The sequence below is a fragment of the Streptomyces sp. NPDC057428 genome (genome assembly GCF_042803195.1).
Taxonomy (GTDB): domain Bacteria; phylum Actinomycetota; class Actinomycetes; order Streptomycetales; family Streptomycetaceae; genus Streptomyces.
Map to the genome: position 1 here is coordinate 1 of NZ_JBHVCT010000035.1, position 55,714 is coordinate 55,714.

Annotated in this window: 54 protein-coding genes, 2 pseudogenes and 2 riboswitches (1 of these 58 cut by a window edge); of the genes and pseudogenes, 20 read left to right on the forward strand and 36 right to left on the reverse strand. The window is 70.7% G+C overall.

Going from position 1 to position 55,714, the window contains the following annotated elements:
• Positions 1–209, reverse strand: a pseudogene (locus ACFU5K_RS16120) (RNA-guided endonuclease TnpB family protein); the annotation flags it as partial.
• A gap of 143 nt (positions 210–352) precedes the next feature.
• Here ACFU5K_RS16120 and ACFU5K_RS16125 point away from each other — a divergent pair.
• The 3 genes and pseudogenes from ACFU5K_RS16125 (at position 353) to ACFU5K_RS16135 (ending at position 2,997) form a co-directional block, all read left to right on the forward strand.
• Positions 353–964 (forward strand): TetR/AcrR family transcriptional regulator, encoded by a 612-nt coding sequence (locus tag ACFU5K_RS16125; protein WP_384061468.1) that lies wholly within the window; start codon positions 353–355, stop codon positions 962–964.
• A 351-nt stretch (positions 965–1,315) separates the two neighbouring features.
• Positions 1,316–1,438 (forward strand): annotated as a pseudogene (locus tag ACFU5K_RS16130) (DUF4126 domain-containing protein); the annotation flags it as partial.
• 62 nt (positions 1,439–1,500) lie between these two features.
• Complete coding sequence (locus ACFU5K_RS16135) at positions 1,501–2,997, forward strand: phytoene desaturase family protein (protein WP_384061471.1); 1,497 nt, start codon at positions 1,501–1,503, stop codon at positions 2,995–2,997.
• A gap of 51 nt (positions 2,998–3,048) precedes the next feature.
• Here the strand turns inward: ACFU5K_RS16135 and ACFU5K_RS16140 are convergent, their stop codons facing one another.
• From ACFU5K_RS16140 to ACFU5K_RS16160, 5 genes are all read right to left on the reverse strand, one after another.
• Positions 3,049–4,002, reverse strand: a complete 954-nt coding sequence (locus ACFU5K_RS16140; RefSeq protein ID WP_384061473.1) for a hypothetical protein — start codon at positions 4,000–4,002, stop codon at positions 3,049–3,051.
• Between the two features lie 50 nt (positions 4,003–4,052).
• On the reverse strand, positions 4,053–4,970 hold the full coding sequence (metF, locus tag ACFU5K_RS16145; RefSeq protein ID WP_384061476.1) for a methylenetetrahydrofolate reductase [NAD(P)H]: 918 nt from the start codon (positions 4,968–4,970) through the stop codon (positions 4,053–4,055).
• Positions 4,971–5,182: 212 nt separating this feature from the next.
• The gene (thiE, locus tag ACFU5K_RS16150; RefSeq protein ID WP_384061478.1) at positions 5,183–5,833 is read right to left on the reverse strand and encodes a thiamine phosphate synthase; all 651 of its coding nucleotides are present in this window, start codon (positions 5,831–5,833) and stop codon (positions 5,183–5,185) included.
• Positions 5,834–5,945: 112 nt separating this feature from the next.
• On the reverse strand, positions 5,946–6,311 hold the full coding sequence (locus tag ACFU5K_RS16155; protein WP_384061481.1) for an Rv2175c family DNA-binding protein: 366 nt from the start codon (positions 6,309–6,311) through the stop codon (positions 5,946–5,948).
• 59 nt (positions 6,312–6,370) lie between these two features.
• Positions 6,371–7,612 carry an NAD(P)/FAD-dependent oxidoreductase gene (locus ACFU5K_RS16160; protein WP_384061484.1) on the reverse strand — a complete coding sequence of 414 codons (1,242 nt, stop codon included), beginning with the start codon at positions 7,610–7,612 and terminating at the stop codon, positions 6,371–6,373.
• Between the two features lie 190 nt (positions 7,613–7,802).
• Positions 7,803–7,915: riboswitch (TPP riboswitch) on the forward strand.
• On the opposite strand from ACFU5K_RS16160, the gene thiO reads away from it, so the two are divergent.
• The 5 genes from thiO to ACFU5K_RS16185 all read left to right on the forward strand — a co-directional run bounded on the left by thiO (position 7,913) and on the right by ACFU5K_RS16185 (position 13,112).
• On the forward strand, positions 7,913–9,139 hold the full coding sequence (gene thiO / locus ACFU5K_RS16165; RefSeq protein ID WP_384061487.1) for a glycine oxidase ThiO: 1,227 nt from the start codon (positions 7,913–7,915) through the stop codon (positions 9,137–9,139). It overlaps the preceding riboswitch by 3 nt.
• Complete coding sequence (gene thiS, locus ACFU5K_RS16170; protein WP_384061490.1) at positions 9,136–9,384, forward strand: sulfur carrier protein ThiS; 249 nt, start codon at positions 9,136–9,138, stop codon at positions 9,382–9,384. The genes thiO and thiS overlap by 4 nt, the downstream gene beginning before the upstream one ends.
• A gap of 2 nt (positions 9,385–9,386) precedes the next feature.
• Positions 9,387–10,181: a thiazole synthase gene (locus ACFU5K_RS16175; protein ID WP_384061493.1), complete on the forward strand. Its 795-nt coding sequence runs from the start codon at positions 9,387–9,389 to the stop codon at positions 10,179–10,181.
• 128 nt (positions 10,182–10,309) lie between these two features.
• A complete protein-coding gene (gene pknB / locus ACFU5K_RS16180; RefSeq protein ID WP_384061496.1) occupies positions 10,310–12,226 on the forward strand; it encodes a Stk1 family PASTA domain-containing Ser/Thr kinase in 1,917 nt (638 codons plus the stop codon).
• A gap of 22 nt (positions 12,227–12,248) precedes the next feature.
• Positions 12,249–13,112: a deoxyribonuclease IV gene (locus tag ACFU5K_RS16185; RefSeq protein ID WP_384061499.1), complete on the forward strand. Its 864-nt coding sequence runs from the start codon at positions 12,249–12,251 to the stop codon at positions 13,110–13,112.
• A 25-nt stretch (positions 13,113–13,137) separates the two neighbouring features.
• Here the strand turns inward: ACFU5K_RS16185 and ACFU5K_RS16190 are convergent, their stop codons facing one another.
• Positions 13,138–13,770, reverse strand: a complete 633-nt coding sequence (locus tag ACFU5K_RS16190; protein WP_384061502.1) for a sulfite oxidase-like oxidoreductase — start codon at positions 13,768–13,770, stop codon at positions 13,138–13,140.
• 155 nt (positions 13,771–13,925) lie between these two features.
• Between ACFU5K_RS16190 and bfr the strand changes: the two genes are divergently transcribed.
• Entirely contained in the window at positions 13,926–14,405 is a 480-nt protein-coding gene (gene bfr, locus ACFU5K_RS16195) for a bacterioferritin (protein WP_384061505.1), read from the forward strand.
• A 39-nt stretch (positions 14,406–14,444) separates the two neighbouring features.
• On the opposite strand, the gene ACFU5K_RS16200 is transcribed toward bfr, so the two are convergent.
• Both ACFU5K_RS16200 and ACFU5K_RS16205 read right to left on the reverse strand, forming a co-directional pair.
• Positions 14,445–14,714, reverse strand: coding sequence for a bacterioferritin-associated ferredoxin (locus ACFU5K_RS16200; RefSeq protein WP_384061604.1), 270 nt, complete (start codon positions 14,712–14,714; stop codon positions 14,445–14,447).
• Positions 14,715–14,874: 160 nt separating this feature from the next.
• Complete coding sequence (locus ACFU5K_RS16205; protein ID WP_384061508.1) at positions 14,875–16,221, reverse strand: class II 3-deoxy-7-phosphoheptulonate synthase; 1,347 nt, start codon at positions 16,219–16,221, stop codon at positions 14,875–14,877.
• 104 nt (positions 16,222–16,325) lie between these two features.
• On the opposite strand from ACFU5K_RS16205, the gene ACFU5K_RS16210 reads away from it, so the two are divergent.
• Positions 16,326–16,382 (forward strand): trp operon leader peptide, encoded by a 57-nt coding sequence (locus ACFU5K_RS16210; protein WP_384061607.1) that lies wholly within the window; start codon positions 16,326–16,328, stop codon positions 16,380–16,382.
• Between the two features lie 96 nt (positions 16,383–16,478).
• Complete coding sequence (locus ACFU5K_RS16215) at positions 16,479–18,389, forward strand: anthranilate synthase family protein (RefSeq protein WP_384061510.1); 1,911 nt, start codon at positions 16,479–16,481, stop codon at positions 18,387–18,389.
• Positions 18,390–18,619: 230 nt separating this feature from the next.
• Here the strand turns inward: ACFU5K_RS16215 and ACFU5K_RS16220 are convergent, their stop codons facing one another.
• From ACFU5K_RS16220 to ACFU5K_RS16235, 4 genes are read right to left on the reverse strand one after another with little or no spacing between them, the layout of a single operon-like run.
• On the reverse strand, positions 18,620–20,746 hold the full coding sequence (locus tag ACFU5K_RS16220; RefSeq protein ID WP_384061513.1) for a CocE/NonD family hydrolase: 2,127 nt from the start codon (positions 20,744–20,746) through the stop codon (positions 18,620–18,622).
• Positions 20,747–20,750: 4 nt separating this feature from the next.
• Complete coding sequence (locus ACFU5K_RS16225) at positions 20,751–21,050, reverse strand: putative quinol monooxygenase (protein ID WP_384061516.1); 300 nt, start codon at positions 21,048–21,050, stop codon at positions 20,751–20,753.
• A 43-nt stretch (positions 21,051–21,093) separates the two neighbouring features.
• The gene (locus ACFU5K_RS16230) at positions 21,094–21,576 is read right to left on the reverse strand and encodes a nuclear transport factor 2 family protein (protein WP_384061519.1); all 483 of its coding nucleotides are present in this window, start codon (positions 21,574–21,576) and stop codon (positions 21,094–21,096) included.
• A gap of 31 nt (positions 21,577–21,607) precedes the next feature.
• Positions 21,608–22,552, reverse strand: a complete 945-nt coding sequence (locus ACFU5K_RS16235; protein WP_384061609.1) for a D-2-hydroxyacid dehydrogenase family protein — start codon at positions 22,550–22,552, stop codon at positions 21,608–21,610.
• A 522-nt stretch (positions 22,553–23,074) separates the two neighbouring features.
• Between ACFU5K_RS16235 and ACFU5K_RS16240 the strand changes: the two genes are divergently transcribed.
• On the forward strand, positions 23,075–23,572 hold the full coding sequence (locus tag ACFU5K_RS16240; RefSeq protein WP_384061521.1) for a TetR/AcrR family transcriptional regulator: 498 nt from the start codon (positions 23,075–23,077) through the stop codon (positions 23,570–23,572).
• Between the two features lie 589 nt (positions 23,573–24,161).
• The gene (locus tag ACFU5K_RS16245) at positions 24,162–25,550 is read left to right on the forward strand and encodes a homogentisate 1,2-dioxygenase (protein WP_384061523.1); all 1,389 of its coding nucleotides are present in this window, start codon (positions 24,162–24,164) and stop codon (positions 25,548–25,550) included.
• A 141-nt stretch (positions 25,551–25,691) separates the two neighbouring features.
• Here the strand turns inward: ACFU5K_RS16245 and ACFU5K_RS16250 are convergent, their stop codons facing one another.
• From ACFU5K_RS16250 to ACFU5K_RS16260, 3 genes are all read right to left on the reverse strand, one after another.
• Complete coding sequence (locus tag ACFU5K_RS16250; protein ID WP_384061526.1) at positions 25,692–26,384, reverse strand: response regulator; 693 nt, start codon at positions 26,382–26,384, stop codon at positions 25,692–25,694.
• Positions 26,381–27,607 carry a MacS family sensor histidine kinase gene (gene macS / locus ACFU5K_RS16255; protein ID WP_384061529.1) on the reverse strand — a complete coding sequence of 409 codons (1,227 nt, stop codon included), beginning with the start codon at positions 27,605–27,607 and terminating at the stop codon, positions 26,381–26,383. Before macS ends, ACFU5K_RS16250 begins: the two co-directional genes overlap by 4 nt.
• Positions 27,608–27,690: 83 nt before the next feature.
• Positions 27,691–28,395 carry a lysophospholipid acyltransferase family protein gene (locus ACFU5K_RS16260; protein ID WP_384061531.1) on the reverse strand — a complete coding sequence of 235 codons (705 nt, stop codon included), beginning with the start codon at positions 28,393–28,395 and terminating at the stop codon, positions 27,691–27,693.
• Between the two features lie 223 nt (positions 28,396–28,618).
• Between ACFU5K_RS16260 and ACFU5K_RS16265 the strand changes: the two genes are divergently transcribed.
• Complete coding sequence (locus ACFU5K_RS16265; RefSeq protein WP_384061534.1) at positions 28,619–29,398, forward strand: alpha/beta hydrolase; 780 nt, start codon at positions 28,619–28,621, stop codon at positions 29,396–29,398.
• Entirely contained in the window at positions 29,391–30,056 is a 666-nt protein-coding gene (locus tag ACFU5K_RS16270) for a hypothetical protein (protein ID WP_384061537.1), read from the forward strand. The genes ACFU5K_RS16265 and ACFU5K_RS16270 overlap by 8 nt, the downstream gene beginning before the upstream one ends.
• Positions 30,057–30,127: 71 nt before the next feature.
• Here ACFU5K_RS16270 and ACFU5K_RS16275 read toward each other — a convergent pair whose 3' ends face one another.
• The 6 genes from ACFU5K_RS16275 to ACFU5K_RS16300 all read right to left on the reverse strand — a co-directional run bounded on the left by ACFU5K_RS16275 (position 30,128) and on the right by ACFU5K_RS16300 (position 35,119).
• Positions 30,128–30,889, reverse strand: coding sequence for an endonuclease/exonuclease/phosphatase family protein (locus ACFU5K_RS16275; protein WP_384061539.1), 762 nt, complete (start codon positions 30,887–30,889; stop codon positions 30,128–30,130).
• 75 nt (positions 30,890–30,964) lie between these two features.
• Positions 30,965–31,906 carry an ROK family glucokinase gene (locus tag ACFU5K_RS16280; protein ID WP_384061541.1) on the reverse strand — a complete coding sequence of 314 codons (942 nt, stop codon included), beginning with the start codon at positions 31,904–31,906 and terminating at the stop codon, positions 30,965–30,967.
• 75 nt (positions 31,907–31,981) lie between these two features.
• A complete protein-coding gene (locus tag ACFU5K_RS16285) occupies positions 31,982–32,473 on the reverse strand; it encodes a DUF5304 domain-containing protein (protein WP_384061544.1) in 492 nt (163 codons plus the stop codon).
• An 80-nt stretch (positions 32,474–32,553) separates the two neighbouring features.
• Positions 32,554–33,735, reverse strand: coding sequence for an ArsA family ATPase (locus ACFU5K_RS16290; protein ID WP_384061546.1), 1,182 nt, complete (start codon positions 33,733–33,735; stop codon positions 32,554–32,556).
• Between the two features lie 4 nt (positions 33,736–33,739).
• Positions 33,740–34,189, reverse strand: coding sequence for an SRPBCC family protein (locus tag ACFU5K_RS16295; protein WP_384061549.1), 450 nt, complete (start codon positions 34,187–34,189; stop codon positions 33,740–33,742).
• 120 nt (positions 34,190–34,309) lie between these two features.
• A complete protein-coding gene (locus tag ACFU5K_RS16300) occupies positions 34,310–35,119 on the reverse strand; it encodes a metallophosphoesterase (RefSeq protein WP_384061551.1) in 810 nt (269 codons plus the stop codon).
• A 282-nt stretch (positions 35,120–35,401) separates the two neighbouring features.
• Here ACFU5K_RS16300 and ACFU5K_RS16305 point away from each other — a divergent pair, with 282 nt between their 5' ends.
• On the forward strand, positions 35,402–37,198 hold the full coding sequence (locus tag ACFU5K_RS16305) for an AMP-dependent synthetase/ligase (protein WP_384061553.1): 1,797 nt from the start codon (positions 35,402–35,404) through the stop codon (positions 37,196–37,198).
• A 64-nt stretch (positions 37,199–37,262) separates the two neighbouring features.
• Here the strand turns inward: ACFU5K_RS16305 and ACFU5K_RS16310 are convergent, their stop codons facing one another.
• Positions 37,263–38,405, reverse strand: a complete 1,143-nt coding sequence (locus ACFU5K_RS16310; protein WP_384061555.1) for a glycosyltransferase family 4 protein — start codon at positions 38,403–38,405, stop codon at positions 37,263–37,265.
• Positions 38,406–38,482: 77 nt separating this feature from the next.
• Between ACFU5K_RS16310 and ACFU5K_RS16315 the strand changes: the two genes are divergently transcribed.
• Complete coding sequence (locus ACFU5K_RS16315; RefSeq protein WP_384061558.1) at positions 38,483–39,751, forward strand: glycosyltransferase 87 family protein; 1,269 nt, start codon at positions 38,483–38,485, stop codon at positions 39,749–39,751.
• On the opposite strand, the gene ACFU5K_RS16320 is transcribed toward ACFU5K_RS16315, so the two are convergent.
• From ACFU5K_RS16320 to ACFU5K_RS16340, 5 genes are all read right to left on the reverse strand, one after another.
• Complete coding sequence (locus ACFU5K_RS16320) at positions 39,708–40,961, reverse strand: hypothetical protein (protein WP_384061560.1); 1,254 nt, start codon at positions 40,959–40,961, stop codon at positions 39,708–39,710. The two genes, ACFU5K_RS16315 and ACFU5K_RS16320, sit on opposite strands and share 44 nt — an antisense overlap.
• Positions 40,962–40,977: 16 nt before the next feature.
• Entirely contained in the window at positions 40,978–41,997 is a 1,020-nt protein-coding gene (locus ACFU5K_RS16325) for an NlpC/P60 family protein (RefSeq protein WP_384061563.1), read from the reverse strand.
• 236 nt (positions 41,998–42,233) lie between these two features.
• A complete protein-coding gene (locus ACFU5K_RS16330; RefSeq protein ID WP_384061566.1) occupies positions 42,234–43,259 on the reverse strand; it encodes an NlpC/P60 family protein in 1,026 nt (341 codons plus the stop codon).
• 290 nt (positions 43,260–43,549) lie between these two features.
• Positions 43,550–44,911 carry an NYN domain-containing protein gene (locus ACFU5K_RS16335; protein WP_384061612.1) on the reverse strand — a complete coding sequence of 454 codons (1,362 nt, stop codon included), beginning with the start codon at positions 44,909–44,911 and terminating at the stop codon, positions 43,550–43,552.
• A gap of 37 nt (positions 44,912–44,948) precedes the next feature.
• Positions 44,949–45,191 (reverse strand): hypothetical protein, encoded by a 243-nt coding sequence (locus ACFU5K_RS16340; protein ID WP_014156692.1) that lies wholly within the window; start codon positions 45,189–45,191, stop codon positions 44,949–44,951.
• Positions 45,192–45,356: 165 nt separating this feature from the next.
• On the opposite strand from ACFU5K_RS16340, the gene ACFU5K_RS16345 reads away from it, so the two are divergent.
• Both ACFU5K_RS16345 and ACFU5K_RS16350 read left to right on the forward strand, forming a co-directional pair.
• Positions 45,357–46,109, forward strand: a complete 753-nt coding sequence (locus ACFU5K_RS16345) for a rhomboid family intramembrane serine protease (protein ID WP_384061568.1) — start codon at positions 45,357–45,359, stop codon at positions 46,107–46,109.
• The gene (locus ACFU5K_RS16350; RefSeq protein WP_145802057.1) at positions 46,106–46,387 is read left to right on the forward strand and encodes an Lrp/AsnC family transcriptional regulator; all 282 of its coding nucleotides are present in this window, start codon (positions 46,106–46,108) and stop codon (positions 46,385–46,387) included. The genes ACFU5K_RS16345 and ACFU5K_RS16350 overlap by 4 nt, the downstream gene beginning before the upstream one ends.
• A gap of 67 nt (positions 46,388–46,454) precedes the next feature.
• Here the strand turns inward: ACFU5K_RS16350 and ACFU5K_RS16355 are convergent, their stop codons facing one another.
• From ACFU5K_RS16355 to ACFU5K_RS16380, 6 genes are all read right to left on the reverse strand, one after another.
• A complete protein-coding gene (locus ACFU5K_RS16355; protein WP_384061571.1) occupies positions 46,455–47,834 on the reverse strand; it encodes an aminotransferase class V-fold PLP-dependent enzyme in 1,380 nt (459 codons plus the stop codon).
• 173 nt (positions 47,835–48,007) lie between these two features.
• A riboswitch (SAM riboswitch) is annotated at positions 48,008–48,125 on the reverse strand.
• 140 nt (positions 48,126–48,265) lie between these two features.
• Positions 48,266–49,330: an anthranilate phosphoribosyltransferase gene (gene trpD / locus ACFU5K_RS16360; RefSeq protein ID WP_384061573.1), complete on the reverse strand. Its 1,065-nt coding sequence runs from the start codon at positions 49,328–49,330 to the stop codon at positions 48,266–48,268.
• 123 nt (positions 49,331–49,453) lie between these two features.
• Positions 49,454–51,079 carry a cytochrome bc complex cytochrome b subunit gene (locus tag ACFU5K_RS16365; protein ID WP_384061575.1) on the reverse strand — a complete coding sequence of 542 codons (1,626 nt, stop codon included), beginning with the start codon at positions 51,077–51,079 and terminating at the stop codon, positions 49,454–49,456.
• On the reverse strand, positions 51,076–52,128 hold the full coding sequence (locus ACFU5K_RS16370; protein WP_384061577.1) for a Rieske 2Fe-2S domain-containing protein: 1,053 nt from the start codon (positions 52,126–52,128) through the stop codon (positions 51,076–51,078). The genes ACFU5K_RS16365 and ACFU5K_RS16370 overlap by 4 nt, the downstream gene beginning before the upstream one ends.
• The gene (locus ACFU5K_RS16375) at positions 52,125–52,934 is read right to left on the reverse strand and encodes a c-type cytochrome (RefSeq protein WP_384061580.1); all 810 of its coding nucleotides are present in this window, start codon (positions 52,932–52,934) and stop codon (positions 52,125–52,127) included. Before ACFU5K_RS16375 ends, ACFU5K_RS16370 begins: the two co-directional genes overlap by 4 nt.
• A gap of 55 nt (positions 52,935–52,989) precedes the next feature.
• Positions 52,990–53,610 (reverse strand): heme-copper oxidase subunit III, encoded by a 621-nt coding sequence (locus tag ACFU5K_RS16380; RefSeq protein WP_327119360.1) that lies wholly within the window; start codon positions 53,608–53,610, stop codon positions 52,990–52,992.
• 187 nt (positions 53,611–53,797) lie between these two features.
• Between ACFU5K_RS16380 and ACFU5K_RS16385 the strand changes: the two genes are divergently transcribed.
• Entirely contained in the window at positions 53,798–54,199 is a 402-nt protein-coding gene (locus ACFU5K_RS16385; RefSeq protein ID WP_384061583.1) for a hypothetical protein, read from the forward strand.
• Between the two features lie 77 nt (positions 54,200–54,276).
• Here ACFU5K_RS16385 and ACFU5K_RS16390 read toward each other — a convergent pair whose 3' ends face one another.
• Positions 54,277–55,530 carry an Ig-like domain-containing protein gene (locus tag ACFU5K_RS16390; protein WP_384061586.1) on the reverse strand — a complete coding sequence of 418 codons (1,254 nt, stop codon included), beginning with the start codon at positions 55,528–55,530 and terminating at the stop codon, positions 54,277–54,279.
• Between the two features lie 125 nt (positions 55,531–55,655).
• On the reverse strand, positions 55,656–55,714 hold the end of the coding sequence (locus ACFU5K_RS16395) for a cytochrome c oxidase subunit 4 (RefSeq protein ID WP_327119354.1). Its footprint extends 340 nt past the window's final position; only the last 59 of its 399 coding nucleotides appear in the window; its start codon lies off the right edge, out of view; it ends in the stop codon at positions 55,656–55,658.

Sequence of the window (55,714 nt, forward strand, 5' to 3'; positions counted from 1 at the left end):
CGAGCTGCGCCGGACCGCAGGTCGCCTTCCCACCGGCCGTCCTGTTGCCGATGTGGACCCTGCGGGACACAGCAACGCACTCGTTCCACACCCAAACGGCACCGCGCCCACTCGCCTTCAAGCCCGGTGAGCCCGGTGGACGACACACGCAAGCGGAAGCTGTACCGGGCGTGCCCGGACCCCTCCACTGTCTCCCGCGCCGTCGCCATGGCCAAGACCCTAGCCTCACCCACTGACAACCAACCGAAGTGCAGGTCACAGCAGATGCGCAGAGAACTCCGCCCCAAGTACCCAATCCTCCCCGGCCTGAAGGCCGGCGCCTCCTGGGAGAAATCAGGTGACAATCGTGTGCATGAACAGCAGTAGCACGACGCGCCGCCAGGCCACCCGGCAGAAGCTCTACGAAGCGGCGGTCACACTCATCGCGGAGAAGGGCTTCTCCGCGACCACGGTGGACGAGATCGCGGAGCGGGCCGGGGTGGCCAAGGGCACCGTCTACTACAACTTCAAGAGCAAGACCGAGCTCTTCGAGGAGCTGCTCCGTCACGGAGTGGGGCTGCTGACGCAGTCGCTGCGGTCGGCCGCCGACTCCACCGACGCGCGCGGCGGCACCCGGGTGGAGGCCCTGGACGCGATGATCCGGGCAGGCCTGGTCTTCATCGACCGCTACCCGGCCTTCACCCAGCTGTACGTCGCCGAGCTCTGGCGGACCAACCGTGCCTGGCAGTCGACCCTCCTGGTCCTGCGCCAGGACGCCGTGGCCGTCGTCGAGGGGGTGCTCCGGGAGGGCGTCGCCGCCGGCGAACTGAGCGAGGAGATCGATATCCAGCTCACGGCCGCGGCGCTGGTCGGGATGGTACTCGTGGCGGCCCTGGACTGGCAGGCGTTCCAGCCGGAGCGGACGATCGACGACGTGCACTCCGCACTGTCCCTGCTTCTGCACGGCCGCGTCAGCGGGCACTAGCCTAGGCACGCGGCGGCCCGGGACGCGGAACGCCGGTCCGGTGGAATTCGATCCCCCCGAATTCCACCGGACCGGCGTGCGTGCAGCCGCGAAGCCCTCCCCCGTGACCCCGATGTCCCCCGTGGTCCCGGGGCTCCGCGTCGTGCACCCCCGTTGTGTCGGGGGTGCGGTGCCGTTCCGCCGCCCCGTGCCGGCGGTCCCGGAGCCGCGCCCCTTCCGTGGTCCCCACTCTTCCCTCTCCGCAGGTGGGAGCCCATCCGCGTCCCTACTCATCTCTCGCACTAGGTAGGGATACTCAGACCTGTGCGCAAGCCACTTCGCGCGGCGCCCCCACTGGTCACGCTCGCGTCCGTGTCCACACCCCCTCCGGTGTTCACGAGTGGCCGGGCGAGCGGGATCAACGCCTCCGCGGTGGTCCTCCTCCTCCTCGGCGTCCGCGGCGCGGCCGGGCTCCCCGACGAGGTGCCCGAGTCCCGGGGCGGGCTGCCACCGGCCGCGTGAGTGGGCTGTCGGCGGCACCCTCTAAAGTCAGTGACATGGCACGAATTGCGGTGATCGGCGCCGGGACGGGCGCGATGGCGGCGGCCGCCCGGCTCTCCGTGGCAGGCCACCGGGTGACGGTGTACGAGCGCTCCGGGACATACGGCGGCTCGGTCGGCCGTCATGCCCGCGACGGCTTCGTCTTCGACACCGGACCCGGGCTCCTCCACCTCCCCGCCGTCTACCGCGACCTGTTCGTCAAGACGGGCAAGGAGCCCCTGGAGCAGTGCGTCTCGCTCCGTCAGGTCGACCCGGCGAGCCGTCACATCTTCGCGGACGGCACGACGGTGTCGCTCCCCAATGCCTCCAGGGCCGGCGTCGTCGGGGCGCTCGACCGGGCGCTCGGTGAGGGCGCCGGTGCCCGCTGGGGCGAGTTCCTGGACCGGGCGGGCACGGCGTGGAACCGCTCGCGCAGACCCCTGCTGGAGGAGCCGCTGCCCGAGGACCGCCAGGTGCTGGAGCGCGATCCCTACCCCTCGGTGCGCCGGCGCAGGCTGCTCCGGCCGGCCCTGGAGGCCGCCACCGTGGCCGAGGTCGGCGCGTGGGAACTGGGCGACCCCCGGCTTTCGGCCCTGCTCGACGGATACGCCCTGTCCTACGGCCTCGACCCGCGCCGCGCGCCGGCCGCGGCCGCCCTCCTGCCCTACATGGAGGAGACGTTCGGCAGCTGGTACGTCGCCGGGGGCATGCGGGCGCTGGCCGACGCGGTGTACGCGCGGTGCCTGGCGCGCAGGGTGGAGTTCGTCTTCGGTGCCGAGGCGGTCCGGGTGACCGAGAAGGACGGCCGGGCCGCGGGCATCGAGCTGGCGGACGGCACGAGCGTGGAAGCCGATCACGTCGTCCTGGGCGCGTGGCCCGGTCCCGGCCTCCTCCCGGCAGGAGCAGAGAGCAGGGCCGAGGTCCGGGGGACGGCGGCACCCGGGCGTTTCGTCGTGCTGCTGTCGCTGCGCGGCGCGCGCGAGGCGGGTGCCGCGCACCGGACCGTGGTGCACGGCGGGGACCCCGGGGCGGAGCGGGACGCCCTGTTCGGCGGGCGGACGGCTGATCGGCCGACGGTGACCGTGCTGCGTCCCGACGACCCGGCCACCCGCCCGGACGAGGAGCACGAGGCGGTGACGCTGACCGCGACGGTGGCCCCCCAGGGCCCGGTCGACTGGACGGACAAGGCGTTGCGCGAGCGCTTCGCGCAGTCGGTGACCGACCGGGCCGCCGAGGCCGTACCCGGCCTGCGCGAGCGGATACTCCACGCCGAGGTGCGCACCCCCGCCGAGACCGCCGCCGAGACCGGTGCAGCGGGCGGTTCGGTGCCGGCTCCGGCCCTGGCCGGGGCCGGGGGGGCGTACCTGCACGCCGGGAACCGCACGTCGCTGCCTGGCCTGTATCTGGCGGGCGGCTGGTCGCACCCGGGCGGCGGGCTGGCCCACGCCGGGATGTCGGGCGCCCTGGTCGCCGGACTCGTGGTGGAGGGCGACGACTTCCGCGGCTCCCGGTGAGGAGCCGCGGTCGTCCCTGAGAGGCGGCGCAAGGCCCGTGCCGGCGCCCGGTCAGTAGCGGTACTGCTCGTTCTGACCGGTGTCGTAGCCGTTTCCGTAGGGATCTGCCTCCGGCGGGAGCGGCGGGTACTGATCGCTCTCGCGCTGCTGCGGGACCCAGACGCCTCCGGGCGGTGTGTCGGTGGAGTACTGGTCGGCGGGCTGGTGCGGGCCCGTGGCCTGGGACGGGTCGTAGCCGTGGCCCTGGCTGTCGTACCCGGTGTTGTCGTACCCGGCGTACTGCCCGGTGGCGTCGGTGGCGCCCGTTCCGGCGTACGGGTCGGAGTGGGCGGGGTAACCCGCCCCGTCCGGGCCGTAGTCGTAGTGCCCCGTGTACGTGCCCTGTGCCTGGTAGGTGTCCTGTGGCTGGTAGGTGTCCTGGCCGGAGTACGCGCCTTGGTCCTGGTAGGCGTCCTGGCCTGGGTAGCCGCCGCTCCCGTCACCGTAGGAGTTTTGGCCGGCCTGCTGCCCGTAGCCGTTGTAGGGGTCGTACGCGGCGTACTGCGGCTGCTGTTCACCGCCGGCCGGGGCCGGGTCGGTGTAGATGCCGTACTGCCCGGTGTCGTCCGGCATCGGCTCCGGTTCGTAGACCGCGGACGGCGCCTGCGCCTCCGGGGAAGGGGAGGCTCCCTCGTACTCCAGTTCGGAGACTTCGAGTACCGGCTTCTGGGCGGACGCTCCGGCCCCGCGGCGACGGCGGCTCTCACCCGGACTGCCGCCGAGGGCCCATCCGGTGGAGAAACCGCGCCTGAACGAGAGCGTCACATACGTCTGCCCCGTGGCGAAGGTGATCGCCCCGAGGGCGATCACCAGCACAGAGGGGATCAGCACGCCGAGGACCACGCCGAGGAAGCCGCAGAAGGCCAGCAGCCGCCAGCGGAGCCGTGCCTTGTACTGCAGCAGCACCTCGCCCAGCAGCCACAGCGCCACTATGCCGAATGCGATGTAGAGGACCGTCCAGCCCACGCCCGCCCCCTCCTACGGCCACCGCCCCGGTCGGTGGCGGGTACGGCCGGTCACGACTGCTTGTGCAGTCCGAGATTCTCGTAGATCTCGAGTGTCGCCGTCGAATTGTTGAGCGTGATGAAGTGCAGCCCCGGGACACCCTCGGAGAGCAGTTTCGCGCAGAACTCCGTGGCGAACTCGATGCCAATGGAGCGTACAGCGGCCGGGTCGTCCTTCGCGGCGAGGATCCGCTCTTTCAGCGGGGAGGGCAGGGACGCGTTGCTGAGCTGGGCGAACCGCTCGAGCTGTTTGACGCTGGTGAGGGGCATCACCTCGGGAATGACCGGGGTGTCGCAACCCGCGGCGACCACGCGATCACGCATCTGGAGGTAACTCTCCGGATGGAAGAACATCTGGGTGATCGCGTAATCGGCACCGGCGCGGCACTTGTCCACGAAATGACCGATGTCGGAGTCCCAGTCGGCCGACCGCGGATGCATTTCGGGAAAAGCCGCGACGCCGACGCAGAAATCACCGGCCTCCTTGATGAGCCGGACCAGATCGGCGGCGTACCGCACACCCTGCGGGTGCTCGACCCACTCGCCCATGGGGTCGCCGGGCGGGTCTCCGCGCACGGCGAGGATGTTCCGGATTCCGGCGTCGGCGTACTGTCCGACCATGTTGCGCAGCTCGGCGACGGAGTGGTCGACGGCGGTGAGGTGCGCCACCGGGGTGAGCGTGGAGTCCGCGGCGATCTGCTGGGTGGCGCGCACCGTCCCGGCACGCGTGGATCCTCCTGCTCCGTAGGTCACGGAGACGAAGCTCGGTCCGACGGCCTCGACGCGCCGCAGGGCGTTCCAGAGGTTCCGTTCGCCCTTCTCGGTCTTGGGCGCCCAGAACTCGAACGAATACGACGTCTCACCGGAGGCGAGCAGCTCACGCACGGTGCGCGCGTGATCCGTCCTGGTGGAAGGTGTGCCGAGAGCCATACTGGGAGGTTAACCAGGGCCGGGCGCTCCCCCAACCGGAGCGAGCGAATTGACCGGAATGAGGCGGCTTTTGTCCACCCCTCGGACACCGCTCTCTGACACCTCTCCGGGACACCTCCGGCGGACTCCCGACCGAGGCAGGTCGAGGGCCGGAGCACCGACCCGCCCGGACGTTCGCACGGCCGCACGGGCCACGAGGGAGGGAGCCGGGCTCAGAGAGCGTGGGCCCGTACGCGCCGGGCCAGGGTCTCGGCGGCCGCGGCCGGATCCTCGGCCTCGGTGATCGCGCGTACGACGACGACGCGGCGGGCGCCGGCGTCGAGGACCTCGTCGAGATTGCCCGCGTCGATGCCGCCGATGGCGAACCACGGCCGGGCCGTACCGAGCGAGGCGGTGTAGCACACGAGGCCGAGGCCGGGGGCGTGACGTCCGGGCTTGGTGGGGGTGGGCCAGCACGGCCCGGTGCAGAAGTAGTCGACTCCCGCCTCGGCGACGGCGGCGTCGACCTCGGACTGGGCGTGGGTGGAGCGGCCGATCACGACGTCGTCGCCGATCACGGCGCGGGCGGCGGGCACCGGGAGGTCTCCCTGCCCGAGGTGCAGCACGTCGGCGCCTATGGCGTGGGCGACGTCGGCCCGGTCGTTCACCGCGAGGAGTGCGCCGTGGCGCTTGCAGGCGTCGGCGAGCACCTCGAGGTGTTCGAGCTCCTCGGCCGCCTCCATGCCCTTGTCGCGCAGCTGGACGACGTCCACGCCGCCGGCCAGTACGGCGTCGATGAACTCGGGGAGGTCACCCTGGCGTTTGCGGGCGTCCGTGCACAGGTAGAGCCGGGCGTCGGAGAGCCTGTCGCGCAGCGTGGACATGATGAGTTCCCCCCGGGTGGTGCGTCGATGAATCACTGTAGGCCGGTGGACCGCCGAACGGCGGGGTGCGGGCCGCGTGTGCCACGGCCCGCACCCCGCTACGGTCGTCCGGTCAGACGGCGAGCGCCTGGGCCCGGCGCTTCACCTCCGTACCGCGATTCTCGCTCAGGGCCTGCGCGGGTGTTCCGGGCAGGGTCGGGTCGGGGGTGAAGAGCCACTCCAGCATCTCTTCGTCGTTGTAGCCGTCGTCCCTCAGGAGCGTCAGGGTCCCTGCGAGCCCCTTGACCACCTTGTCGCCGTCGATGAAGGCGGCAGGCACCTGCAGCGTCCGGTTCTCACCACGTCGTACGGCGATGAGCTGGCCATCCCTGACCAGCTGCCGTACGCGCGTCACCTGGACATCGAGCATTTCCGCGATGTCAGGAAGGTGGAGCCAGGCGGGGACGAGAGCATCGATCTTTGCGTCAATCTCGGTCACAGGGACAAGCGTGCCATCTCGCACCGGCAGCCGGTACCCGGGCCGACCGTACGGGGCTGTCACGGCCCCGGGAGCACCGTCGATTTCAGCGGTACGGAGGAATCGGCCGCCCGCGCCGGATCGATCCGCGCCCCCGCTTCGACCAGCTTGCGGCCCTGGGCCAGGTCGCGCGGCCTGTTGACGGCCAGCACGGCGACCAGGACTCCCCGCCGCAGCCAGCAGACCGTCCAGGACGGTTCCGCGGGGTCACCGCGCCAGAGCAGCGTCTCGGCACCCGCGTGGTGGCCGGCGTACTGCACGAAGCGCCCGAACTGCTCGGACCAGAAGTAGGGCACCGGGTCGTACGTCGCGCTCGCGCCGCCCGCGAGCGCGGCGGCGACCGTCCTCGGGCCCTGGAGCGCGTTGTCCCAGTGGTGGACCAGCAGGCGTTCGCCGTAGCGGGCGGAAGGAAAGGACGCGCAGTCGCCCACCGCGTAGACGCCGGGCAGCGAGGTGCGCAGCGAGCTGTCGGTGGTGACCGAGCCGTCCGGGCCCAGCGCGATGCCCGAACCGGCGAGCCACGCGGTGGCGGGCCGGGCCCCGATTCCGACGACCACCGCCCCGGCGGAGACCGTCCGGCCGTCCGTGAGGCGGACGGTGCCCGGTTCGACGTTCGCGACCCGGGTGCCCGTGAGGAGGCGGGCTCCGCTCTCGGCGTACCAGGCGGCCATGGGGGCCGCGACCTCGGCGGGCATCGTGCCGGCGAGGGGGCGGTCGGCGGCCTCGACGACGGTGACCTCGCATCCCGCGGCGCGGGCCGCGGTGGTGAACTCGGCGCCGATCCAGCCCGCTCCGACGACGACCACGTCGTGCTGACGCTCCAGGACGGGGCGCAGCCGTGCCGCGTCATCGACGGTGCGCAGCAGATGGACGCCGGGCACGCCCTCGGAGCCGGGCAGCACGACCGGTTCCGCACCGGTGGCGACGACCAGCACGTCGTAGGCGACCGGCCCTTCCTCGGTGTCCAGCTCGTGGGCCCCCGCGCGCAGGCCGGTCACGTCGAGCCCGAGGCGCAGGGTGATGTCCAGCTCCTCGAAATCGACGTCGAAGGCGGAGTCCTCGGCCTTGCCGAGCAGCACCGCCTTGGACAGGGGCGGCCGGTCGTACGGCTGGTGCGGTTCGGCCCCGACCAGGGTGACCGGGCCGGCGAAACCCTGCTCGCGCAGGGCCACGGCCGTCTGCACGCCCGCCATGCCCGCTCCCACGATCACGACCCCGTGCGGCCGGGGTCCTCCTGCCGGGTCCTGCGTCTGCTCGCTCACAGGTCCACCCTAATCACGTGACATGGCGTCAGCTCACGGCCTCTTCCGCTCGCTCGTCCCGCCGCCTCCGGTCACTTCCGGTTCTCGTCCGAGGGGACGCGGGCCGCCGGGCGGATGCTCCACCGGGTGAACGGGCCACGGGGCGCCGCTCCCTACTGCTCGGAGGCCGCGGGGACTAGGCTGGCCGCCGTAAGGCACTCGCGGGAGTCCGGGCGTACCGGGCTGAGAGGGAGGCTGACCGGCCTCCGACCGTACGAACCTGATCCGGGTCATGCCGGCGAAGGGAGGGGCTGGACGCCCATGCGTATCTCCGCAGACAGTTCCGACGTCCTGGTCGTCGGAGGCGGCGTCATCGGTCTGGTGACCGCCTGGCGGGCCGCCCAGCGCGGTCTGGGCACCACGCTCGCCGACCCCCAACCGGGCGGCGGGGCGGCACAGGTCGCGGCCGGGATGCTCGCCGCCGTCACCGAACTGCACTACGGCGAGCAGATGCTGCTCGGCCTCAACCTCGCCTCGGCGGCCCGCTATCCGGAGTTCGTGGCCGAACTGGAGGAGGCGAGCGGCCGGACCACGGGATTCCGGGCCTGCGGCACCCTGTCCGTCGCACTGGACTCCGACGACCGGGCCCATCTGCGGGAGCTGCACGCGCTGCAGCAGCGCTCGGGGCTGCGGTCCGAGTGGCTCAGCGGGCGCGAGTGCCGGCGGCTGGAGCCGATGCTCGCGCCGGGCGTACGCGGCGGGCTGCGGGTCGACGGCGACCACCAGGTGGACCCAAGGCGCCTCGCGTCCGCTCTGGTCACGGCGTGCGAGCGGGCAGGGGTGACCTTCCGGCGCACCTGGGTCGAGCGCCTGCGCGTCACGCACGGCCGGGCCACGGGGGCGGTCCTGCGGGACGGTACGGAGCTGACGGCCGGCCAGGTGGTCCTGGCCGGGGGAAGCCTCAGCGGCCGCCTGGCGGGGATACCCGAGGCTGCCCTGCCGCCCGTACGCCCGGTCAAGGGGCAGGTGCTGCGGCTGACCGTCCCGGCCGCGTACGCCCCCTTCCTCAGCAGGACCGTACGGGCCGTCGTGCGCGGCAGCCACGTCTATCTCGTCCCGCGTGCCGACGGCGAGCTGGTGGTCGGCGCGACCACCGAGGAACTGGGCTGGGACACCACGGTCACCGCGGGCGGGGTCTACGAACTGCTGCGTGACGCACATGATTTGGTGCCTGGTATCACCGAGTTGCCGCTGACCGAGACGCGTGCGGGCCTGCGGCCCGCCTCCCCCGACAACGCCCCGCTGCTGGGCCCGACGGCGCTGCCCGGCCTGCTTCTCGCGACCGGGCACCACCGCAACGGGGTGCTGCTGACCCCCGTCACGGGCGAGGTGATGGCCCACGCGCTGTCGACCGGCGAACTGCCCGAGGTGGCCCGCCCCTTCTCCCCGTCCCGCTTTCCACCGGCCTCCCGGCCCCACTCACCGAGGTGCGCGGCAGCCTCCACCCGCCTTGGAACCGCCCCCGCGCAGCAGGAGCAGTCCGTATGACACAGCCCGTGCCAGCCACCGTCCCCGTGTCCGTATCCGTATCCGTATCCGTATCCGTGAACGGGGAACGTCGCACCCTTCCCGCCGGCACCGCCCTGGACACCCTCGTCGCAGCGCTGACCGCGGCTCCCTCCGGTGTGGCCGCCGCGGTCAACGAGGCCGTGGTCCCACGCGGTCAGTGGTCCGCCACCGCGCTCGCCGAAGGTGACCGCGTCGAGATACTCACCGCGGTCCAGGGAGGCTGACCGTGTCCGACGACCTCTTCACCCTCGGCTCCACCCCCTTCACCTCGCGGCTGATCATGGGGACCGGCGGGGCCCCCAGCCTCGACGTGCTGGAGCGCTCGCTGATCGCGTCCGGCACCGAACTCACCACCGTGGCGATGCGGCGGCTCGACCCGACGGTGGGCGGTTCGGTGCTCTCGGTCCTGGAGCGCCTCTCCGTGCGGGTCCTGCCGAACACCGCGGGCTGCTTCACCGCGGGCGAGGCCGTGCTGACCGCGCGGCTGGCCCGGGAGGCCCTCGGCACCGACTGGATCAAGCTGGAGGTCGTGGCGGACGAGCGGACGCTGCTGCCCGACCCGGTCGAACTGCTGGACGCCGCGGAGACCCTGGTCGACGACGGCTTCACGGTCCTGCCCTACACGAACGACGATCCGGTGCTGGCCCGCAGGCTGGAGGACGTGGGCTGCGCGGCGGTCATGCCGCTCGGCTCCCCCATCGGCTCCGGGCTCGGCATCCGCAACCCGCACAACTTCCAGCTGATCGTCGAGCAGGCCGGGGTCCCGGTGATCCTGGACGCCGGAGCCGGGACCGCCTCGGACGCGGCGCTGGCGATGGAGCTGGGCTGTGCCGCTGTGATGCTCGCCTCGGCGGTGACCCGGGCACAGGAGCCGGAGCTGATGGCCGCGGCGATGCGGCACGCGGTGGAGGGCGGACGGCTGGCGTACCGGGCAGGACGCATCCCCCGCCGCCATTTCGCCGAGGCGTCGTCGCCCGGGGAGGGCAGGGCGGTGCTGGATCCGGAGCGCCCGGCCTTCTGAGTTCCGGGCACCGGCGGCGGCCTCCTGGTCACAGCACGTGCATACCCCTGTCACGGCTCGGCACCGGATCGGCCTCCGGGGCCTCCGGGCCCGCCCGTCGTGTCCGTCGCAGCTCGTAGACTCGCTCCGTGGACACAACCCTCCAGGACCCCCTCGTCGGGCAGCTGCTCGACGGCCGCTACCGCATCGACGCGCGCATCGCCGTCGGCGGCATGGCCACGGTCTACCGGGCCGTGGACACCCGGCTCGACCGGGTGCTCGCCCTCAAGGTGATGCACCCGGCGCTGGCGACCGACGTCTCCTTCGTCGAGCGCTTCATCCGCGAGGCGAAGTCGGTGGCCCTGCTCGCGCACCCCAACGTGGTGGCGGTCTTCGACCAGGGAGCCCAGGGCGCGTACGTCTACCTGGCCATGGAGTACGTCGCCGGGTGCACCCTGCGCGACGTGCTGCGCGAGCGCGGCGCCCTGCAGCCCCGGGCCGCTCTGGACATCCTGGAGCCGGTCCTGGCCGCGCTCGGCGCCGCGCACCGCGCGGGCTTCGTGCACCGGGACATGAAGCCGGAGAACGTCCTGATCGGCGACGACGGTCGGGTCAAGGTGGCGGACTTCGGGCTGGTACGCGCCGTCGGAACCGCCACGGACACCACCGGCTCCCTGCTGGGCACGGTCTCCTACCTCGCCCCGGAGCAGATCGAGCAGGGCACCGCCGACACCCGGTCCGACGTGTACGCCTGCGGTGTGGTGCTCTACGAGATGCTGACCGGCGGCAAGCCCCACTCCGGGGACAACGCCGCCCAGGTCATCTACCAGCACCTCAACGAGGACGTCCCGGCTCCGTCAACGGTCGTCCCCGGCCTCGCCGCCGGGCTGGACCGGCTGGTGGCGGCCGCAACCGCGCGCAACCCCGAGCTGCGCCCGCACGACGCGGTCGCGATGCTCGCCGAGTCCCGCGCGGAGCGGAGCGCGCTCACCGAGGACCAGCTGGACGCGGTGCCGCCGCAGGCCATCGCGGAGGTGCGCGACGGCGCCGGTGACCGTACGAGCGTGATCCCGCGGGTGATCCCCGCGGACCAGGGCACCGCGCATCACACCAGCCGGCTGGAGATGCCGCCGCTGCCCCCGGAGCGGACGGGCCGGCGTGCCCGCATCGCCGGGGGCGGCCGGCGCGGTGCGGTCGTCGCCCTCGTCGCCGTGCTGCTGGTCCTGGGGGCCGGTGCCGGTGTCTGGTACATCAACTCGGGGCAGTTCACCCGGGTCCCCTCCCTCCTGGGGCAGACCCAGAGCGTGGCGGAGCGGCGGCTCTCGGACGAGGGCCTCGACGTGAAGGGGGTCCGGCGCGCCTACAGCGACACGGTGGAGCGCGGCACTGTGATCAGCAGCGATCCCGGCTCGGGTGAGCGGATCCGGGGCAACGACGCGGTCGGGCTGGTGATCTCGCGCGGCCCGGAGATCGTGAAGGTTCCCGACGTCGAGGGCCTCGCACTCGCCGACGCGCGGCGCGAGCTGAAGAAGACGGGGCTCGCCCCCGGCATGGTGACCCGGGAGTTCAGCGAGGAGATCGCCCGGGGCGAGGTGATCCGCACGGACCCGGAGATCGGTGCCGAGCGCCATCCCGACTCGGCGGTAGCCCTGGTCGTCAGCAAGGGGAGCCCGGTCGACGTGCCCGATCTGACGGGCCTCGGCGTCGATGAGGCGAAGACCGCACTCAAGGACGCGGGCCTCAAGGCCGAGGTGCTGCCCGGCCGGGTCGACTCCCCCGAGGAACAGGGCGCTGTCGCCAGACAGTCACCCGGGAGCGGCGCCGAGGCCGCCGAGGGCGACACCGTGAAGCTGACCGTCTCCAAGGGCCCGCGGATGCTCGACGTCCCCGATGTCACGGGGAAGGACGTCGACGAGGCCCGGACCACGCTGGAGAAGGCGGGCTTCGAGGTCGAGGTCGACCGGCCGTTCCTCTCGTTCAGCGACACGGTCGCCCGTCAGTCGACCGAGGGCGGGCAGCAGGCTCCCGAGGGCTCCACCATCACCATCAGGACCAAGGGCCTGTAGAACCGAGAGGGGCCGACAGCACATGCGCAACCCGATCGGCGGCCACGTCCCCGTGGCCGGCGGACTGTCCAGGGTCGGCCTCGGCTACGCCCGCGAGCTGGCGGCCGAGACCGTACAGGTCTTCGTCGCCAATCCGCGCGGCTGGGCGACGCCGCCCGGAAACCCCGCGCAGGACGAACTGTTCCGTGCGCAGTGCGCGGCGGAGTCGGTCCCCGCCTACGTCCATGCCCCGTATCTGATCAACTTCGGATCGCACACCGAGGCGACCGTCGAGCGGTCGGTCGTGTCCCTGCGGCACTCGCTGCGCCGGGCCAGGGACATCGGCGCACTGGGCGTGGTGGTGCACACCGGGTCCGCGACCGGCGGGCGCCCCCGCACCGACGCCCTCGCCCAGGTACGTACGCACATGCTTCCGCTGCTGGACGAACTGACCCACGACTACGACCCGTTCCTGCTGCTGGAGTCGACCGCCGGGCAGGGCTTCTCACTGTGTTCGCGCACCTGGGACTTCGGGCCGTACTTCGAGGCCCTTGACTCCCATCCCAAACTGGGCGTCTGCCTGGACACGTGCCACATCTACGCGGCGGGACACGATCTGACCGGGCCGTCGGGCATGCGGCAGACCCTGGACCTGCTGGTGGACACGGTCGGCGAGGGGCGGCTGAAGCTGATCCACGCCAATGACTCCAAGGACGTGGTGGGCGCTCACAAGGACCGGCACGAGAACATCGGATCCGGCCACATCGGCGCCGAGCCGTTCCGTGAGCTGTTCTCCCACCCCACGACCGAAGGCGTACCGCTGATCATCGAGACTCCCGGCGGCAAGGAGGGGCATGCCGCGGACGTGGCGCGGCTGAAGGAGCTGCGGCGTCCGGCCGGCGGCTGAGTCCCGGGGCCGTCGGGGAGGGGGCTCAGAGTTCGGGGCCGTCCCCGGGCTCCTCCTGGTAGGAGTAGCGCTGCTCGCTCCAGGGGTCACCGATGTTGTGGTAGCCGCGCTCTTCCCAGAATCCTCGGCGGTCGGCCGTCATGTATTCGATGCCGCGGACCCATTTGGGGCCCTTCCAGGCATAGAGGTGCGGCACCACCAGTCGCAGGGGGAAACCGTGTTCGGCGGTGAGCAGTTCACCGTCCTTATGGGTGGCGAACAGCGTCCCGTCCGACGTGAAGTCCGCCAGCCGCAGATTCGAGCTGAATCCGTATTCGGCCCAGACCATCACATGCGAGACATGGGGTGCGGGCGGTGCGAGTCGCACGATCTCGCGGGCGAGGATTCCACCCCATTCGGCTCCGAGCATGCTGAATTTCGTCACGCAGTGGAGGTCCGCCTCGACGGACGAGAATGGCAGTGCCGAGAATTCCTGGTGATTCCAGCAGTGCTTGTCACCATCAGCCGTGGCCCCGAAGACCCTGAACTCCCAGCGGTCCGGTTTGAACTTCGGCACAGGCCCGTAATGGGTGACCGGCCAGCCGCGCTGCAGCCTCTGCCCCGGTGGAAGCCCGGCCTGCTCTGCTGTGCCGCGTTCCCGGCTTTCCGGCTGACCCATGCCTCCATGGTGACAGACAGGCAGGGGTGGTCATGACCAGGGGAGAGCCGATCAGGGCAACTCGCACTAAGCCTGCACTTACTGGACGGCCGCATGGCGCGATGCGAGGATGCGCCAAAACATGCCTGGTTCACCGGTTGGAAGGAGCCTCTGCGATGCAGGGCGACCCCGAGGTCCTCGAGTTCCTGAACGAACAGCTGACCGCCGAATTGACCGCCATCAATCAGTACTTCCTGCACGCCAAGATGCAGGAGAACTTCGGCTGGACAAAGCTCGCGAAGTACACGCGGTCGGAATCGTTCGACGAGATGAAGCACGCCGAACTCCTCACCGACCGGATCCTCTTCCTCGAAGGCCTGCCCAACTATCAGCGGCTCTTCCACGTACGGGTCGGCCAGACGGTCACGGAGATGTTCCAGGCCGACCGTCAGGTCGAGGTGGAGGCGATCGACCGTCTCAGGCGCGGCATCGAGATCATGCGGGCCAAGGGCGACATCACCTCGGCGAACATCTTCGAGTCCATCCTCGAGGACGAGGAGCACCACATCGACTACCTCGACACCCAGCTGGAACTGGTCGAGAAGCTCGGCGAGCCGCTCTACATCGCCCAGCTGATCGAGCAGCCGGAGAGCTGACCGGCCTCGCGCCGGGAACTTCGCGCGGGCACAGGGGGATCAGGCGGCGTCGGACAGCGTGACGTCGGCCGTGGTGCCGAAGACGACGGGCTCACCGGCCGTCGCGGCCGCCGGCACCGTACGGCCCTCGACGAGGTCACGGCGGGGGCAGTCCCCACGGCCGAGCAGCGCCTGGATCCTGCGGACACAACCGCCACAGTCCGTACCGGCCTTGCAGGCGGAGGCGATCTGGCGCGGGGTGCACGCTCCGCCGTCCGCGTGCTTCTTGACCTGCTCCTCGGTGATGCCGAAGCACGAGCAGACGTACACGCGGTTCACCTCCGAGGGGTCGTCGATCACTGCGCCGCCCCGATTTCCGGTGAGGCTAACCTAACCTTACTCGCCACCTCCCGCACGCAAAAGCCCCGATACGACCGTGGGGCACGGATCACATCGATCCGTGCCCCACCGACATCACCGGGAGTGATCCCTACTGGTCGCGGTACATCTCGGCGACCAGGAAGGCCAGGTCCAGGGACTGGCTGCGGTTGAGGCGCGGGTCGCAGGCCGTCTCGTAGCGCTGGTGCAGGTCGTCCACGAAGATCTCGTGGCCGCCGCCGACGCACTCGGTGACGTCGTCGCCGGTGAGCTCGACGTGGATGCCGCCGGGGTGCGTCCCGAGCTGCTTGTGCACCTCGAAGAAGCCCTTGACCTCGTCCAGCACGTCATCGAAGCGGCGCGTCTTGTGACCGGACGCGGCCTCGAAGGTGTTGCCGTGCATAGGGTCGGTCACCCAGGCCACGGTGGCACCGGAGGCGGTGACCTTCTCGACCAGGTCGGGCAGCCTGTCGCGAACCTTGTCGGCGCCCATGCGGACGATGAAGGTCAGCCGGCCCGGCTCGCGCTCGGGGTCGAGGCGGTCGACGTAGGCCAGCGCCTCGTCGACCGTGGTCGTCGGGCCGAGCTTGATACCGATGGGGTTGCGGACCTTCGAGGCGAACTCGATGTGCGCGCCGTCCATCTGGCGGGTGCGCTCACCGATCCAGACCATGTGGCCCGAGGTGTCGTACAGCTGACCGGTCCGCGAGTCGGTGCGGGTCAGCGACGACTCGTAGTCCAGCAGCAGGGCCTCGTGCGAGGCGTAGAACTCGACGGCCTTGAACTCGGCCGGGTCCGTGCCGCACGCCTTCATGAAGTTCAGCGCGTTGTCGATCTCGCGGGCCAGGGCCTCGTAACGCTGGCCCGACGGCGAGGACTTGACGAAGTCCTGGTTCCAGGCGTGCACCTGGCGCAGGTCGGCGTAACCGCCGGTGGTGAAGGCGCGGACCAGGTTCAGGGTGGAAGCGGACGCGTGGTACATCTGCTTCAGCCGCTGGGGGTCCGGGATGCGGGCGGCCTCGGTGAAGTCGAAGCCGTTGACCGAGTCGCCGCGGTAGGTCGGCAGCGTCACGCCGTCGCGGGTCTCGGTCGGCTTGGAGCGCGGCTTGGAGTACTGACCGGCGATCCGGCCGATCTTCACGACGGGCACGGAGGCCGCGTAGGTGAGGACGGCGCTCATCTGGAGCAGGGTCTTGAGCTTGGCCCTGATGTCCTCGGCGGACACGCCGTCGAAAGCCTCGGCGCAGTCACCGCCCTGCAGCAGGAACGCCTCGCCCTTGGCGACGGCTCCCAGGCGGGCACGCAGCTGGTCGCACTCGCCGGCGAAGACGAGCGGCGGATACGACTCGAGGTCCGCGATCACTTCGCGCAGAGCCTCGGCATCGGGGTACTCGGGCTGCTGCGCCGCGGGAAGGTCTCGCCAGGTGTGGCCACCGGCGACGGAGGTATTGGCGTTCACGGTCACCTTGACAACACTACGGGGTCGGCGAGGCGGTCCAGCCGACCCGCTCACCAAATGAGACGTGCGCTCGTTTGTCCACCGCATCCGATAAGGTCCGTGGCATGTTCGCGCAGAGGACCCAGAAATGGTGGTGGACCGCTCATCCGGCGGCCCGCTGATCATCGCGCGTACTGACTTCGCGAAGGCCGCCCCGAGGGGCGGCCTTCTCTGCTTGCAGGAGCCGGGAGCCGTTCCTCCGTCCGGAAGGAACGCCCGTGCCCGACAGCCCCATCGACCTCTCCGCCCTCCTCCTGGGGGACGACTCCCCTCCGTTCGCCCTGCTGCGCAGGCGCACACCCGGGCGGGACCACGACACCGTGGAGATCCTGACCGGCGAGGTGCACGAGGTGGACCGCCTCGCCGCCCTTCCGGTGGGTGAGCGGCCCTCGCTCGCCCTGGTCCCGTTCAGGCAGATCGCAGAGCGCGGATTCGATGTCCGCGACGACGGCACCCCGCTGGCCGTGCTGGTGGCCGACGAGGTGTACGAGGTGCCGCTGGCCGAGGTCCTCGCGCAGCTGCCCGGCCACGGCGTGCGGGTCGAGGGCGGCGGCTTCGACGTCCCCGACGACGCGTACGAGGACATCGTCCGGCGGGTCGTCGAGGAGGAGATCGGGCGGGGCGAGGGGGCGAACTTCGTCATCCGGCGGACCTTCGGCGGCGAGATCCCCGGCTTCGGACGGGCGGAAGCGCTGGCGTTGTTCCGGCGGCTCCTGGAGGGCGAGCGCGGGGCGTACTGGACGTTCGTCGTGCACACGGGTAACGCCGGACGCCCGGGCCTGCGCGGCCGGACGCTGGTCGGTGCCAGCCCGGAGGTACATGTGCGGATGTCCGGCGGGACGGTCGTGATGAACCCCATCAGCGGGACCTACCGCTACCCGGACGAGGGGCCGACCGCTGAGGGCCTGCTCGCCTTCCTCGGCGACCGCAAGGAGACCGAGGAGCTCTCCATGGTGGTCGACGAGGAGCTCAAGATGATGTGCACCGTCGGCGACATGGGCGGAGTGGTGGTCGGACCGCGGCTCAAGGAGATGGCACACCTCGCCCACACGGAGTACGAGTTGCGCGGGCGTTCCTCCCTGGACGTGCGCGAGGTCCTGAAGGAGACCATGTTCGCGGCGACGGTCACGGGCTCCCCCGTCCAGAACGCCTGCCGGGTCATCGAGCGGTACGAACCCGGGGGCCGTGGGTACTACGCGGGCGCCCTGGCCCTGATGGGCCGGGAACCGGGCGGCGCACAGACCCTCGACTCGCCGATCCTGATCCGTACGGCCGACATCTCGGAGACCGGCCGGCTGAGCGTGCCGGTGGGTGCCACCCTGGTCCGCCACTCCGATCCGGCGGGAGAGGTCGCCGAGACCCGTGCGAAGGCGGCGGGGGTGCTCGCGGCCCTGGGGGCCGGGCCCGGCCGGCCGGAGGCGGAGGCGGGCCGGCCGCGTCTGGCCCCGGATCCCCGGGTCCGGGCCGCACTGGACGAGCGGCGCGGCGGGCTCGCCCCGTTCTGGCTCCGGATGCAGGAGCGCACGGCCGAGCTGTCGGGCCATGCTCTGGTGGTGGACGGCGAGGACACCTTCACGGCGATGCTCGCGCACCTGCTGCGGTCCTCGGGCCTGACCGTGTCGGTGCGGCGCTTCGACGAGCCCGGACTGCGCGAGGCCGTGGGGGCGCACGAGGGGCCGGTCGTGCTGGGCCCCGGCCCCGGCGACCCCGGGGACACCGCCGATCCGAAGATGCTGCTGCTGAGGGAGCTGGCCGCCGGCCTGGTGCGGGAGCACCGGCACGGGCTGCTGGGCGTCTGTCTCGGTCACGAGCTGATCGCGGCGGAACTCGGCCTGGAGATCGTGCGCAAGAGCGTGCCCCACCAGGGGGCGCAGACCAGGATCGAGCTGTTCGGCAGGCCGGAGACCGTCGGCTTCTACAACAGCTTCACCGCGCGCTGCGACGGGGCCGCGGAGGCGGAGCTGGGTGCCCATGGCATCGAGGTGAGCCGGGACGCGGTCACCGGCGAACTGCACGCGCTGCGGGGCAGGGGTTTCGCCTCGGTTCAGTTCCACCCGGAGTCGGTGCTCACGCTGCGCGGCTCGGCCATCGTGACCGAGCTGCTTGCGGCACTTCCCGTGGCCGGCTGAGGAGTCCTCCGGTGCGGACGGTGTCCGGAGGGGGTTCTTGGACACCGTCAGCCGGGCGGGTCGACGCCGTATATGCCACCGGGGGGCGGGACCGCCGCACAGCGGTTCCGCCCCCCGGTGGCCGAGGAGGCTCCGGGGCCGCCCCGCACGGCGGTCCCGTCCCCCGGTGGCGGAGGGCGCCGCACGGGAAGCGACCGTCCGCCACATGGGATGTGGTTCTGCGTACCGGCTCAGTCGGCCTGTCGGGAGATCACCGGCAGGGTGAGCGAGCTTGCGAGCGGACCCCCCGTGAAGACGCGGTTGACCGCGTCACGGTGGTAGGACTCGTCGTAGGCCCGGGCCCACGCCGAGGTTGCTCCCTTCCTGTCCGCGGGAGAGATCTCGATGCGCAGCCGGCGCCCCGCGGCGATCCGCCCGGTGGCGGGCAGCAGCTCCACCTCGGCCTTCACGACATCGCCAGGGGACAGCGGCTGGGCGTCCTCGCGCCGGTGCGTGTGGTACGGACGCACCTCGGTGCTGAGCTCGGGGTCGAGCGCTCTGCGCGACACCTTCAGGCAGCCCCAGGTCAGCGGAGCGACGGGGTTGGGTTCGTGCGTCCCGAAGGGGACCTCCCGGTCGCCGTCCATGACGCGCACCGATACATAGAGGTCCGCGTCGGACGACGTGGAGGCCACCCACACGGTCGCCCTGAAGTGGCCCGCGAGCTCGACGTCCGTGTCGAAGGGGGCTGTGTCGAACACGGCCATCGGCAGATCCGGCTCGGACGCACGGACATCGGCGGAGTACTCGGCGACAGCGATGTGCGCGGACGGCTCGGCGGTGACTCCGCCGACACCCCCGTCGGCACCGGCGTCGAGGAAGAGCTTCCGGTACTCCGTGCCGGGGACGGGCCAGTCAGCCGCGTCCCGCCACTCGGACCCTCCGTCGCCGGTGCGCATGACCATGCGTACCGGCGAGGGAGCGCGGTCCGGCTCCACATCCTTGAGGTGCCGGTCGAAGAACGCCTCGATGTCGGGCCGGCTGTCCAGGTACATGTGGTGCGAGTACTCGGCGTCCCACACGAGAAGCCGCTTCTCGGGGGACTTCAGCTGAGCGATCGCCTCGAAGCCGGCCCTGCCGTGGATCTGCGCGGTCTGGCTGACCGCCGTGAGCACCGGTATGTCGATACTGGAGAAATCAGCCGACTGGAGCCCGGCACCGCGGTAGTAGTCGTCGTCCCACGGATGACCGGCCAGCCCTCCGACAAAGTCGACGGTGTCGGACTCGGGGTTCTTCGCACCGCCCACCATCTCGGTGAACCACCACGTGCGGTAGTCGTTCAGGAAGATGCCGCCCGTGTACGCCAGGTCCCTGTAGGCGTCCGAGTCCGAGGCGAGCGGGGCGATGGCCTTGAGCGACGGGGGACGCAAGGACGCCACGTTCCACTGGATGGTCGCGTTGTACGAGCCTCCGTACAGGCCGACCTTGCCGTCACTCCACGGCTGCTGTGCGGCCCACTCGATGGCGTCGTAGTAGTCGAGGGACTCCCGCACCGAGAAGGGGTCCACCGTGCCGGGCGTTCTGCCCACGCCCCGGCTGTCCACCCGCACGACGACGTACCCGCGCGGCACCCACGTGCTGGAGTTGGCGCTGACGGCGGTTTCCGAGTGACGGAAATAGGCGAAGATCCCGTCCCTGCTCTCCTCGTGCCACGCGGCTTCCCGCTCCTCGCTCGCCTGATGGTCCGCGTCGCTGAGGATGGAACCCACCCGGAACGCCCGTCCGTAGACCGACTGCCGGAGCAGGGTCGGGTAGTTGCCCGCCTCGATGGGCCGGAACACGTCAGCGAGGAGGTAGCTTCCGTCTCGCGTGGGAATGCGTACGTCACGGAGCACCTTGATGCCCGTGAGAGCGCGCCGCAGGTGGTTCCGGGCCTCGGCGGCTCCCCGGAAGCGGAGCCCGGTCTCGCTGAAGACCGCGCGGACGGAGTCCGTCTGCGCGAAGGACTCGACGTCACGGACGAAGGAGATGCCTTCCGCCTGCGCGTCGACGACATCACGGATGTACTTGTCGATCAGCACCCCGTCGCGGAGGTCGGTCTGCCGCCCCAGGCTCTGGACGAATCGCGAGCGGTTGACCGTGTCCGGGCGGGTGACATCGGGAGTGCGTGCGGGGTCACCGTCGTGGAGACTGCCCAGCGTCAGGTGCGTGGCCGCGGCCGCGCTCCCGATGACGAGGCCGCCGATGGAGAAGGTCACCGTCTCGCCGGGCAGGTAGAGGAAGGTGCCCGCATCGTCGGTGACACCTTCCCGGGAAGGCGTGCGATATCCCAGGCCCACGAAAGGCCCGTCCAGGAAGGTCCCGGCCAGCGGCTTCATCTGCTCAGAACCCCTCGATGACCGTGGCGGCGTGGAACGTGTCCGGCGTCCCGGTGAAGAGGGGACCCAGCGCGCCGACGAACCCTGCGAACTCCTCGGTCTTCGTGAACTCGAGGTGGTGGTCGACGGACTCCCACTGGAGGAGGAGCACGAACGTCCGCTCCGCGTCGACGGCTCGGAGCAGCTTCACGTCGAGACAGCCGTCGGTCGCCCGGAGAAGCGGAATGTGTGAGCGCACTATGGATTCGAATTCATCCTCGGTGGCCTCGGCGACCGTGATCCGTGCGACTTCCCAGACAGCCATCTTCGTTCCTTTCGCGGAGAGATCTCGTTCGGCCTGCGGCGGGCTACTTGGCCGGCGGAACGGCCATGGGGAGGTTGTGCCTCACGCGGTGCGAGGTGAGCGCCCAGCGCCCATCGATCTTGCGCAGCACCGACGCGTAGTGACCGGCCATGCTGAGCGCCAGCGCACCCTGCAGCATGACCGACCCGACCGGCCAGTTCTGCCCGGCCGTGCCTTCGACGTTGGACTCGACCGTCAGGAACTGGGCGTCCATCCGCGCCTCGTCCCCGTCGATGTCCACGATGTGGTCAGTGGTGAAGTACTGGTTGCCGCGCGTGGCGGGCAGCGTGCCGCTCTCCATCAGCGCCTGGATCTTGTCGGGGCCGGTCACCGTCACACGGGTCGCGTAAGCCTCCCGGCCGGAACGGCTCTGAATCTCGAACGCGCCCTCAGGTGCGAACAGCGCCGCGACGGCCTTGGCGTCACGCTCTTCGAGCGCGCGGACGTATCGTGCGAGGACTTCGATGATTTCCAGACGGTCGCTCATGAGTACTGCCTCTCCCTGAGACTTTGACGGACTACTTGACGATCCGGATCGGCTCACCGGCGACGAACGCGGCGATGTCCTCGACGGCCTCTTCGTAGAAGACCTTGTAATTGCCCTCGGTCACGTAGCCGATGTGCGGCGTGATGGTGGCGTTGTCCAGCTCACGCAGCGGGTGCGGCACCGGGAGCGGCTCGGTCTCGAACACGTCGAGAGCCGCTCCGCCGATCGCGCCTTCGCGCAGCGCCCGGACCAGTGCGTCCTCGTCGATGATGGGGCCGCGCGAGGTGTTGACCAGGACTGCCGTGCGCTTCATCAGCGACAGCTCGTCCGCGCCCACCAGGTGGTGCGTGCGATCGCTGAGGACCAGGTGCACGGACACCGCGTCGGAACGAGTGAAGAGTTCTTCCTTGCTCACCGCGGTCACGCCGTGCGGCGCCGCCTTCTCGGCCGTGAGGTTCTGGCTCCAGGCGATGGTCTCCATCCCGAACGCCTGGGCCACCTTTGCCACACGGCCTCCGATCCGGCCCAGGCCCAGCAGACCGAGCGTCTTGCCTTCCAGAATCGTGCCGACGCTCCCCTGCCAGCCGCCCTCGCGAACCAGCCGGCTCTCGGACGGCAGGTTCCTGGCCGCGGCGAGAAGCAGCGCCCAGGTGAGTTCGCAGGTGGCGCCGACATCGGGGTATCCCGTACCGCAGACGACGACACCCTGGGCGTTCGCCGCCTGTACGTCGATCGCGGCGTTCGCCGGAGCGGTGGTGACGAGCAGCTTGAGACGTTCGAGACGGCGCAACACGTCGGCGGGGAACCTCGTACGTTCCCGCATGGCCACCACTACATCGAAGTCGGCCAGTTGGGATACGGCCGCATCCGCATCGGGAAAAGCGTGGTGGAAGAACTCTGTGTATGCATTCAGAGATTCCCAGTCGGCATAGCTCCTTGCCACATGCTGATAGTCATCCAGAACGGCAATGCGCAGAGTACTCAAAGGGGCCCCTTGAATGATGCGCGGCCGAAGAATCCCTCGACCGCCGTCGTTCCGGGGCGCCCACGAAGCAAGACGACGCCGATCCGCACTCGACGCCCCGGACTTGCTGATATTGGTCTATCAACAAAAACTTGTCGAAGCAAGTGATAGGCCACTATCGTCTACGTGGTGAGACGCCGGGGCGCCGGTGGCCGACAAGGGGGGACGGGCGACGGAACACCGCGCGCGTAACGGCATGGCGCACCAGGAAGAGGCCCGGTGCGGGTCGAGGGGCGACCAGCAGCGCCCCGGGACATCCGGCGAGCGGAGCCCGGGTGCGGTGTGACGGCCCATCGGAGAGCGACGGCAGCGCCATATGGGGCATCTGATAGCGTCTCGCGCATGCCCGGGGAAGCGGAGAGGCCGGAAGGCGGCGACACGAATCGGTCGAAGTCGCGACGCGACGCCGAGCGGAACACCCGCCGCATCCTGCAGGCCGCAAGCGCGGCACTCCGTGACGACCCACAGGCGTCCATGACGGACATCGCCGAAGCCGCGGGGTTCGGGGTGGCGACGGTCTACCGCCGATTCCCGACGCGGCAGGACCTGCTGCAAGGGGTGATCTGGGAACTCTTCGCCGCGGACATGGCCCCGGCACTGGTCGTGGCCGCGAACGAGCCGGACCCGCGTGAAGGAGTCAGCATCGCCTTCGAGGCCGCCCTCAGCGCGGCCTGTCGCAGTGGGGGGCTCCTCCCGGAAATGACCCTGGACATCATCCAGTCGACTTTCGCGGATCCGGTCAGCCGGATCATCGAAGAGGGTCGGCGACAGGGCTTGTTCAGACAGGACCTCGACCCGGAGAAGGACACGCTGCGGCTCATCCTGATGCTCTTGGGCGTGGTGCCCACGCTGCGGCCGGAGAGCGACGGCTGGCGGCGGTACCTCAGGCTCGTCATGGACTCGTTGCTGCTCGACGCGGCAGATCCCCTCCCTCCTGCGGAAAGCATCACCGACCCCTTCCAGCGCCCGTAAGCGATCCAGGCCGGCCCGCCTTCGGCGGCTGCCCTCCGGTCGGCCGGCACGGGTCGGCACCTTCAGATCCCGGCACGCGGCCGGCCGGACCTCAGCCCGCCCCCGACCGACGGGGGCTCACGAACGGCCTGTTGACGCCCGCGAGTTCGCCGACCGGTCACCCCGGCGGGGGCGACGGCCGCCCGCGCCCGGTGCGCGTCACGACCACCAGCCCGCGTGCGGCGTCAAGGCCGGAGCCCGCCGATCAGCACAGGTGATGAGCGGTCACATCGCCGAGCCGCCCGGCGACACCCTTGAGACTGAAGCGCGGAACCGGAATGCACTTGGCCGGAGGATGACTCATTCCGATGCCTGGATCGCGCCTGAACCTGTGTAGGCAAGGCAGAACTACGTGCCGATAGGTGTCTATCACTTGTTGACTGTGAACGTTTGGTGATAGATCCTTATCAACAGCATCAGCTCGCCATGCACCGCCGAGGACCTGAACCGGCGGAGGCTACGGAATGGATTTTCTGCCGCGCGTTACCGATTGCTCCGGCAGGTAGCCCGGCTGTGGCGGACAAGTCCTCCTTGGAGAAAGGCCAGACGTATGACCACCAACCTCGAGCGGGAAGCGGCAGTACGCGAGCGTGCCCGAAAGCGAGCGGCTTCGCTGACGTACTCCACCGGTTTCGGCAACGAGCACAGCAGCGAGGCTCTGGCCGGGGCTCTGCCCGTGGGGCGCAACAGCCCTCACCTTCCCCCTCACGGTCTGTACACGGAACTGCTGTCCGAGACCGCGTTCACCGAGACCCGTCCGAACACCCGGCGTACCTGGATGTACCGCATCCGCCCGTCCGTCGTGCGTCCGCGCCAGGAGCGCATGGACAACGGGACGCTGCTGACCCCGCCCTTCGTGAACGCGCCCGTGGACCCGCACTCGCTGTACTGGAAGCCGCGGCCGGCTCCCGCCCAGGGGACCGACTTCGTCGCAGGTCTGTGGACGCTGGCGGGCAACGGAGACCCCCGGACGCGCAGCGGCATGGCGGTGCACCTCTACACGGCCGACGTGTCGATGACGGACCGGGTGTTCAGCACCTCCGACGGCCAGCTGCTCATCGTGCCCGAGCAGGGTGGTCTGCTCATCCACACCGAACTCGGCCTGCTGGGTGTGGAGCCCGGCCACATCGCCCTGATCCCCCGCGGAATGAAGTTCCGGGTCGAGATCCTCGGCACGGCCGGGGACGAGACCGGCACCGGCTTCGTGCGCGGCTACGTGTTCGAGAACTTCGGTACGCCGTTCTCCCTTCCGGAGCTGGGCTTCGTCGGCCAGAGCGGAATGTCCAACCCGCGCGACTTCCTTGCTCCGGCCGCCGCCTACGACGACTCGGAAGAGCCGGTCGAGGTGATCACCAAGGTGTACGGGGATCTCTGGACGTCGACGTACGACCACTCGCCGCTCGACGTGGTCGCCTGGCACGGCAACAGCGTCCCGTACGTCTACAACCTCCGCGACTTCCAGGTCATGGCGTCGGTCAACTACGACCACCGTGACCCCTCGCTGCTGACGGCGCTGACGTCCACGACGTCCACGCCGGGTCTGAACAACATCGACTTCTGTGCCGTACCGCCCGAGTGGGTCGTCACGGACGCCTTCCGGCCGCCGTACTACCACCGCAACGTGAACGCCGAATTCGTCGGTGTGATCGAACAGGCCCAGCACGTGACCGCTGGTCTGGGTGGCGCCGCGGCCGACGACGGCTACGTGAACGGCATAGCGGGGATCGTCAACCCGATGAACCCGCACGGCCCGGGGGCGGATGCCTGGGAGGGCGCCACCAACGGCGGCCTCGATCCCATGATGACGGACGGGCTGCTGTTCGTGGTCGAGACCCAGTGGCCCCTGGTGGTCACCGAGCAGGCAGTCCAGACGATCGGGCAGACCTCGGACGAGACCTTGAGCGGCAACTCCACCCTGCAGAGCCAGTTCCGCTACTGACACCCCTGTGCGGCGCGCACGCGTCCCGCACTCACCCCGGCCCGGCCGGTTCCTGACACGGATACCCGATCAGCGAACCGGCCGGGCCGCAGGGCGTCGGGGCCGGCGGCCCGTGCCCCACCCCGGCGCGCTGTCGTCCCGTCACACGTCGTCGAGGCCGGCCTCGATCGCGTACCGCACGAGCTCCACCCGGTTGTGCAGCTGGAGCTTGCCCAGGGTGTTCTGGACATGGTTCTGCACCGTGCGGTGGGAGATGACCAGACGTTCGGCGATCTGTTTGTACGAGAGTCCCTTGGCGACCAGCCGCAGGACCTCCGTCTCGCGGTCGGTGAGCTGGGGGATCTTGGGGTCGTCGGCAGCGGCGGGGGCGGGGGCGGAGGCGAGCCTGCGGTATTCGCCGAGCACCAGTCCGGCGAGGCCCGGTGTGAAGACCGGGTCCCCCGCCGCGGTGGCCCGCACGGCGTCGGTCAGCTCCTGGGTGCTGGCCGACTTGAGCAGATAGCCGGTGGCCCCGGACTTCACCGCCTCCAGCACGTCGGCGTGCTCGCCGCTGGCGGACAGCACCAGGACGCGCAGCTCCGGGCGGGAGCCGACGAGCTCCTTGCAGACCTGGGCGCCGGGCACCCCCGGCAGGTTCAGGTCGAGCACCAGGACGTCGGGGTTCGCGGCCCCGGCCCGGCGCACGGCGCTCGGACCGTCGCCGGCGGTCGCGACCACCTCGAAACCGGACTCGGTCAGATCGCGGGCGACCGCGTCGCGCCACATCGGATGGTCGTCGACGACCATGACCTTGACGGGCCGCTCGCCGGACTCCTGTGTGTCGGTCGTGCTCATCGTGCCGATCCTGCCTTCCCCCGTGAGATCTTCGGAACCTTCAACTCGACCTCGGTGCCCTGGCCGGGTACCGAGATCAGCTCTGCTGTGCCGCCCAGATCACGCAGCCGTCCGCGGATGGACAGGGCGACGCCGAGCCGCCCCTCCCCCTCCGCCTGGTCGAGCCTGCCCTCCGGGATGCCCGGGCCGTCGTCCCGGACCGTGACGATCACCTCGCCCGGCTCGTCCTCGACCAGGATCCAGGCCTGGGCCCCGGGGCCGGCGTGGACCCTGACGTTGTCCAGGGCGGCGTTCACGGCGGCGGCGAGTTCGCGGGCCGCCCCGACGGGGAGCAGAACCGGGGCACCGGGTTCCGCGAAGGTGACCCTGGAACCCGCGTGCGGGGCGAGGAGTGCCCGCAGGTCGCTCTCGGTCGCCTCGGGCTCCGCGTCGTCGTCCGCCTCCACCCTGCGGACCACCGCTCCCTCGGCGCTGTCCTCGGAGACCCGGGTGGTGGGCACCAGGCCGCTGGAGACGAGCGTCCGCAGGGCGACCTCCTGCTCGCCGGCCATCCGGCCGAGCTCCGCCGCCTCACCGCCGATAGCCGCGCCGCGGCGCTGGACCATGGCCAGGACCTGCAGGACGCTGTCGTGGATGTCCCGGGCGAGCCGCTCACGCTCCCGGGTCGCGGCCTCGATCTCCAGGGCGCGGGCGAGGGTCCGCTCACTGGCGCGGGCGACCTCGACGACGTAGCCGATGGCGATGGAGGCGACCCACACGAGCAGCACGTTGTGGAACGTGTCCTCGCTGGGCTCGCCCCGCTGCACGATGTTGGCGGCGGCGACCAGGGTCGACGCGAAGGCCGCCCACCGCCAGCCGCCCTTGAGGGCGAAGGCGAGGACCGAACCGGCGGTCCAGATCGACGGCAGCGTCGGGCCGTCCATGTGCTGGGCGTCGGCGTCGGCCAGCGGGGTCAGCAGGATGCCGGTCAGCGCGACGACCAGGTCCAGGCCGAGGAAGCGCTTGGTGCAGCTCGCCGCGTTGGCCACCCTGGGGAGGGTGACGGCGGTCCAGAGGGCGAGGAACGCCAGGAAGGCGACGGCGACCCAGGGGCGCTCGTACTTCTCCCGGCCGAAGCCCGCGAGGAGCGCCGCGTAGACCAGCGTCAGCACGCGGTACGCGGTCAGCGCCCGCCACAGCGGCTGCTCGACCGACATCCGTACGACCCGTTCACGCCCGGCCATGTCCCCCATGTCCCCTCACCCGGTTCCAGCCCCACCCATGTTCCCCGCTGCGGACGGCCGGCGGTGCCCCGCCGGCCGGACCCTCACGCGCTCTTCTTCTTCGACTCCTCGGCGATCCGCCGCTTCGCCGCGGTCGCGTAGACGTCGACGTACTCCTGGCCGGACAGTTTCATGATCTCGTACATGACCTCGTCGGTCAGCGACCGGAGGATGAAGCGGTCGCCGTCCATGCCCTGGTAGCGCGTGAAGTCGAGGGGCTCACCGATCCTGATGCCGGGCCTCATCAGCTTGGGCACCACCTGGCCGGGCGGCTGGATCTTCTCCGTGTCGATCATCGCCACGGGGATGACGGGCGCACCGGTGGCGAGCGCCACCCTGGCGAGACCGCCCGGCTTGCCGCGGTAGAGCCGTCCGTCGGGTGACCGGGTCCCCTCCGGGTAGATGCCGAACAGGCCGCCGCTCTCGATGACCTGGATACCCGCCCTGATCGCCGCCTCACCGGCGCCGCGTCCGCCGGAGCGGTCGACGGGGAGCTGGCCCACGCCCTTGAAGAAGGCGGCGGTGAGCTTGCCCTTCACACCGGGGGCGGTGAAGTACTCCGCCTTGGCGATGAAGGTCACCTTGCGGTCGAGCACGGCCGGCAGGAAGAAGGAGTCGGAGAACGACAGATGGTTACTCGCGAGGATCGCAGGTCCCTGTGCGGGGATGTTCTCGAGGCCCTCCACCCACGGCCTGAAGCCGAGCTTCAGGGATCCGCCGATGGCGAACTTCATCGCGCCGTAGATCAACTCCTGTACCTCCTGTGTGCCGTCGGGAGACCTTAACCCGTGGGGCTTCCTGTGCCCCGTCCCGGACGGGAGCGGTGCACCTCACAGCAGCTCCGCGGACGTCCGGCGTCCGGGACGATCGCACGGTGACGGCCCTGGTCGGTGTCGGTCCGGTCGCGTACGGTGAAGTAATCCTTGTTGCACATCCCCCGCACCCCGCCCGCTTCACGAACAGGAGACCCCGGTGCCGGTCCTCCCTGGAGCCGAGCCGTTCCGCCACGAGGGCGGAGAGGTCGGCGTCCTCCTCTGTCACGGATTCACGGGCTCGCCGCAGTCGCTCCGCCCCTGGGCGGACCACCTGGCCGAGCGCGGACTGACCGTGTCGCTCCCCCTGCTGCCGGGACACGGCACGCGCTGGGAGGACATGGCGGTCACGGGCTGGCAGGACTGGTACGCGGAGGTCGACCGGGAGCTGCGGGCCCTGCGGGAGCGTTGCGGGCGCGTCTTCGTCTTCGGCCTGTCCATGGGCGGCGCCCTGGCACTGCGTCTCGCGGCGAAGCACGGCGACGAGATCGCGGGCCTGGTGCTGGTGAACCCGGCGAACAAGGTGCACGGCCTGTCGGCGTACGCCCTGCCGGTCGCCCGGCATCTGGTGCGTACGACGAAGGGGCTGACCAGCGACATCGCGCTGGAGGGCTCCGAGGAGGTCGGCTACGACCGGGTGCCGCTGCACGCCGCGCACTCGGTGCGGGCGTTCTTCCGGCTGGTCGACGCCGACCTGCCCCAGGTCACCCAGCCGCTGATGCTGCTGCACAGTCCGCAGGACCACGTCGTGCCGCCCGCTGACTCGGCCCGGATCCTGAGCAGGGTGTCGTCCAGGGACGTCGAGGAGATCCTGCTGGAACAGAGCTACCACGTGGCGACGTTGGACCACGATGCGGAGCGGATCTTCGACGAGAGCTACCGGTTCATCGGCCGCCTCGCATCCGTCGCAGGCGAGAAGGGAAGCAGGTCCGGTGGCTGAGCACGACGCGGAGCGCGCGGGCAGTGACGAGGAGCGCGAACCGCGCCCCACGGAGGGGGCGGCCGTCCCCGAGGGTACGGAGGAGGCCCGGCCCCTCGACGAAGCCGCGGCCTGGGAGGCGATCGTCGCGGGTTACGGCGAGGAGCCGCCGGATCCGCCCGGGGCCAAGCCCTTCAAGTCGGTCGAGGATCTGGCCCTGCTGGACGAGGACCAGCTCAACGTCCTGGACGGCGGGCCCGGGGCCGGCGACGACGTGGACAAGGGCTCCGACGGGAAGGCCGCCGCCGGCCCCTCGGAGAAGATGCCGCTGGGCGGGTCCGTCGTCTTCGCCCCGGGTGTCGCGGGACCGCGTGACTACGAGGTGGCGGAGCCCCCCGGCGATCACGCCGACGATCCGGACGACAGCGAGGAGGGGCACTTCGTCCCTCCGGAGCCGCCGCCCCTGCCCGAGGCCGACGTGACCGCGAAGTTCGCCTGGCTCGCGGTGGTCGGCGGGCCGGTCCTGCTGCTGCTCGCCGTGCTGATGCAGTGGGAGATGACGTGGTGGCTGACCACGCTCTCCATCGGCGGTTTCCTGGGCGGCTTCGCCACCCTGGTGGCGCGCATGCCGCACGACGACGAGGAGGACGACGACCCGGGGCGCGGCGCGGTCGTCTGAGGCACGGCTCCCGCACCGGCGACCGGCCGGGTGGAGCGATGACGGCGCCCGGCGGCTTCCCGGCCCCGGGCTCAGCCGCCCGCGGGCACTCTGAGGGCGGCCAGTACGGGCAGATGGTCCGTGGCCGCCCGCAGGTCCGCGGCGGTGACACCGGGGAGATCCGAGGGCACGCCGCAGCCCAGCACCTCGATGCCGCCGGTCGCGAACACCGCGTCGATCCGCTTGCGCGGGGCGTCCGGCGGGAAGGTCAGCTCGCCACCCCACGGCCGTACGGCCCGGCAGTCCTGCAGCCGCCCGGCCAGCCGGCGGAACGTGGGCCCCTCCGGTACGTCGTTGAGGTCGCCGGCCACGATCGCGTGCGGGACCTCCATCGCGTCGATCCGGTCCAGGACCATGCCGGCCTGCGCTTGCCGCTCCTCGCTCCGCAGGCTCAGATGGCAGCTGACGACACCGAGCCGGGCCCCGGCGACGCGCACCACCGCGGTGGCCAGCCCGCGCCTGTGCTGCCCGGGGGCCAGGGGCAGCAGGACGTCCTCGGTGCGCTCCACCGTGGCGCGCAGTGAGCAGAACAGCATCGGCCCGGCCGCGGTGGCCCCGCCGCTGAGGATCACCAGGTCCGTCATGGCCGCGAGCCGGGCCGCGGCCTTGCGCCAGCGGAAGAAGCGCGGAGCCTCCTGGACGCACACCAGATCGGGGGCGCAGGCACGGATGACGCGGGCCAGGGCCTCGGTGTCGTCGCGCAGTGATCGGACGTTGTAGCTGAGCACCCGGATGACGGCCGAACCGTCCGGCTCGGTACGGGAGTCGGGCAGGGACGTGGGCATCGTGACCATGGGAGGCACCCTACGACGGACGCCCGCCGCTCCCCGGAGGGCGCGACGGGCGTCGGACATGCCGTGGTGGGCCGCTCAGCCCTGGCGTGCCAGGTCGGCCGCGCCCACCAGGCCTGCCCTGCCGCCCAGTTGGGCCGCGAGGACCTGCGCGTGCGGGCGCCACTCGCCGCCGATCAGCCAGCGCCGGAACGACTTGCGGATCGGGTCGAGGACCAGCTCGCCCTCGTCCGAGACGCCGCCGCCGACGATGAACGCCGACGGGTCGAACAGCGAGGCGAGGTCGGCCAGTCCGGCTCCGGCCCAGCGGGCCAGCTCACGGAACGAGTCGACGGCCACCGGGCAGCCCTGCCGGGCGGCCGCGCTGATGTGCTTGCCCTCGATGCCCTCGACGGAGCCGTCGCCGAGACCCAGCAGGATCTGGGCGTTCTCCGGGGTGGCGTTGGCGCGCTGCTTCGCGTAGCGCACGAGCGCACGCCCGGAGGCGTACTGCTCCCAGCAGCCCTGGCTGCCGCAGCCGCAGAGCAGCCCGTCCGGGACGACCCGGATGTGACCGAATTCCGCCGCCACGCCGAAGCGTCCGCGGCGCAGCTTGTTGCCCATGATGATGCCGCCGCCCAGACCGGTGCCGAGCGTGATGCAGATGACGTCGTCGTGTCCCTGGCCGGCGCCGAAGCGGTATTCGCCCCAGGCCGCCGCGTTGGCGTCGTTCTCGACGACGACGGGCAGGCCGACGCGCTGCTCGACCTTGTCCTTGAGCGGCTCGTGACGCCAGTTGATGTTCGGGGCGAACAGCACGGTGGCGCGCTTGTCGTCCACGTATCCGGCCGCGCCGATGCCGACGGCCTCGACGTCGTGACCCTCGCTCGCCCCGGACACCGCGGCGCTGATCGCGTCCACGATGCCTTCGGCCGTCGGGGGGGTCGATACCTTGAACGTCGAGAGGATCCGGCCCTCTTCGTCGACCACTCCAGCCGCGATCTTCGTGCCGCCGATATCGACGCCGATGGTGAGTCCCATGAATCCCTCAGTTTCGGTCGAGCCCCGCTACGGCCAACCGTACCCGAGCCGGGGACGGGTATTTCCTGCCCAGGGTCAGTCCAGGTCGATCTGTTCGCTGCCGCCGGTGCCCTCGTCGCGCGGGTCGGAGGAGTCCTCGGACGCCTTCTTCGACGGGCCGGGGGTGCTTCCGGTGCCGCCCGACGTGCCGCCGGCCCCTTCGGTGCCCTTGGTCCAGCGGCCTTCCTGGCCCTCGACCGCGGAACGGTAGGCGGCCATGAGTTCACTACCGGCCGCCGCGAGGTGGTCGAAAAGTTCCGGGTTGCGCTCGATGACGGGCTCGACCGCGGACTTGGCCTGCCGGATCACCTGCTGGACGGTGCCCTGGGCGGCCATGGTGAACAGCGGCGACTGGAGCGAGGAGACCTTGTCGGCCACCGCGTCCATCAGCTTGCGGAGCTCCTCGGCGGCGGAGCCGGGCTGTTGTCCGTACTGTGCGCGGCGACGGGCCTTCTCCGCTTCGAAGTCCTCGGCGCAGGCCTCCGCCCACGCGTCGTCGTCGATGGGACGATCGGTGCCTTCACTCATGGCGGACTCCTGCGACGCGGTTGCCTTCGTGACCGTGCGGGCCACGTACTACCGACGGTACCCGAACGGTGGTATTCCGTTCATCGTGTGCGCGGCCAGAGGCCGGGGTCCGGCGTGAACCGGACACGCAGGACGCCGTCGGTCAGTGCCGCCCCCGAGACGGTGCAGCGGCGCAGCGCGGACGCCAGGCCGACGATCCGGTGGAACGGGCCTGCGGTGAGGAGGAGTTCGTCGCCGCGGCGGACGAGCTTGAGGTCCTCCTTGACGGCTCCGGGCAGCGGCAGGCACCACGAGATGACCCCGTCGTCGGCGCTCTCCGTCCACCAGGGGTCCCCGGCGTGTCCCGGCGTCCGGTCGTCCGGTGCGCAGGCCCCCGCGAGGACGGCCAGGTCGTCGACGGTGCGTGGCTCGTGGCCGAGGTGGGCCGTCTCGCGCACGGGCGTCGCGGGTTCCCACTCCTGCTGCCAGTGGTCCAGGCACTTCTCCTGGAGCGCGGCGAGACCGGCGAACCAGGGGTCGCTGGAGTGGCGGGGCAGGACCCGCGTGGCCACGAGCGCGTCGACGCGCAGGCCGTGCAGCGCAAGTCCGGTACGGGCGGTGCGCAGCGCTTTCGCGGCGGCCTCCCCGGGTTCCGCGACGAGGCGTACGGTGGTCGCCTCATCCTCGAACAGGGCCTGTACGGCGGCCAGTTCGGCGTCCTTGCGAGCGGCGGCCTCGTACAGCCACTGCGCGGGCATGGGGACCCCGGCGAGCTGGGCAAGCACCGGACGCAGGGCGCGGGCGGCCTGGCGTTCTCTGGGCAGGAGGCGGCGCAGGTAGCGGCGGAGCTGCCCGGGCAGGGCGAGCAGGGCGAGGGCCTCGGTCAGCGGGGGCAGGTCGACGACGAGTACGTCGTAGCCATGTTCCGCCCAGTCCCCCTCGGCGGCCCGGCGCAGGGTGTGCAGGAGGGCGAGCTGCGCGCTGCCCGGCAGTTCGGTGAGCTCCTCGCCGTCGAGCCGGTTGGCCCCGAGCAGGTCGAGGACTCCGGACGCGCGCTCCTGGATGTCGAGGAGCTCGGCGCGGAAGTGGGCCGCCGAGTCGACGCGGACGCAGTCGAGCCGCTCGGCGGCCTCGGTGGGCGCGGCGCCCGCGGTCAGGGCGGGCACGTCGTCGGCGGACACGAGGAGTGTGCGACGGCCGTCGCGGGCCGAGGCCAGCGCGGTCGCCGCGGCGACGGTGGTACGGCCTGCGCCGCCGGGGCCGGTGACGAGGACCGTCCGCACGTGATCAGGCCTTGGAGACGGACTCGACGCGCTTCTTGAGCCCGGCGAGGGCGCGGTCGATGATGACCTTCTCGGCCTTGCGCTTGATCATGCCGAGGAGCGGGATCTTGACGTCGACGGCGAGCCGGTAGGTGACCTCGGTGCGGTCGCCGTCGCCGAGGGGCGCCAGCGCGTAGCTGCCGTCGAGCGCGCGCAGCATCTGGGACTTCACCAGGGTCCAGCCGACCTCGTACTCGCTGTTCCAGGTGTAGGCGAGGACGTGGTCGTCCTTGATCGCGCCGGCGTCGAGGACGAGCCGGACCTGTTCGGCGCGGCCCTGGTCGTCGACGGCCAGGATCTCGGCCTCCTTGACCTCTCCGGTCCATTCCGGATACCGGTCGAAGTCGGCGATCACTCCCATGACGTCGGCCGGTGCCGCCTCGATCGTGATGCTCGAGCTGGTGTGTTCAGCCATCGCCGTGGCCCTCCAGTGCGGTGTACCGGTCGCGTTCGGCAGAGGCCTGCCGTGTGCAGGCTATCGCGTGCGCACGGCCGCTCCGTCCGCGCCCCGGTCAGTGGCCGGTGCCCGTGTCGCTCACCATTCCAGGACCCAGGGACGGCCGGTCGAGGCGAAGTGGCCGACGTTGACGCACTCGGTGGCGCCGATCCTCATCCGCCGGACGAGCGGCTGGTGGACATGGCCGAAGAGGGCGTAGCGGGGGCGGGTCCGGTGGATGGCGTCCAGGAGGGCGCTGCTGCCGCGCTCGAAGCGCCGGGCCACGGTGTCGTACGTCAGCTCGGGGACCTCCGGCGGAACGTGCGAGCACAGGACGTCCACCGGTCCGAGAGCCTCGACCTTGGCGGCGTACTCCTCGTCGCTGATCTCGTACGGGGTGTTCATCGGGGTCTTCAGGCCGCCGCCGACGAAGCCGAAGACGAGACCGCCGATCTCGGCCCGTTCGCCGTCCAGCACGGTGGTACCGGATCCGGCGTATTCGGGCCAGAGCGTCGGGACGTCGACGTTGCCGTAGGTGGCGTAGGTCGGGGTGGGCAGGACGGCGAACATCTCGGCGTACTGCTTGCGTACGGCGGACAGGATCGCCTCGTTGCGGTCCCGCCCGGCCCACAGCTCGCGGCCGAAGGCGCGTGCCTCCTCGAAGCGGCGCGCGGTGCGCAGCTCGACGATGCGGTGCGCGTTCTCCGTGCCGAACAGGTCGGGGAAGATGCCGCGTGAGTGGTCGGCGTAGTCGAGGAAGAGGACCAGGTCACCGAGGCAGATCAGGGCGTCCGCGCCGTCTCCGGCGCGCGCCAGTGCTTCGATGTGGCCGTGGACGTCGCTGACGACGTGCACACGTGTCCGTCGAGTGGTGGTTGTGTGTCGGTTTCGGGGCGCGCCGGCTCGCATGGAGATCAGCCTAGGTCTCAGTCCGCCGCTCTGGGTAGAACCCGCCGGACCTGCGGTTACTTCCGGATCGGGACACGGGTGGACTAATGTGCGCCGAAGGACCCCCGATATGTGTGATGCATAAGACATCTGGCCGGAACCCCCTTTCCGGAATCGCCTACCGGTGGGTAACGTCCGGCCAGTCCAGTCGTGCTCACCCCCACTGAGCATCTGCCAGTCTTGGACCGCATCCGGTAAGTCGCACAGAGCCGTGGAACCGGAGCCCGATGAGGAGCAGCAGTTTTGCGCGAGTTCAGCCTTCCGGCGCTGTACGAGGTCCCTGCGGACGGCAACCTGACGGATCTCATCCGCCGCAACGCCGCTCAGCATCCCGACGTCGCGGTGATGAGCCGCAAGGTGGCCGGCGTCTGGACGGACGTCACCGCCACGCAGTTCCTCACTGAGGTCAAGGACACCGCCAAGGGCCTGATCGCGGCGGGTATCCGGCCCGGCGACCGGGTCGCGCTCATGTGCCGCACCCGCTTCGAGTGGGTCCTGCTCGACTTCGCCATCTGGAGCGCGGGCGCTGTCACCGTGCCGGTCTACGAGACGAGCTCCGCCGAACAGGTCCAGTGGATACTCGGCGACTCGGGCGCGGTCGCCGTCCTCGTGGAGAGCGACGCGCACGCGCGGTCCGTGGCCTCCGTGCGCGACCGGCTGCCCGCTCTGGAGCACGTCTGGGAGATCGAGCGGGGCGCGGTCGCCGAGCTCGCGGCGTCGGGCGCCTCCGTCTCCGAGGAGACCCTGGACCTGCGCATGGTCAGCGCCAAGGCCGACGACCCGGCGACGATCGTCTACACCTCGGGCACCACGGGCCGCCCGAAGGGCTGTGTGCTGACGCACCGCAGCTTCTTCGCCGAGTGCGGCAACATCGTGGAGCGGCTCAAGCCCCTCTTCCGTACCGGCGAGTGCTCCGTCCTGCTCTTCCTCCCCACCGCCCACGTCTTCGGCCGGCTGGTCGAGGTCGCCTCGGTGATGGCCCCGATCAAGCTCGGCTGCGTTCCGGACATCAAGAACCTCACCGATGAACTGGCCTCGTACCGGCCGACGCTCATCCTCGGGGTGCCCCGGGTCTTCGAGAAGGTCTACAACTCCGCGCGCGCCAAGGCCCAGGCCGACGGCAAGGGCAGGATCTTCGACCGTGCGGCCGACACGGCGATCGCGTACAGCCGCGCGCTGGGTACGCCGCACGGTCCGTCGATGGGTCTGAAGGTCAAGCACAAGGTCTTCGACAGGCTGGTGTTCAGCAAGCTCCGCGCCGTGCTCGGCGGCCGCGGCGAGTACGCGATCTCCGGCGGCGCGCCGCTGGGCGAGCGGCTCGGCCACTTCTTCCGCGGCATCGGCTTCACGGTGCTGGAGGGCTACGGTCTGACGGAGTCCTGTGCCGCGACGGCCTTCAACCCGTGGGACAGGCAGAAGATCGGGACGGTCGGCCAGCCGCTGCCCGGGTCGGTCGTACGGATCGCCGACGACGGCGAGGTCCTGCTGCACGGTGAGCACCTGTTCACGGGGTACTGGAAGAACGAGGCGGCGACGGCCGAGGCGCTGGCCGACGGCTGGTTCCACACGGGCGACATCGGGACGCTCGACGAGGACGGCTACCTCGCGATCACCGGCCGCAAGAAGGAGATCATCGTGACGGCGGGCGGCAAGAACGTCGCCCCCGCGGTGATCGAGGACCGCATCCGCGCACACGCGCTGGTCGCGGAGTGCATGGTGGTGGGCGACGGGCGGCCGTTCGTCGGCGCGCTGCTCACCCTCGACGAGGAGTTCCTCTCCCGCTGGGCCGAGGAGAACGGCAAGCCGGCCGGTTCGACGGCCGTGTCGCTGTGCGAGGACCCCGACCTGCTCGCGGAGGTGCAGCGCGCCGTGGACGACGGCAACGCGGCGGTCTCCAAAGCGGAGTCCGTGCGCAAGTTCCGTGTGCTGGCCGCACAGTTCACCGAGGAGGCGGGCCACATCACGCCGTCACTGAAGCTGAAGCGCAACGTCGTCGCGAAGGACTTCGCGGACGAGGTCGAGTCGATCTACCGCGGCTGACCCGCACGCCGTACGAGCAGGGGCCCCGCACCACGACCGGTGCGGGGCCCCTGCTCGTACGGCCTCAGAGCAGCGTCTTCAGCCTCTCGGCCAGCAGGTCCCAGCGCCACTTCTCCTCGACCCAGGCCCGGCCTCGCTCCCCCATGCGCCGGCGCAGTTCCGCGTCGCCGAGCAGGGTGACGATCCGATCGGCGGAGTCCTCCGGCGAGCCGCCCCGCACCACCCAGCCTGTCTCCCCGTCGAGCACGGCGTCCGGGGCACCGCCCGAGTCACCGGCCACCACGGGCAGCCCCGTCGCGGACGCCTCCAGGTAGACGATGCCGAGGCCTTCGACATCGAGTCCCCCGCGCCGTGTGCGGCAGGGCATGGCGAACACGTCACCGGCGCCGTAGTGCGCGGGCAGCTCCTCCCAGGGCACCGGGCCGGTGAACCGCACGGAGTCCTCGACGCCGGTCTCGGCGGCCAGCTTCCTGAGCTGCCCGGCGTACGGGCCGCCGCCGACGACGAGCAGGACGGCGTCCGGCACCTTCGCCAGGATCGCGGGCATTGCGAGGATGAGGGTGTCCTGGCCCTTTCGGGGCACGAGCCGTGACACGCACACGACGACGGGCCGGTCCGTGAGTCCGAGGCGGGCCCGGACCCGGTCGCCGCCCGAGGCCGGATGGAACGTCTTCTCGTCGACCCCCGGCGGAAGCTGCACCATGCGGCCCGCCGCGTCCGGCGTGAGCGCCGCGGCGATCCTGGAGCGTGTGTACTCGCCGAGATAGGTGATCGTGTCGGTGCCCTCGCCGATACGGCGCAGCAGCTGCCGGGAGGCCGGCAGCTGGGCCCAGCCCGCCTCGTGGCCGTGCGTGGTGGCCGTGATGCGGCGCGCTCCGGCCCTGCGCAGCGCGGGCGACATCAGCCCGAGGGGCGCGGCGGCACCGAACCACACGGATGAGCACTCGTGCTCACGCAGCAGCTGGACGGCCCGGCGTGTCACCCCGGGGGTGGGCAGCAGCATCGTCGTACGGTCGCGCACGACGGTGAAGGGCTGCTCGGCGTCGAAGGCGGCGGTCGCGGCGGCGCCCTCCTCGCCACGCTTCCAGGTGGAGGCGTAGACGACGAGACGGCCGGGATCCAGGCGCAGCGCCATGTTGTGCAGGAATGCCTGGATGCCGCCGGGGCGGGGTGGGAAGTCGTTCGTCACGATCAGGGTCTTGTCCATCGCCGCCGACAGTACCGGGCGGCCGGACGGCCCTGCCTGACGGCTCCCGCACGGTCGGGGCCTGCATCATGGCGGGCATGACGGTCAGGACAGGTACGAGTGGCCGGCTGGGCCGGGGACTGTCCCTCGCCGTGTGGGGCCTGACCCGGGCGGTGCTGCTGCTCTGTGTCTTCAAGGTGTTCACGGTGCCCGGCCCGGACGTCACGAGTGACGTCTCGGCGATCTACCGGGGCTGGTACGAGGTGTTCCGCGCCGGTTCGTATCCCCTGGACGACGTCACCTGGCAGTACCCGCCCGCTGCCGCACTGGCCGTGCTCTCGCCGGATCTGTTCCCCTTCCTTGACTACGCCTGCGCGTTCTTCGTACTCGTGCTGCTCTGCGACGCGCTGGTTCTCGGTCTGCTCCTGCGCGCCGCGGGCCGACCGGGTGGCGGGAGCGCCGGGGTGTGGCTGTGGGTGCTGGGGGTGCCGCTGCTGGGGCCCACCGTCTACGCACGCTACGACCTGATGGTGACGGCGGTGGCGGTGGCGGCGCTGCTGGCAGGCGTGCGCCACCCGCGGGCACTGGGCGCACTGGCCGCCTTCGGGACGCTGCTGAAGGTGTGGCCGGTGCTGCTGCTGGCGGGCACAGCCCCGGGGCGGGCGACACGGCGGTCCTGGTCCGCCGCGGCGGTGACGGCGGGCGTACTGCTCCTGGTGGCGGCCGTGGCACTGCCCGGGGCCTTCGTCTTCCTGACGTTCCAGCGGGACCGGGGCCTGGAGATCGAATCGCTCGGGGCGCTGTTCTTCCATGTCGCCCGGCAGTTCGGCTGGAGCGGCCGGGTGGAGCTGCGTTACGGGTCGATGGAGTTCGCGGGCCCGCAGGTCGCCCTGGTGAGCACCCTGGCCCTGGCGCTGAGCGTGTTCGCCTTCGGCTGGCTGCTGGTGTGGCGCCTGCGCGCGCGTACCTTCTCGGTGCACACCCCGGCGGACGCGGCCTTCACGGCGGTGCTGCTGTTCACCGTGACCAGCCGTGTCATCAGCCCCCAGTACATGGTGTGGCCGCTCGGGGTCGCCGCCGTGTGCCTGGTCTTCCGGGGCAGCCGGATGGGGCTGCCGGCCGGGCTCGTCCTGGTCGCCACCGGTGTCACGCTGCTGGAGTTCCCGCTCGGCTTCGCCCACGTGGTCGCCAGTGACGCCGAGGGCGTCGCCCTCATGGCCGTGCGCAACGGCCTCCTGGTCGTGGCGGCGCTCTGCGCCGGGCACCGGCTGTGGCGGGAGACCGTGCCGGGTGCCCGTCGGGGGCGCACCGCGGTGGGGCCCTTCAGCCCAGCCGGGCGCGAAGATACTCCCGCCAGCGCACCGTGAAGTCCTGGGGCGTCGTGCCGAGTACCGACTGCATGGCGTGCTCCACCGCCCCGTCCCGCCCCGAACGGCTGCCCACCGCCTTGTAGAAGGCGGTCAGCTCCTCCTCGCCCCAGTCCCGCGCGATCAGTTCGCAGGCCAGCCATGCGCCCTCGTACGCCCGGGCGAGCTTCGTGGCGTCCTCGTCGAAACCGAAGTCCTCGTCCACCGGGAGCAGCGCGGGCAGGTCACCTGCGCGGACCGCCTCGGCGAGTTCGGGGGCGATCTCGGGAGCGGTGCGGGTCTCGTGACGGTAGGCGGTCCAGTCGGCGAAACCCTCGGAGAGCCAGACGGGCGTGGCGGCGGACGTGTGGCCGCGGGTCGCGACGTGGGCGGTCTCGTGCGTGAGGACGACCCGCTGCCCGAAGTCGCCGAGCATGCCGTACGCCTCTGGATTGACGACCACCCGGTCCGCCGGGGACCGGCCGCGGCCGCCGACCTCGCCGGTGGTGACGGCCGCTATGCCCCGGTAGCTCGCCACCGGTGAGCCCAGGAGCCCCGCCATGTCCTCGACGGTCTCGGGGACGAGCACCACCACCCGCTGCGCCCAGGTCTCCGGCCACGCGTCGGCGACCGACGGGACGGCCGTGTCCGCGGTGTCCGCGATGCGCCGCAGCTCGGCGTCCCGGCGCCCGACCCCCAGGACGAGGCTGTGCGTGCCCCGTACGACCTGGACGTCGCCCTGTTCCCAGAGCTGTCCGGGACTGCCGTCCGATGCCCGGTCGGCGGCGATGTACCAGGTCCGGCCCGCACCGCGGCGGACCAGTTCCACCGTGCGGGAGGAGGACATGGGCGCCCTGTCGTATTCCTTGATCCGGTAGCGCAGCTCGACCTCGGCGGTGGCGCGGTCCCCGCCCTCGCCGGTGACGTCCTTCACCTCGTACGCCCACGACTCCAGGGGAACGTCGACGAGGTTGCGCAGTTCGGTTCGCTGGGCCGCCCGGAACGACGCGGCCCGCGGGTCGAGCCCGGCCAGGTAGGCGTCCGCGTCGTGGGCCATGACCGCGGCGGCGCGGCGGTCCAGGGCCGCGGAGACCTGCCGGCCGGTGGGGCCGGGCGGGCTCTCCCGGGGGGCGGCGCAGGCGGGCGCGAGCAGCAGGACGGCGAGCACGGCCCCTGCCGTGCCCCGTCCGCGGATACGTATCCGCCGCCCGCCCTGCGTCCGAACAGCCATCCTGCCGATCGTACGGTCAGACGCGGGTGACCGAGGAGACGGGCATCATGCCGACGGGGTCGTAGCGGACCGGGGCGCCGGGATACGGAGCGTGGATGACCTGGCCGTTTCCCGCGTACATCCCGATGTGGCTCGCGTCCGCGCGGTAGGCGACCAGGTCGCCGGGCCTGGCCTGCGAGAGCGGCACCATACGGCCCGCGTACCGCTGCGCCTGCGAGGTCCTGGGCAGGCCCACCCCTGCCTGGGCGTAGGCCCACTGCATGAGGCCGGAGCAGTCGAACCCGGCGGGGCCGTTGGCACCCCACACGTACGGGCGTCCCAGGGCCTGCCGGGCCGCCATGAGGGCGGCGGCGCCCCGGGCCGACGCCGCGACAGCGGCGAGGTCCCCATGGAGGCCCGAGCGTGAGGCGCGGCCCATCTCGTCGCGGTCGGCGGCGGGCAGCGCGCGCAACAGCTGTCGGGCGCGGGCCAGCCTGGCCTCCACAGTGCGCTTGTGGCGGGTCACGGCCGCCCGGTCGCGTTCCATGGCGGCCAGGGCCCCGGCGGCCTCCGAGCGGCTCTGGGCGATCTTGCGCTGGGCATGGCGGAGTCTGTGCAGGGTCACCGCACTGCGCTCACCGGCCCGGTCGAGGGCCGCGGCCCGGTCGAGGAAGGTCTCGGGGTCCGAGGAGAGCAGCAGCGCGACCGAGGGGTCGATGCCGCCCGAGCGGTACTGCGCGCCGGCCATCGAGCCGAGGGAGGCTCGCAGCCGGTTGATCTCCTCCTGGGTGCGGGCGGCGGAATCCTGCGCCCTGCCGATCCGGCCGCGCAGCACGCCAAGGCTCTCGCGGGCGGCGTTGAACTGCTCGGTGGCCCGCTCGGCCTCCCCGTACAGGCGGTCCACCGTGGCCTTGGCCGTCTCGTGGGAGTCCTGCGGTCCGGCACTCGCCGGTGCGGTGCCCAGGGTGGCGGCGGCCGTGGCCGCGGCAGCCGACAGGACGGTGGCCCGGACGCCGCGGTTGAGACCGGGCCGGGTGGGGCGGCGATGCGACACCACTGAAGCCGCACTCCCTTCCGCTGTACGCAGACGTGCGCAGCCCCTGCCGCCCGGGGCGGGCGGACCGACGCACGGGAGCTGCACGGCAGCGCAGACAGTAACCGGACGACTACGGTCTGACCAAAGGCCACGCCGGGGGCGCGGGGGCGCGGGAACGACGGCGCCCCACCGGTGACCTGTGGTCTCCGGTGGGGCGGGGTGCCGTCGGGGGGTGCAGCGATTCGCCCGTTCGGGCGTCAGACGCGGACGCCGAACTGGAAGGTGCCTATGTAGTCCATCGACTCGTAGCGGACCACGGCGCCGGGATGCGGGGCGTGCAGGATCATGTTCTTGCCGGCGTAGAGGCCGACGTGCGAGGTGTTGTTGAAGAAGACCAGGTCCCCCGGCTTCAGGGCGCTGCGGCCGATCCGGACACCGTCGTTGATCTGGGTGTACGTGGTGCGCGTGATCTGGACCCCGGCCTGGGCGTAGGCCCACTGGGTCAGACCCGAGCAGTCGAACGAGTTCGGGCCGGTGCCACCGGAGACGTACGGCTTGCCCTGCTGCGTGGCGGCCGCGCTGAGGGCGGCGGCGCCGCGGGCGGACGCGGGGACCTCGTTGCCGAGGTCGACCCGGTCACCGGCCGCGCGGCTGGCGCGCTGCTCGTCGGCGGCCATCTTCGCGCGCTCGGCGGCCGTGAGGGTGTTCAGCAGCTTCTGGGCTTCGGCGAGCTTGCCCTGGTACTTCTTCTTGTTCTCGTTCAGCGACGTGCGGACGTCGTCGAGGTCGGCGAGCTTGGCCTGCGCCTCCTTGCGCTGCTGCGCAAGGGTGCGCTGCTTCGCCTGGATCTTCTGCAGGGACTCGGCCTGCTTCGCCGTCAGCTGGTCGAGCGCGGAGGCCTCGTCGAGGAAGCTGTCCGGGTCCGAGGAGAGCAGCAGCTGGACCGACGGGTCGAGGCCGCCGGAGCGGTACTGCGCCGTGGCGAGCGAACCGAGTTCACCGCGCAGGGTGTTGAGCTCGTCCTGGCCGCGGGCGACCTTGTCCTGGAGCGCGTCGGCCTGCTTCTTGAGCTTGTCCTGCTGCTCCTTGGCGCCGTTGGCCTTCTCCGTGGCCTCCTCGGCCTCGTGGTAGAGCTTGTCGACCTTCGCCTTGACCTCGCTCTTGGTCGGCTTGGGGTCGGCGTGCGCCGCCTGGGAGGTCAGGGCCACAGCTGCTGCGGCGGTCGCGGTGAGCACGGTCACGCGGGTGCGGCTCGGCTGCTTGGGACGACGGTGGGACGCCACGAAGGCGAGCTCCTTCTTCCTCGAGCCGCCTACCGGGCTGTGGGGGACGGAAGCCCCGGCTCCGTACACGTCACGGAATCGGCGGTTCCTTCGCCGTCACCCCTGGTGGGCGATCAACCGTGCGAAGGTTCGAGGCCTGACCCTAGTGACCATCTTGTGATCAGTTCAAATCCTCACAAGCAAAATATCGCCACACCAGCACTTCTTTACTTTCATCACACTGCGTGTAGCGAAGAGTTGACGGTACGTTCCATAAATTCCGGCAAGTCACCCAAAGCACTCAAGGCGCACTAGACGCGCGAAAGGCGCTTCAGGAGCAAGGCGGACGCCACCGGTCTCGCGCCGGCCTTCGCGACTCCGTCCGCCACTTCACGGTCGGTGGAGACCACGACGACGGGCCTGCCCGGAGGTTCGGCGCGGGCGAGCTGCCGGATCAGTTCGTCCGCGGTCACCCCCGCCTTGCTGAACAGCACACGCACCCCGCGGGGTGGTGCCAGCAGGACCGGGACGGCCAGTTCGGCACCGTCGAAGACGCAGGTCATCTCGGCGCCGGTCTGCGCCGCCAGGACGGAGAGTCCGCCCAGAAGACGCAACCGCTGCTTCTCCAGGGGCATCTGCGGATAGCCGGTCTTGGTGACGTTGTAGCCGTCGACGATGAGATGCGCCTGGGGAAGGGCGAGCAACTGGTCGAGCAGCGCCGGATCAGTCTCCGAAAGCGCCCTGGCCGCGATGTCCTTGGGCGACATGCGGCCCGGCTCCACCGCCTCCACACCGTCGGCTGGGCGGATCGACGACGGGGGCAGGGCCAGTTCGCGGCGAAGCCCCTGGGCGGCTTCCAGCACGGTGTCCAGAAGCAGCCGCAACCGCATGTCCTCGACCGACCGGCCCTCCCTGGCCGCCCTGCGGCCCGCCTCGACCGAGGCCTCCGCCTCGGCGAGCCGCGCCTTGAGCCGCCGCGTCTCACTCTCGGCCGCGGATACCTGGGCGGCGGCCTCGGCGCGTACGGTCTCCGTCTCCGCACCGAGCTTGCGCAGGGCGGCCTCCCCGCGCTTCACCTCGCTGAGCGCGCTGCGGAGTTTGCGGTGGAGTGAGTCGCTCTCCTTGCGGGACGCGTCCAGCTCCGCACGCAGCCGCTCGGTGTCGGCCCTGGTCTGGCCGCGGGCGCGGTCGAGCTCCTCGCGCAGCCGCTCCAGCTCGCGCCGGGTCTCCTCGTCCGCCCGCTCGGCGTGCGCCCGCTGGACCTCCTCGCCGGCGGCCGCGATCAGCTTGACCCAGCCGGCCGGCCGCAGCACGTACGCGGCGGCGGCCACGTCGACCGGGTCCGCGGCGGCGGGCGGCGCACCGGACTTCAGCGCGTCGGCGAGCTCCGGCTGGGTCTGGCCGATCCGCTCACCGATGCGCCGGCGGAACGCCGGGTCGCTCTCGAGGGCGGCCGCCATCGCGTTACCCGCGAACTTGGCGCGCCTGCTCGGCGTGAAACGGGCGTACTGCCGTAGCTGTGCGGGGAGTTCGCCGACCGTCAGACCGCCGAAGGCGTCCGAGACCAGCGCCACCACCCTGCGGCGTACGCCCTCGGGCAGCGGACGGTCGAGCGACTCCGCGGTGCCGTCGGCCGCGTCGGCCGGTCCGGCGCCGCCTGTCGGCTGCTCCACCATCCATCACCCCAATATGTAGGTCCGCACGGCTCCGTCAGGAGTCGGCGCCCGGCCTGTCGACCAGTTCGATCTGGTCCACCGCGTTGCACCAGCGGCAGCGCACGGACTCGATGGTCTCACTGACCACCTCCCGCTCCTCGACACTCGACTCCCCGGCCAGGTCGAGATGGACGTACTCCACGACCTTGGAGGAGCGCGTCACGTCGAAACGGGTGAGGTTGCCGCAGAGTGTGCAGCGCCAGCGGGTCCCGTCCGTCGGCTGGGGAACCGTCGTCATCGTTGAGTCCTCTTTCGTCGCGTCTCTCGTGCGTGCCCAGGTCTGCGATCTCGCGGTGCGCCGTCGAACTGCGGATGTCCTGCGGCAACCCTACGGCCTTGCGCATACCCTCCGGCACGGCGAGGCGGTCTGTCCCGTTCTCGCCGTGTGCGTCATGCTCTGTACGTGATCGATCTGCGGGAAGGCGACTGGCGGAAGCGGGCCCGGGAGCTCGGGGCGGCGGCCGGCGCGGGCGGCGCCCCGGTCACGTACGGGCTGATGGCGCTGTGCTGTGCGGTGTTCCTGATCAGTCCGGTCTCCGGGTTCAACCCCACCCACGGCGAGGGCGACGCCCTCCTCGCCGCGCAGGCCGGGTACTTCGAGCGGTGGGGCGTGATCCCCAGCGAGCTGCTGGACGGCTCCGCCCACGCGGCGCTGACCCCGCTGACCGCGCTCTTCGTCCACGGCAGCTGGCTGCACCTGCTCGGCAACATGCTCTTCCTCTACGTGTTCGGCGCCATGGCCGAGGAGCGCATGGGACGCGCCGAGTTCGTCTTCTTCTATGTCGCGTGCGGCTACTTCGCGCTGGTGGCCTACGCGGTCGTGCACGCGGGCTCGGACCAGACGCTGGTCGGGGCGTCGGGGGCGATCTCCGCGGTGCTCGGCGCCTTCCTCTACCTCTTCCCCCGGGCGCGCGTCACCAGCCTCTTCCCGTTCCTCCTTTTCCTGCCGCTGCGCTTTCCCGCCTGGATCGTGCTCGTGTTCTGGTTCGTGCTCCAGTGGCTCGCGGCCCAGGGCGCAGGCAGCGGCCCGGGAGTGGCCTACCTCGCCCATGTGGCGGGCTTCGCCGCCGGGTTCCTGTACGCCTGGGGGCGTTATCGGGGTGGTACTAGAGTGAAGTCTCCAGCCACGGCCACTGAGGGAGAAAGCCAGCCGTGATCACCGCGATCGTTCTCATCAAAACCAGCGTGGACCGGATCCCCGAGATCGCCGAGGCCATCGCGTCGCTGGACAGCGTCAGCGAGGTCTTCTCGGTCACCGGCACGTACGACCTGATCGCCATGGTCCGGGTGGCCAGGCACGACGATCTCGCCGACGTCATCCCGGGCCGGATCAGCAAGATCCCGGGAGTCGAGGCGACCGACACCCACGTGGCCTTCCGGACCTACTCCCAGCACGACCTCGAGGCGGCCTTCGCCATCGGCCTCGACGCCTGACACGACGCGCGGCTCCGGCCGGGACGAGGAGTCGCTCCCGTCCCGGCCCCAGCCGCGTGCGGGCGGGTCAGACCTGCGAGGTGGCGCCCCGGTCCGGGACGCAGCGGCCGTCCTCGGTGCGGTAGGCCCAGCGGGCACCGGAACTCACCAGCTCCCGGACCGCACCCAGGAACCGGTCGATGTGCTCGTCCGGCGTCCCGGCTCCGAAACTCACCCGGATGGCGTTGAGGGACCTCTCCCCCGGCGCCGCCTCGGGGGCGCCGCACTCCCCCGGGTCCTGCGGCTCGCTGCCCAGCAGGGTCCGCACCAGCGGGTGAGCGCAGAACAGTCCGTCGCGCACCCCGATGCCGTACTCCGCGGAGAGCGCCGCGGCGAAGTGCGAACTGTTCCAGCCCTCCACCACGAAGGAGATGACGCCGACCCTCGGGGCGTCGTCGCCGAACAGCGAGAGCACCTTCACCTCGGGGACACCGGCGAGCCCCTCACGCACCCGGGTGACCAGGTGCTGTTCCCGCTCGACCAGCCGGCCGAAGCCGGCCTCGGTCAGCGCCTTGCAGGCGGCGGCGATGGAGTAGACGCCGATGACGTTGGGCGATCCGGCCTCGTGGCGGGCCGCGGTGGTGTGCCACTCGACGTCCACGCCTCCGTCGGTGCGCCGGGCGACCTTGCGGGAGGCGCCGCCTCCGGCGAGGTACGGCTCCGCGTCCCGCAGCCAGTCGGCCCGGCCTGCGAGCACCCCGCAGCCGAACGGGGCGTACAGCTTGTGGCCGGAGAAGGCGACCCAGTCGGCGTCCAGCTCCGCGATGTCCACCGGGTGATGGGGCGCAAGCTGCGCGGCGTCGAGGACGATCCGGGCCCCGTGCGCGTGGGCGGCGGCGGCCAGGGCCTTCACCGGCCACAGCTCACCGGTGACGTTGGAGGCACCCGTGACGCAGACCAGGGCCGGACCGTGGGGGTCGCGGCCGGCCAGGGCCCGCTCGAGCGTGGCGACGGCCTGGTCCGGGGTGCGGGGGGCGTCGAGGTAGGTCACCCGGACGTTCCGCCAGGGCAGCAGCGCGGCGTGGTGCTCCGTCTCGAACACGAACACCTCGCAGCCCACGGGCAGCGCGGCGGCCAGCAGGTTGAGCGAGTCGGTCGTCGAGCGGGTGAAGACCACCTGGTCGTCGGCGCGGCAGCCGAGGAACTCCGCGACGGTGGTCCGGCTCGTCTCGAACAGGTCGGTGGAGAGCTGCGAGAGATACCCGGCGCCGCGGTGCACGCTTCCGTAGTACGGGGCGTAGGCGGCCACGTCGTCCCACACGCGCTGGAGGGCGGGGGCGCTGGCCGCGTAGTCGAGGGCGGCGTACGTGACGTCTCCACCGGTGACGAGCGGAACGGTGACATCAGCACCCATAACCGGCAGCGGGGCACAAATGGCCTGGTCGACGGCAGCGGTTGAGACAGACATGGCGAACTCCCGTAAAAGGCAGGCGAAATCCTCGCGCCGGCGGTGCGCGGCAGCGCGGAGAGGAAGAAAAAAGGGGTGTGCGGAAGAGGGCTTCGCGCCCTATCGCATTCGCTTGCTCACAGAAGGCTCCCTGGGACCAGGACCCCAAGGGGTGGCATCCAACGATGCCGAGGGGTCCGCGCTTGCCGCAGACCTCGCTGACTGCGGCCCGGTCTTCACCCGGGGCACCCCGCCACGGACGGAGGGTTGCCGGACAGCGGGCCGGGGCCGTAGTCGCTGTCACTCATGACCTGCGCAGCATCCTGCCATACCCCTGGCGACGCGCAAGGCGCAGTCCGCGATCCGGACTGCGCCCCGCTCACACCGTGCGCCTCTCAGAGCCTGTCGGGTGGCCTTCGATCGTCCCCGATCAGAGGTCACCCGACAGGCTCTCAGGCGTTGCTGGCGGTCACCCAGCGCTCCAGCGCGCGCTTGGCCCCGCCCGAGTCGATGGACTTCGCGGCCCGCGCGATCCCCGCCGCCAACTGCTCGTTCAGCGTCCCCTCGCCCGGGTCCAGCGCGACCAGCGCGGCCGCGGAGTTGAGGAGCACGGCCTCACGCACGGGCCCGGTCTCCCCGTCGAGGAGCCGGCGCGCGACATCGGCGTTGTACGACGCGTCGGCGCCCCGCAGCGCCTCGACGGGGACGAGTTCTAGGCCGACGTCGCGCGGGTCGAAGGGCTCCTCCCGGACGGCGCCGTCGCGCACGATCCAGACCCGGGAGGTGGCCGTGGTCGTCAGCTCGTCCAGCCCGTCGTCGCCCCGGAAGACGAGCGCGGAGTTCCCCCGGTCCGCCAGCACGCCCGCCACGATGGGCGCCATCTTCGGGTCGGCGACCCCGATGGCCTGGGAGCGCACCCGGGCCGGGTTGGTGAGCGGTCCCAGAATGTTGAAGGTGGTCTGGGTGCCGAGCTCCTTGCGGGCCCTGGCCGCGTACCGCAGGGCTGGGTGGAACTTCACGGCGAAGCAGAAGGTGATGCCCGCCTCCTCCGCGACGGAGACGACCCGCTGCGGAGTCAGTTCGAGGTTGACGCCGAGCTTCTCCAGCACGTCCGAGGCACCGCTCGCCGACGAGGAGGCGCGGTTGCCGTGCTTGACGACCTTCGCACCCGTCCCCGCGACGACGATCGCGGACATGGTGGAGATGTTGACCGTCTTGGCCATGTCTCCGCCGGTCCCCACGATGTCGACCGTGCGGCCGGGCACCTCGATGGTGTGGGCGTGCTCGTACATGGCGCGGACCAGCCCGGTCACCTCGTCCACGGTCTCGCCCTTGGCCCGCAGCGCGACCGCGAACCCGGCGATCTGCACATCCGTGGCCTCACCGCTCATGATGCGGTTCATGGCCCACGCCGTGTCGTCGGCGCCGAGGTCCTCGCCCCGCAGGAGAGGGGTCAGCACGCCCGGCCAGGTGCGGGCCGCCACGCTGTCGCCGCCGTCCGGGGTCACAACGTTCATGGTCCGCTCCTGGGGTCCACAGCCGGTACAAGGATGCCTCCCACCCTATCCAGCCCGGAGACGGCGAAGAGCCCCGTCCATCGGATGGACGGGGCTCTTCGCTGTGGCGGTCAGCTGAGGTGATCAGTGGTGGCCGTGGCCGCTGTTGATCTCCTTGTACTCCTCGGCAGTGGGCTTGGGGATCTGAGTTCCCTCGCCGAAGTACTTCTCGCTGAGGCTCGCCCGCATCTTCTCCAGTACGGAGGGCTTGCGCTCGACACCGTTCTCGTCGACCGTCGGGCCGATCTCGACCGGCTTGTACTGCTCGTGCGCGGTGAGCGTGTGCAGCTGCCCAGGGCTGAGCGGCTCGTGGATCTCGACGAACTCACCGTGCGGCAGGCGCTTGATGGTGCCGGACTCGCGCCCGTGCAGCACCTTCTCCTTGTCGCGCCGCTGGAGGCCGAGGCAGATCCGCTTCGTGACGATGAACGCCACGACCGGGCCGACGAAGAACGCGATCCGGACGAACCAGCTGATCGCGTTGAGCGACAGGTGGAAGTGCGTCGCCCAGATGTCGTTGCCGCCGCCGATCAGCATGACGAAGTAGATCGTCACCCAGGCGACACCGAGACCGGTGCGGACCGGGGTGTTGCGCGGCTTGTCCAGGATGTGGTGCTCGCGCTTGTCCCCGGTGATCCACGACTCGATGAACGGGTAGAGCGCCAGCGCCCCGAGGACCAGACCGAAGAGGACCAGCGGGATGAGCACGCCCAGGACCAGGGTGTGGCCCCAGAGGTTGATCTCCCAGCCGGGCATCACACGGACGAAGCCTTCGGCGAATCCCATGTACCAGTCCGGCTGGGCGCCCGTGGACACCTGGTCGGGACGGTACGGGCCGAGTGCCCAGATCGGGTTGATCGAGGCGATGGCCGAGAGGATCGCGATGAAACCGAAGACCAGGAAGAAGAAGCCTCCGGCCTTGGCCATGTACACCGGAAGCAGGGGCATGCCGACGACGTTCTTGTTCGTGCGGCCGGGGCCGGCGAACTGGGTGTGCTTGTGGAAGAACACCAGGATGAGGTGGCCGACCACGAGCCCGAGCATGATGCCGGGCAGCAGCAGGATGTGGATCGAGTAGAACCTCGCGATGATGTCCGTGCCGGGGAACTCCCCGCCGAACAGGAACATCGAGATGTACGTACCGACGATCGGCATCGACAGGATCGCGCCCTCCGTGAAGCGCACACCCGTACCGGAGAGCAGGTCGTCCGGGAGCGAGTAACCGGTGAACCCGGTGAACATGCCGAGGACGAACAGCAGGAAGCCGAACAGCCAGTTGATCTCGCGCGGCTTGCGGTACGCGCCGGTGAAGAACACCCGGAACATGTGCACGAACATGCCGGCGAGGAAGATCACCGCTGCCCAGTGGTGGATCTGCCGGACCAGCAGGCCGCCGCGGACGTCGAAGCTGATGTCCAGCGTCGAGGCGTAGGCCTCGGACATCCGGATGCCCTGCATCGGCTCGTACGAGCCGTGATACACGACCTCGTTCATGCTCGGGTGGAAGAACAGCGTCAGGTACACACCCGTGAGGATGATGATGAGGAAGCTGTAGAGGCAGATCTCACCGAGCATGAAGGACCAGTGGTCCGGGAAGATCTTGCGCATGTTGGCCTTGGCGAGCCCGTAGATGCCGAGCCGGCCGTCCGCCCAGTCGGCGACACGCTCACCGGCGGGCGCCTTGCGCTGTGTTTCCGTCGCAGTACTCATCCGCGCTCCCAGAAGGCAGGACCGACGGGCTCTTCGAAGTCACCGAGGGCTTCGAGGTTGCCCTCGCTGTTCACACCGATCCGCAGCTGCGGGAGGGCGTGACCGGCCGGACCGAAGATGACGCGGGCGCCGTCGGAGAGGTCGAAGGTGGACTGGTGGCACGGGCAGAGCACGTGATGCGTCTGCTGCTCGTACAGGCTGATCGGGCAGCCGACGTGGGTGCAGATCTTGGAGAAGGCCACGATTCCCTCGTGGGCCCACTCGCGCTCGCGCTTGTCCTTGATGTTGTCCGGCTCGATGCGGATGATCATCAGGGCGGACTTGGCGATCTGCGTCTGGAAGTCGTGCGCGTCCTCCTCCAGGCCCTCGGGCATGGCGAAGGTGAGCGAACCGACGACGACGTCCTCGGGACGCAGCGGCTCCATCGTGTTCATGTTGACGAGCAGCTTGCCCTTGGCCCACAGCGTGTTGCGGAGCTTCTTCTCCGGCAGCGGACCGAGGTCGCGCAGCAGCACCACACCGGAGAGCGGCACCAGTGCCAGCGCGCCGAACATGGTGTTGCGGATCAGCTTGCGCCGTCCGAGCGCGGACTCCTCGGCACCGGCCGCGAAGTCGGCCATGACCTTGGCCTTGACCTCGGGCGTGGCCTCGATGGCGTGCCGGTCGTCGGCGACCTCGACGTCGGACATCAGGGTGCGCGCCCAGTGGACGGCACCCGCGCCGATGAGGAACAGCGCCAGGCCGAGCGTCAGTCCCAGGGAGAAGTTGAGCACGCTCACGTGGCCGAAGGGCCAGATGAACACGATCTTGTCGACCGGGAAGATGACGTAGCTGGCGATGAAGCCGACCGTCGCCAGCATGGACAGCGTGAACATGAACGCGACGGCGCGCTCGGAGCGATCCGCGGCCCGTTCGTCGATGTCCTGGATGCGCGGCTTGTGCGCCGGCAGCCCGGGGTCGGCGAACGGGTCGTCCGCGACCGCTACCGCGCCGTGCGCGGTGTCCTGCCCTGCGGGCAGGCCCTCTTCTGAAATCTCTTGGCTACTCATGACTTCTTGGCCTTAGCGGTGTGGGCCGCGACCCAGACGGCGATGGCGACCAGTCCGCCCAGTCCGAAGATCCAGCCGAAGAGACCCTCGCTGACGGGACCGAGGCCACCGAGCGAGAGCCCGCCGGGGCTCGCGGAGTCGCCACCGTTCACGGTCTTGATGTACGCGATGATGTCTTTCTTCTCCTTCTCCGGCATGGTGCTGTCCGGGAAGGAGGGCATGCTCTGCGGGCCGGTCTGCATGGCCTCGTAGATGTGTTTCGGGCTCACGCCCTGGAGGTCCGGGGCGAACTTGCCGTGCGTCAGCGCGCCGCCCTTGCCGGTGAAGTTGTGGCACTGCGCGCAGTTGGTGCGGAACAGGTCGCCGCCCTTGGCCACGTCGGCGCCCGAGGGGTCGACCTGACTCTTGGTCGGCGTGATCGGACCGGCGCCCAGCGACGAGATGTACGCCGCGAGCTGGTCGATCTCTGCCTGGTTGTAGATGACCGGCTTCTTCGGCACCTGGGCGCCCGGCTGCTGGGCCGGCATGCGTCCGGTGGCGACCTGGAAGTCGACGGCGGCGGAGCCCACGCCCACGAGGGACGGTCCGTCGGTGGTGCCCTGACCGCCGGTCCCGTGGCAGCTGGCACAGCCCACGGAGTAGAGCTTCTTGCCCTCGTCGATGGCGAGGGACTGGGCGGTTTCGTCGGCCTGCGCCTTACCCGCAGGCGCGAACGCGGCGTACAGCCCCCCGGTAGCCGCCAGCGCGAGGAGTAGTACGACGACCGCCGCCAGCGGATGGCGTCGTCGTGCGGAGAGCTTTTTCACGGATTACCCCGGTGTCAGGATCTTCTGCGTCGATGGTGGGTGGGCGCGAGCCCAGTTACTTGATCATGTAGATCGTGGCGAACAGACCGATCCAGACGACATCGACGAAGTGCCAGTAGTAGGACACGACGATGGCGGCTGTGGCCTGTTCGTGGGTGAATCTCGAGGCCGCGTATGTCCTGCCCAGAACGAGCAGGAAGGCGATGAGGCCGCCTGTCACATGCAGACCGTGGAAGCCGGTCGTCAGGTAGAACACCGAACCGTACGGGTCGGAGGACAGGGAGAGTCCGTCCTTCTTGACCAGCTCGGTGTACTCGAAGACCTGGCCCCCGATGAAGATCGCGCCCATCACGAACGTGATCATGAACCAGGTGCGGAGCTTCTTCACATCGCCCCGCTCCGCGGCGAAAACGCCGAGCTGGCAGGTGAGAGAGGAAAGCACCAGGATCGTGGTGTTCGTCGCCGAGAACGGGAAGTTCAGATGGTCGGCCATCTCCTTCCAGTGATCGGGTCCCAGCACCGATCGCAGGGTGAAGTACATCGCGAAGAGGGCCGCGAAGAACATCAGCTCGGAACTCAACCAGATGATGGTTCCGACGCTGGTGAGGTTCGGTCGATTGACCGACGGGTGCGCGTGCCCGGTTTCTACTGTCGTTGCTGTCGCCACGACCGACATTATGTCGGTCGCTTATCCCGCCCTCACTCCGGGGGGTGCCGTTCGGTGTGTCAGCGAGGTGTGTCCTCCCCGAACGGCCCATCGAATCGATGTCTTTACCGGTGCTGACAGGCCGTCGGCCGGAGTACGATCCGCCCATCGGTTCATGCCCCGAGAGCCCCGAAGACACAGACGTCACGGAGGAACAATGCAGCCGACCGCCACGGTCCTGGTCTACAGCGACGACGCCAACACGCGTGAGCAGGTGAGGCTGGCAGCCGGTCGCAGGCCTGCGGCGGACGTTCCACCGGTGGAGTTCCTGGAGTGCGCCACCCTGCCCGCCGTGCTGAGCGCGCTCGACAAGGGCGGCATCGACGTCTGCGTACTGGACGGCGAGACGGCGCCCGCGGGCGGCATGGGCGTCTGCAGGCAGATCAAGGACGAGATCTTCGACTGCCCGCCGGTGCTGCTGCTGATCGGGCGACCGCAGGACGCCTGGCTGGCCACCTGGAGCCGTGCCGACGCCGCTGTGACGCTTCCGGTGGACCCGGTCGGCTTCGCGGACGCCCTCGCCTCCGTCCTGCGTCGGAGGCTGTCCGTGGGGGCCTGAGAGGCGTGGCGCGGCGGAGGGGCCCCGATCCCCTCCGCGGTGTTCTCCCGGGGCGCCGGTGCGCACTCCGGGCCTGATCAGACCTGGGGGCGCAGGCGCGCCGTCCGGACATCGGTACCGGCGTCCGGCGTGCCGCTGCGCAGGGCGCTGCCCTTCTGCCAGGCGTCCCAGTCCAGGTTCCAGTCGCCGAAGCCGTTGTCGAACGGCGTCATGGTCTCGCCTTCGCTGCCGACGACCTTGACCACGTCGCCCTCGCGCACGGTCTCGAAGAACCATTCGGCGTCCGCGGTGCTCATGCCGGTGCAGCCGTGGCTGACATTGGCGCTGCCCTGCGAACCCGTCGACCACGGCGCGGCGTGGACGTACTCGCCGCTCCAGGTGACCCGGGTGGCCCAGTAGACGGGCAGGTCGTAGGACTCCGACGAGCCGGCCGCGATGCCGATGCTCTCACCGCGCATGCGTACGAACTGCTCCTTGGCCAGCACGACCTTGACGCCGTTGCGCGTGTCGAAGCCGGGCTTGCCCGTGGTGACCGGGATGGTGTTGATCACTTCACCGTTGCGCAGGACCGTCATCGAGTGGTCCGCCGCGTCGGTGATGGCTTCTATCCGGTCCCCGGTCTTGAGTTTCAGGGCCTTGGCATCACCCCCGTACAGGGCGTTGCCCACCTTTATCCCCTTGAGGTTGCTGCGCAGGTCGATGGTGGCGTCGGCGGGCCAGTACTCCTGGGGGCGGTAGTGCAGGGTCTTGTCGTCGACCCAGTACCAGGAGCCGGTGACGGCGGGTGAGGACCGGACCTGCAGCCCTCGCTCGACGGTGGCCCGGCTCGCCCGGTCGGCGACCGGAGCGCTGAGTTCCGCTGTGAGGGGCTGTCCGACCCCGTAGGTGCCCGCCTGCGGGCCGAAGGTGACCTTCAGGAACTTCTTGGCCGAGGTCGTGCCGAACGCGTACGTACGGCTGCCGGGGGCGCCGTCCTCGTTCTCGGTCGAGACCTTGACGGTGTATCGGGTCCCGGCGGCCAGCGAGGTCGTGGAGTGCCACCGCTTGCCGTCGGCGTCGAGCTCTCCGGCCAGATGGCGGCCCTCGGTGTCGACGGCCGTGACGTCCGTGATGGTCACGTCGTCGTCCTTGACGGTGAATTCGAGGGGCTTGTCGGGGTCGGCCTTCTTGTTCCCGGACGGTCCGTTGAAGGAGACCAGATCGGCTGCGTCGTAGGGCTTCAGCGACAGCGGATGGCCGTCGGGCTCCCCACAGGCGGTCGCACCAGCTACCAGGGTGACGACCAGCAGGGAGCAGCTCACTACGGGGCGGATGCGCGGCGTGTGGTTCATGAACCCACGCTAAGAAGATTCATCCGATCCAGCGCGTTCAGTGACTGCAAACGGGGGCCCGGCCCGCTCATTGCTGAGCGGGCCGGGCCCCCGTTCGGGTACTGCACGTCCTTCGGCGGCGTGTCCTACTGGGTGCGGTTCTCGCCCCGGTAGTACTCGAACACCCAGCCGAACAGGCCGATCA

Bases quoted from the DNA above. Each gene is read 5' to 3' on its own strand.
- ACFU5K_RS16390 (WP_384061586.1), bottom strand. From the start codon at position 55,530: ATGAACCACACGCCGCGCATCCGCCCCGTAGTGAGCTGCTCCCTGCTG.
- ACFU5K_RS16280 (WP_384061541.1), bottom strand. From the start codon at position 31,906: ATGGGACTCACCATCGGCGTCGATATCGGCGGCACGAAGATCGCGGCT.
- ACFU5K_RS16245 (WP_384061523.1), top strand. From the start codon at position 24,162: ATGACCACCAACCTCGAGCGGGAAGCGGCAGTACGCGAGCGTGCCCGA.
- ACFU5K_RS16250 (WP_384061526.1), bottom strand. From the start codon at position 26,384: ATGAGCACGACCGACACACAGGAGTCCGGCGAGCGGCCCGTCAAGGTC.
- trpD (WP_384061573.1), bottom strand. From the start codon at position 49,330: ATGAACGTTGTGACCCCGGACGGCGGCGACAGCGTGGCGGCCCGCACC.
- ACFU5K_RS16340 (WP_014156692.1), bottom strand. From the start codon at position 45,191: ATGACGACGGTTCCCCAGCCGACGGACGGGACCCGCTGGCGCTGCACA.
- metF (WP_384061476.1), bottom strand. From the start codon at position 4,970: ATGGCTCTCGGCACACCTTCCACCAGGACGGATCACGCGCGCACCGTG.
- ACFU5K_RS16125 (WP_384061468.1), top strand. From the start codon at position 353: ATGAACAGCAGTAGCACGACGCGCCGCCAGGCCACCCGGCAGAAGCTC.
- ACFU5K_RS16295 (WP_384061549.1), bottom strand. From the start codon at position 34,189: ATGGCTGAACACACCAGCTCGAGCATCACGATCGAGGCGGCACCGGCC.
- ACFU5K_RS16185 (WP_384061499.1), top strand. From the start codon at position 12,249: ATGCGCAACCCGATCGGCGGCCACGTCCCCGTGGCCGGCGGACTGTCC.
- ACFU5K_RS16225 (WP_384061516.1), bottom strand. From the start codon at position 21,050: ATGGCTGTCTGGGAAGTCGCACGGATCACGGTCGCCGAGGCCACCGAG.
- ACFU5K_RS16230 (WP_384061519.1), bottom strand. From the start codon at position 21,576: ATGAGCGACCGTCTGGAAATCATCGAAGTCCTCGCACGATACGTCCGC.
- ACFU5K_RS16240 (WP_384061521.1), top strand. From the start codon at position 23,075: ATGACGGACATCGCCGAAGCCGCGGGGTTCGGGGTGGCGACGGTCTAC.
- ACFU5K_RS16135 (WP_384061471.1), top strand. From the start codon at position 1,501: ATGGCACGAATTGCGGTGATCGGCGCCGGGACGGGCGCGATGGCGGCG.
- ACFU5K_RS16380 (WP_327119360.1), bottom strand. From the start codon at position 53,610: ATGTCGGTCGTGGCGACAGCAACGACAGTAGAAACCGGGCACGCGCAC.
- ACFU5K_RS16355 (WP_384061571.1), bottom strand. From the start codon at position 47,834: ATGTCTGTCTCAACCGCTGCCGTCGACCAGGCCATTTGTGCCCCGCTG.
- thiE (WP_384061478.1), bottom strand. From the start codon at position 5,833: ATGTCCACGCTGCGCGACAGGCTCTCCGACGCCCGGCTCTACCTGTGC.
- bfr (WP_384061505.1), top strand. From the start codon at position 13,926: ATGCAGGGCGACCCCGAGGTCCTCGAGTTCCTGAACGAACAGCTGACC.
- ACFU5K_RS16275 (WP_384061539.1), bottom strand. From the start codon at position 30,889: ATGGTCACGATGCCCACGTCCCTGCCCGACTCCCGTACCGAGCCGGAC.
- ACFU5K_RS16365 (WP_384061575.1), bottom strand. From the start codon at position 51,079: ATGAGTACTGCGACGGAAACACAGCGCAAGGCGCCCGCCGGTGAGCGT.
- ACFU5K_RS16315 (WP_384061558.1), top strand. From the start codon at position 38,483: ATGACGGTCAGGACAGGTACGAGTGGCCGGCTGGGCCGGGGACTGTCC.
- ACFU5K_RS16320 (WP_384061560.1), bottom strand. From the start codon at position 40,961: ATGGCTGTTCGGACGCAGGGCGGGCGGCGGATACGTATCCGCGGACGG.
- ACFU5K_RS16310 (WP_384061555.1), bottom strand. From the start codon at position 38,405: ATGGACAAGACCCTGATCGTGACGAACGACTTCCCACCCCGCCCCGGC.
- ACFU5K_RS16220 (WP_384061513.1), bottom strand. From the start codon at position 20,746: ATGAAGCCGCTGGCCGGGACCTTCCTGGACGGGCCTTTCGTGGGCCTG.
- ACFU5K_RS16300 (WP_384061551.1), bottom strand. From the start codon at position 35,119: ATGCGAGCCGGCGCGCCCCGAAACCGACACACAACCACCACTCGACGG.
- ACFU5K_RS16190 (WP_384061502.1), bottom strand. From the start codon at position 13,770: ATGGGTCAGCCGGAAAGCCGGGAACGCGGCACAGCAGAGCAGGCCGGG.
- macS (WP_384061529.1), bottom strand. From the start codon at position 27,607: ATGGCCGGGCGTGAACGGGTCGTACGGATGTCGGTCGAGCAGCCGCTG.
- thiS (WP_384061490.1), top strand. From the start codon at position 9,136: ATGACACAGCCCGTGCCAGCCACCGTCCCCGTGTCCGTATCCGTATCC.
- ACFU5K_RS16285 (WP_384061544.1), bottom strand. From the start codon at position 32,473: ATGAGTGAAGGCACCGATCGTCCCATCGACGACGACGCGTGGGCGGAG.
- thiO (WP_384061487.1), top strand. From the start codon at position 7,913: ATGCGTATCTCCGCAGACAGTTCCGACGTCCTGGTCGTCGGAGGCGGC.
- ACFU5K_RS16370 (WP_384061577.1), bottom strand. From the start codon at position 52,128: ATGAGTAGCCAAGAGATTTCAGAAGAGGGCCTGCCCGCAGGGCAGGAC.
- ACFU5K_RS16385 (WP_384061583.1), top strand. From the start codon at position 53,798: ATGCAGCCGACCGCCACGGTCCTGGTCTACAGCGACGACGCCAACACG.